This is a genomic window from Roseobacter sp. SK209-2-6, from assembly GCF_000169455.1.
In the GTDB taxonomy this organism is placed as follows: Bacteria; Pseudomonadota; Alphaproteobacteria; order Rhodobacterales; family Rhodobacteraceae; genus Pseudophaeobacter.
In genome coordinates, this window is the sequence record NZ_AAYC01000001.1 from 210,001 (window position 1) to 263,461 (window position 53,461).

Annotated in this window: 61 protein-coding genes, 3 tRNA genes, 2 rRNA genes and 1 pseudogene (2 of these 67 running past the window's edge); 36 read left to right on the forward strand and 31 right to left on the reverse strand. The window is 56.4% G+C overall.

The annotated features are described in order from the left end of the window. The 3 genes from RSK20926_RS01035 to RSK20926_RS01045 all read left to right on the forward strand — a co-directional run. Nucleotides 1–1,502, forward strand: a 23S ribosomal RNA gene (locus RSK20926_RS01035) (it extends 1,333 nt beyond the left edge of the window). A 200-nt stretch (nucleotides 1,503–1,702) separates the two neighbouring features. Beyond that, nucleotides 1,703–1,817: ribosomal RNA gene (gene rrf, locus RSK20926_RS01040) — 5S ribosomal RNA — on the forward strand. A 161-nt stretch (nucleotides 1,818–1,978) separates the two neighbouring features. Beyond that, nucleotides 1,979–2,055: transfer RNA gene (locus tag RSK20926_RS01045), tRNA-Met, on the forward strand. Nucleotides 2,056–2,286: 231 nt separating this feature from the next. Here RSK20926_RS01045 and RSK20926_RS01050 read toward each other — a convergent pair. Further along, nucleotides 2,287–2,928, reverse strand: coding sequence for a restriction endonuclease (locus tag RSK20926_RS01050; protein WP_198136547.1), 642 nt, complete (start codon nucleotides 2,926–2,928; stop codon nucleotides 2,287–2,289). A 503-nt stretch (nucleotides 2,929–3,431) separates the two neighbouring features. Between RSK20926_RS01050 and RSK20926_RS23420 the strand changes: the two genes are divergently transcribed. Beyond that, on the forward strand, nucleotides 3,432–3,881 hold the full coding sequence (locus RSK20926_RS23420) for a Mu transposase domain-containing protein (RefSeq protein ID WP_442852512.1): 450 nt from the start codon (nucleotides 3,432–3,434) through the stop codon (nucleotides 3,879–3,881). Nucleotides 3,882–4,794: 913 nt separating this feature from the next. On the opposite strand, the gene RSK20926_RS23425 is transcribed toward RSK20926_RS23420, so the two are convergent. Further along, nucleotides 4,795–4,971 (reverse strand): transposase, encoded by a 177-nt coding sequence (locus tag RSK20926_RS23425; protein ID WP_442852514.1) that lies wholly within the window; start codon nucleotides 4,969–4,971, stop codon nucleotides 4,795–4,797. Between the two features lie 539 nt (nucleotides 4,972–5,510). Here RSK20926_RS23425 and rpsM point away from each other — a divergent pair. The 4 genes from rpsM (at nucleotide 5,511) to rplQ (ending at nucleotide 7,980) form a co-directional block, all read left to right on the forward strand. Further along, nucleotides 5,511–5,879 (forward strand): 30S ribosomal protein S13, encoded by a 369-nt coding sequence (gene rpsM, locus RSK20926_RS01065; RefSeq protein ID WP_008203848.1) that lies wholly within the window; start codon nucleotides 5,511–5,513, stop codon nucleotides 5,877–5,879. Between the two features lie 15 nt (nucleotides 5,880–5,894). After that, nucleotides 5,895–6,284 carry a 30S ribosomal protein S11 gene (gene rpsK / locus RSK20926_RS01070; RefSeq protein ID WP_008203849.1) on the forward strand — a complete coding sequence of 130 codons (390 nt, stop codon included), beginning with the start codon at nucleotides 5,895–5,897 and terminating at the stop codon, nucleotides 6,282–6,284. Between the two features lie 112 nt (nucleotides 6,285–6,396). After that, complete coding sequence (locus tag RSK20926_RS01075; RefSeq protein ID WP_008203850.1) at nucleotides 6,397–7,413, forward strand: DNA-directed RNA polymerase subunit alpha; 1,017 nt, start codon at nucleotides 6,397–6,399, stop codon at nucleotides 7,411–7,413. A 141-nt stretch (nucleotides 7,414–7,554) separates the two neighbouring features. After that, a complete protein-coding gene (gene rplQ, locus RSK20926_RS01080; protein WP_037253232.1) occupies nucleotides 7,555–7,980 on the forward strand; it encodes a 50S ribosomal protein L17 in 426 nt (141 codons plus the stop codon). A gap of 303 nt (nucleotides 7,981–8,283) precedes the next feature. Here the strand turns inward: rplQ and RSK20926_RS01085 are convergent, their stop codons facing one another. Then, entirely contained in the window at nucleotides 8,284–8,817 is a 534-nt protein-coding gene (locus RSK20926_RS01085) for an SMI1/KNR4 family protein (protein ID WP_008203852.1), read from the reverse strand. A gap of 336 nt (nucleotides 8,818–9,153) precedes the next feature. On the opposite strand from RSK20926_RS01085, the gene RSK20926_RS01090 reads away from it, so the two are divergent. From RSK20926_RS01090 to RSK20926_RS01140, 11 genes are all read left to right on the forward strand, one after another. Continuing rightward, nucleotides 9,154–10,224, forward strand: a complete 1,071-nt coding sequence (locus tag RSK20926_RS01090; RefSeq protein WP_008203853.1) for a 3-deoxy-7-phosphoheptulonate synthase — start codon at nucleotides 9,154–9,156, stop codon at nucleotides 10,222–10,224. An 87-nt stretch (nucleotides 10,225–10,311) separates the two neighbouring features. Continuing rightward, entirely contained in the window at nucleotides 10,312–11,724 is a 1,413-nt protein-coding gene (locus RSK20926_RS01095) for a trypsin-like peptidase domain-containing protein (protein ID WP_008203854.1), read from the forward strand. Between the two features lie 81 nt (nucleotides 11,725–11,805). Beyond that, nucleotides 11,806–13,119: a replication-associated recombination protein A gene (locus tag RSK20926_RS01100; RefSeq protein WP_008203855.1), complete on the forward strand. Its 1,314-nt coding sequence runs from the start codon at nucleotides 11,806–11,808 to the stop codon at nucleotides 13,117–13,119. A gap of 98 nt (nucleotides 13,120–13,217) precedes the next feature. Continuing rightward, a complete protein-coding gene (gene crcB, locus RSK20926_RS01105; RefSeq protein ID WP_008203856.1) occupies nucleotides 13,218–13,598 on the forward strand; it encodes a fluoride efflux transporter CrcB in 381 nt (126 codons plus the stop codon). Beyond that, nucleotides 13,595–14,641 carry an RluA family pseudouridine synthase gene (locus RSK20926_RS01110; protein WP_008203857.1) on the forward strand — a complete coding sequence of 349 codons (1,047 nt, stop codon included), beginning with the start codon at nucleotides 13,595–13,597 and terminating at the stop codon, nucleotides 14,639–14,641. The genes crcB and RSK20926_RS01110 overlap by 4 nt, the downstream gene beginning before the upstream one ends. After that, nucleotides 14,638–15,306 carry an HAD-IA family hydrolase gene (locus tag RSK20926_RS01115; protein WP_008203859.1) on the forward strand — a complete coding sequence of 223 codons (669 nt, stop codon included), beginning with the start codon at nucleotides 14,638–14,640 and terminating at the stop codon, nucleotides 15,304–15,306. The genes RSK20926_RS01110 and RSK20926_RS01115 overlap by 4 nt, the downstream gene beginning before the upstream one ends. A 3-nt stretch (nucleotides 15,307–15,309) precedes the next feature. Further along, complete coding sequence (locus RSK20926_RS01120) at nucleotides 15,310–16,014, forward strand: ATP12 family chaperone protein (RefSeq protein ID WP_008203861.1); 705 nt, start codon at nucleotides 15,310–15,312, stop codon at nucleotides 16,012–16,014. Nucleotides 16,015–16,246: 232 nt separating this feature from the next. After that, a complete protein-coding gene (locus RSK20926_RS01125; protein ID WP_008203862.1) occupies nucleotides 16,247–17,263 on the forward strand; it encodes an amino acid ABC transporter substrate-binding protein in 1,017 nt (338 codons plus the stop codon). 142 nt (nucleotides 17,264–17,405) lie between these two features. Further along, nucleotides 17,406–18,638, forward strand: a complete 1,233-nt coding sequence (locus RSK20926_RS01130) for an amino acid ABC transporter permease (protein ID WP_037253237.1) — start codon at nucleotides 17,406–17,408, stop codon at nucleotides 18,636–18,638. Nucleotides 18,639–18,641: 3 nt separating this feature from the next. Continuing rightward, nucleotides 18,642–19,940, forward strand: coding sequence for an amino acid ABC transporter permease (locus RSK20926_RS01135; RefSeq protein WP_008203864.1), 1,299 nt, complete (start codon nucleotides 18,642–18,644; stop codon nucleotides 19,938–19,940). A 30-nt stretch (nucleotides 19,941–19,970) separates the two neighbouring features. After that, nucleotides 19,971–20,720, forward strand: a complete 750-nt coding sequence (locus tag RSK20926_RS01140) for an amino acid ABC transporter ATP-binding protein (protein WP_008203865.1) — start codon at nucleotides 19,971–19,973, stop codon at nucleotides 20,718–20,720. 77 nt (nucleotides 20,721–20,797) lie between these two features. On the opposite strand, the gene RSK20926_RS01145 is transcribed toward RSK20926_RS01140, so the two are convergent. The 3 genes from RSK20926_RS01145 to argB form a co-directional block, all read right to left on the reverse strand. Beyond that, complete coding sequence (locus tag RSK20926_RS01145; RefSeq protein WP_008203866.1) at nucleotides 20,798–21,307, reverse strand: SixA phosphatase family protein; 510 nt, start codon at nucleotides 21,305–21,307, stop codon at nucleotides 20,798–20,800. After that, nucleotides 21,304–22,008, reverse strand: a complete 705-nt coding sequence (locus tag RSK20926_RS01150; RefSeq protein ID WP_083805697.1) for a ferredoxin — start codon at nucleotides 22,006–22,008, stop codon at nucleotides 21,304–21,306. The genes RSK20926_RS01145 and RSK20926_RS01150 overlap by 4 nt, the downstream gene beginning before the upstream one ends. A gap of 119 nt (nucleotides 22,009–22,127) precedes the next feature. Further along, a complete protein-coding gene (gene argB, locus RSK20926_RS01155) occupies nucleotides 22,128–22,988 on the reverse strand; it encodes an acetylglutamate kinase (RefSeq protein WP_008203868.1) in 861 nt (286 codons plus the stop codon). A gap of 159 nt (nucleotides 22,989–23,147) precedes the next feature. On the opposite strand from argB, the gene RSK20926_RS01160 reads away from it, so the two are divergent. After that, a complete protein-coding gene (locus tag RSK20926_RS01160) occupies nucleotides 23,148–23,876 on the forward strand; it encodes an SDR family NAD(P)-dependent oxidoreductase (protein ID WP_008203871.1) in 729 nt (242 codons plus the stop codon). A 155-nt stretch (nucleotides 23,877–24,031) separates the two neighbouring features. Here RSK20926_RS01160 and RSK20926_RS01165 read toward each other — a convergent pair whose 3' ends face one another. The 10 genes from RSK20926_RS01165 to rpmH all read right to left on the reverse strand — a co-directional run bounded on the left by RSK20926_RS01165 (nucleotide 24,032) and on the right by rpmH (nucleotide 33,275). After that, nucleotides 24,032–25,429 carry a PepSY-associated TM helix domain-containing protein gene (locus RSK20926_RS01165; protein ID WP_008203872.1) on the reverse strand — a complete coding sequence of 466 codons (1,398 nt, stop codon included), beginning with the start codon at nucleotides 25,427–25,429 and terminating at the stop codon, nucleotides 24,032–24,034. Between the two features lie 74 nt (nucleotides 25,430–25,503). Further along, entirely contained in the window at nucleotides 25,504–25,872 is a 369-nt protein-coding gene (locus RSK20926_RS01170; protein ID WP_008203873.1) for a DUF2946 family protein, read from the reverse strand. Further along, the gene (yihA, locus tag RSK20926_RS01175) at nucleotides 25,873–26,523 is read right to left on the reverse strand and encodes a ribosome biogenesis GTP-binding protein YihA/YsxC (protein ID WP_008203874.1); all 651 of its coding nucleotides are present in this window, start codon (nucleotides 26,521–26,523) and stop codon (nucleotides 25,873–25,875) included. Then, entirely contained in the window at nucleotides 26,523–27,275 is a 753-nt protein-coding gene (locus tag RSK20926_RS01180) for an MOSC domain-containing protein (protein WP_008203875.1), read from the reverse strand. The genes yihA and RSK20926_RS01180 overlap by 1 nt, the downstream gene beginning before the upstream one ends. Then, on the reverse strand, nucleotides 27,275–29,080 hold the full coding sequence (gene yidC, locus RSK20926_RS01185) for a membrane protein insertase YidC (protein WP_008203876.1): 1,806 nt from the start codon (nucleotides 29,078–29,080) through the stop codon (nucleotides 27,275–27,277). The genes RSK20926_RS01180 and yidC overlap by 1 nt, the downstream gene beginning before the upstream one ends. Nucleotides 29,081–29,202: 122 nt before the next feature. Continuing rightward, nucleotides 29,203–30,747 (reverse strand): putative bifunctional diguanylate cyclase/phosphodiesterase, encoded by a 1,545-nt coding sequence (locus RSK20926_RS01190; protein WP_037253466.1) that lies wholly within the window; start codon nucleotides 30,745–30,747, stop codon nucleotides 29,203–29,205. Between the two features lie 67 nt (nucleotides 30,748–30,814). After that, nucleotides 30,815–31,702, reverse strand: a complete 888-nt coding sequence (gene ttcA / locus RSK20926_RS01195) for a tRNA 2-thiocytidine(32) synthetase TtcA (RefSeq protein WP_008203878.1) — start codon at nucleotides 31,700–31,702, stop codon at nucleotides 30,815–30,817. A 690-nt stretch (nucleotides 31,703–32,392) separates the two neighbouring features. Then, a complete protein-coding gene (yidD, locus tag RSK20926_RS01205; RefSeq protein ID WP_008203885.1) occupies nucleotides 32,393–32,626 on the reverse strand; it encodes a membrane protein insertion efficiency factor YidD in 234 nt (77 codons plus the stop codon). 65 nt (nucleotides 32,627–32,691) lie between these two features. Then, nucleotides 32,692–33,117 (reverse strand): ribonuclease P protein component, encoded by a 426-nt coding sequence (gene rnpA / locus RSK20926_RS01210; RefSeq protein WP_008203886.1) that lies wholly within the window; start codon nucleotides 33,115–33,117, stop codon nucleotides 32,692–32,694. Between the two features lie 23 nt (nucleotides 33,118–33,140). After that, nucleotides 33,141–33,275 (reverse strand): 50S ribosomal protein L34, encoded by a 135-nt coding sequence (gene rpmH / locus RSK20926_RS01215; RefSeq protein WP_008203887.1) that lies wholly within the window; start codon nucleotides 33,273–33,275, stop codon nucleotides 33,141–33,143. Nucleotides 33,276–33,600: 325 nt separating this feature from the next. Between rpmH and RSK20926_RS01220 the strand changes: the two genes are divergently transcribed. The 4 genes from RSK20926_RS01220 (at nucleotide 33,601) to RSK20926_RS01235 (ending at nucleotide 37,357) form a co-directional block, all read left to right on the forward strand. Beyond that, entirely contained in the window at nucleotides 33,601–34,338 is a 738-nt protein-coding gene (locus tag RSK20926_RS01220) for a TVP38/TMEM64 family protein (protein ID WP_008203889.1), read from the forward strand. A gap of 3 nt (nucleotides 34,339–34,341) precedes the next feature. Next, complete coding sequence (locus tag RSK20926_RS01225; RefSeq protein ID WP_008203890.1) at nucleotides 34,342–35,760, forward strand: dihydrolipoyl dehydrogenase family protein; 1,419 nt, start codon at nucleotides 34,342–34,344, stop codon at nucleotides 35,758–35,760. Between the two features lie 30 nt (nucleotides 35,761–35,790). Further along, the gene (locus tag RSK20926_RS01230) at nucleotides 35,791–37,176 is read left to right on the forward strand and encodes a sensor histidine kinase (RefSeq protein WP_008203891.1); all 1,386 of its coding nucleotides are present in this window, start codon (nucleotides 35,791–35,793) and stop codon (nucleotides 37,174–37,176) included. Between the two features lie 104 nt (nucleotides 37,177–37,280). After that, nucleotides 37,281–37,357: transfer RNA gene (locus tag RSK20926_RS01235), tRNA-Arg, on the forward strand. A 393-nt stretch (nucleotides 37,358–37,750) separates the two neighbouring features. Here the strand turns inward: RSK20926_RS01235 and RSK20926_RS22295 are convergent. Both RSK20926_RS22295 and RSK20926_RS23390 read right to left on the reverse strand, forming a co-directional pair. After that, nucleotides 37,751–39,165, reverse strand: a pseudogene (locus RSK20926_RS22295) (transposase); the annotation flags it as partial. 331 nt (nucleotides 39,166–39,496) lie between these two features. Then, entirely contained in the window at nucleotides 39,497–39,727 is a 231-nt protein-coding gene (locus RSK20926_RS23390; RefSeq protein WP_008203897.1) for a MerR family DNA-binding transcriptional regulator, read from the reverse strand. A 77-nt stretch (nucleotides 39,728–39,804) separates the two neighbouring features. On the opposite strand from RSK20926_RS23390, the gene RSK20926_RS01260 reads away from it, so the two are divergent. Continuing rightward, nucleotides 39,805–41,235: an MFS transporter gene (locus RSK20926_RS01260; protein WP_232281828.1), complete on the forward strand. Its 1,431-nt coding sequence runs from the start codon at nucleotides 39,805–39,807 to the stop codon at nucleotides 41,233–41,235. Between the two features lie 260 nt (nucleotides 41,236–41,495). Here the strand turns inward: RSK20926_RS01260 and RSK20926_RS01265 are convergent, their stop codons facing one another. Then, a complete protein-coding gene (locus RSK20926_RS01265) occupies nucleotides 41,496–42,203 on the reverse strand; it encodes a lysophospholipid acyltransferase family protein (RefSeq protein WP_037253244.1) in 708 nt (235 codons plus the stop codon). Between the two features lie 145 nt (nucleotides 42,204–42,348). Between RSK20926_RS01265 and RSK20926_RS01270 the strand changes: the two genes are divergently transcribed. Then, a tRNA-Trp gene (locus tag RSK20926_RS01270) sits at nucleotides 42,349–42,424 on the forward strand. A gap of 69 nt (nucleotides 42,425–42,493) precedes the next feature. Here RSK20926_RS01270 and RSK20926_RS01275 read toward each other — a convergent pair. The 10 genes from RSK20926_RS01275 to RSK20926_RS01325 all read right to left on the reverse strand — a co-directional run bounded on the left by RSK20926_RS01275 (nucleotide 42,494) and on the right by RSK20926_RS01325 (nucleotide 47,820). Beyond that, the gene (locus tag RSK20926_RS01275; RefSeq protein WP_008203905.1) at nucleotides 42,494–43,492 is read right to left on the reverse strand and encodes a tyrosine-type recombinase/integrase; all 999 of its coding nucleotides are present in this window, start codon (nucleotides 43,490–43,492) and stop codon (nucleotides 42,494–42,496) included. Beyond that, the gene (locus tag RSK20926_RS01280; RefSeq protein ID WP_008203906.1) at nucleotides 43,486–43,692 is read right to left on the reverse strand and encodes a hypothetical protein; all 207 of its coding nucleotides are present in this window, start codon (nucleotides 43,690–43,692) and stop codon (nucleotides 43,486–43,488) included. The genes RSK20926_RS01275 and RSK20926_RS01280 overlap by 7 nt, the downstream gene beginning before the upstream one ends. A gap of 276 nt (nucleotides 43,693–43,968) precedes the next feature. After that, complete coding sequence (locus RSK20926_RS01290; RefSeq protein WP_037253249.1) at nucleotides 43,969–44,226, reverse strand: hypothetical protein; 258 nt, start codon at nucleotides 44,224–44,226, stop codon at nucleotides 43,969–43,971. 26 nt (nucleotides 44,227–44,252) lie between these two features. Next, nucleotides 44,253–44,522 (reverse strand): hypothetical protein, encoded by a 270-nt coding sequence (locus tag RSK20926_RS01295; protein ID WP_008203907.1) that lies wholly within the window; start codon nucleotides 44,520–44,522, stop codon nucleotides 44,253–44,255. Further along, the gene (locus RSK20926_RS01300; protein WP_008203908.1) at nucleotides 44,515–44,991 is read right to left on the reverse strand and encodes a hypothetical protein; all 477 of its coding nucleotides are present in this window, start codon (nucleotides 44,989–44,991) and stop codon (nucleotides 44,515–44,517) included. Before RSK20926_RS01300 ends, RSK20926_RS01295 begins: the two co-directional genes overlap by 8 nt. Before the next feature lie 12 nt (nucleotides 44,992–45,003). Beyond that, the gene (locus RSK20926_RS01305) at nucleotides 45,004–45,714 is read right to left on the reverse strand and encodes a DUF2786 domain-containing protein (protein ID WP_157133005.1); all 711 of its coding nucleotides are present in this window, start codon (nucleotides 45,712–45,714) and stop codon (nucleotides 45,004–45,006) included. A 19-nt stretch (nucleotides 45,715–45,733) separates the two neighbouring features. After that, the gene (locus RSK20926_RS01310) at nucleotides 45,734–45,991 is read right to left on the reverse strand and encodes a hypothetical protein (RefSeq protein WP_008203910.1); all 258 of its coding nucleotides are present in this window, start codon (nucleotides 45,989–45,991) and stop codon (nucleotides 45,734–45,736) included. Beyond that, nucleotides 45,988–47,010 (reverse strand): hypothetical protein, encoded by a 1,023-nt coding sequence (locus RSK20926_RS01315; RefSeq protein WP_008203911.1) that lies wholly within the window; start codon nucleotides 47,008–47,010, stop codon nucleotides 45,988–45,990. The genes RSK20926_RS01310 and RSK20926_RS01315 overlap by 4 nt, the downstream gene beginning before the upstream one ends. 10 nt (nucleotides 47,011–47,020) lie before the next feature. After that, the gene (locus tag RSK20926_RS01320) at nucleotides 47,021–47,269 is read right to left on the reverse strand and encodes a hypothetical protein (protein WP_008203913.1); all 249 of its coding nucleotides are present in this window, start codon (nucleotides 47,267–47,269) and stop codon (nucleotides 47,021–47,023) included. Further along, a complete protein-coding gene (locus RSK20926_RS01325) occupies nucleotides 47,266–47,820 on the reverse strand; it encodes a hypothetical protein (protein ID WP_008203914.1) in 555 nt (184 codons plus the stop codon). The genes RSK20926_RS01320 and RSK20926_RS01325 overlap by 4 nt, the downstream gene beginning before the upstream one ends. Nucleotides 47,821–47,951: 131 nt before the next feature. Here RSK20926_RS01325 and RSK20926_RS01330 point away from each other — a divergent pair, with 131 nt between their 5' ends. Further along, complete coding sequence (locus tag RSK20926_RS01330) at nucleotides 47,952–48,752, forward strand: PDC sensor domain-containing protein (protein ID WP_008203916.1); 801 nt, start codon at nucleotides 47,952–47,954, stop codon at nucleotides 48,750–48,752. Nucleotides 48,753–48,785: 33 nt separating this feature from the next. Here RSK20926_RS01330 and RSK20926_RS22720 read toward each other — a convergent pair whose 3' ends face one another. Then, nucleotides 48,786–49,124: a hypothetical protein gene (locus RSK20926_RS22720; protein WP_008203918.1), complete on the reverse strand. Its 339-nt coding sequence runs from the start codon at nucleotides 49,122–49,124 to the stop codon at nucleotides 48,786–48,788. A gap of 64 nt (nucleotides 49,125–49,188) precedes the next feature. On the opposite strand from RSK20926_RS22720, the gene RSK20926_RS23430 reads away from it, so the two are divergent. After that, nucleotides 49,189–49,797, forward strand: coding sequence for a GNAT family N-acetyltransferase (locus RSK20926_RS23430; RefSeq protein WP_008203919.1), 609 nt, complete (start codon nucleotides 49,189–49,191; stop codon nucleotides 49,795–49,797). Here the strand turns inward: RSK20926_RS23430 and RSK20926_RS22305 are convergent. Then, nucleotides 49,721–50,194 (reverse strand): helix-turn-helix domain-containing protein, encoded by a 474-nt coding sequence (locus RSK20926_RS22305; protein ID WP_083805698.1) that lies wholly within the window; start codon nucleotides 50,192–50,194, stop codon nucleotides 49,721–49,723. The two genes, RSK20926_RS23430 and RSK20926_RS22305, sit on opposite strands and share 77 nt — an antisense overlap. 63 nt (nucleotides 50,195–50,257) lie before the next feature. On the opposite strand from RSK20926_RS22305, the gene RSK20926_RS21960 reads away from it, so the two are divergent. The 8 genes from RSK20926_RS21960 to RSK20926_RS22730 all read left to right on the forward strand — a co-directional run. Continuing rightward, nucleotides 50,258–50,530: a hypothetical protein gene (locus RSK20926_RS21960; RefSeq protein ID WP_157133006.1), complete on the forward strand. Its 273-nt coding sequence runs from the start codon at nucleotides 50,258–50,260 to the stop codon at nucleotides 50,528–50,530. 85 nt (nucleotides 50,531–50,615) lie between these two features. Next, nucleotides 50,616–50,933, forward strand: coding sequence for a hypothetical protein (locus RSK20926_RS01345; protein ID WP_008203925.1), 318 nt, complete (start codon nucleotides 50,616–50,618; stop codon nucleotides 50,931–50,933). Next, nucleotides 50,930–51,805, forward strand: coding sequence for a helix-turn-helix domain-containing protein (locus RSK20926_RS01350; RefSeq protein WP_008203926.1), 876 nt, complete (start codon nucleotides 50,930–50,932; stop codon nucleotides 51,803–51,805). The genes RSK20926_RS01345 and RSK20926_RS01350 overlap by 4 nt, the downstream gene beginning before the upstream one ends. Further along, entirely contained in the window at nucleotides 51,802–52,086 is a 285-nt protein-coding gene (locus RSK20926_RS01355; RefSeq protein WP_008203927.1) for a hypothetical protein, read from the forward strand. Before RSK20926_RS01350 ends, RSK20926_RS01355 begins: the two co-directional genes overlap by 4 nt. Then, complete coding sequence (locus RSK20926_RS01360; RefSeq protein ID WP_008203928.1) at nucleotides 52,083–52,349, forward strand: DUF2312 domain-containing protein; 267 nt, start codon at nucleotides 52,083–52,085, stop codon at nucleotides 52,347–52,349. Before RSK20926_RS01355 ends, RSK20926_RS01360 begins: the two co-directional genes overlap by 4 nt. Before the next feature lie 3 nt (nucleotides 52,350–52,352). Beyond that, nucleotides 52,353–52,769: a DUF1064 domain-containing protein gene (locus RSK20926_RS01365; RefSeq protein ID WP_008203929.1), complete on the forward strand. Its 417-nt coding sequence runs from the start codon at nucleotides 52,353–52,355 to the stop codon at nucleotides 52,767–52,769. Nucleotides 52,770–52,772: 3 nt separating this feature from the next. Beyond that, nucleotides 52,773–53,363: a hypothetical protein gene (locus RSK20926_RS01370; protein WP_008203930.1), complete on the forward strand. Its 591-nt coding sequence runs from the start codon at nucleotides 52,773–52,775 to the stop codon at nucleotides 53,361–53,363. A gap of 20 nt (nucleotides 53,364–53,383) precedes the next feature. Then, nucleotides 53,384–53,461, forward strand: the start of a protein-coding gene (locus RSK20926_RS22730) for a hypothetical protein (protein ID WP_008203931.1). It continues 87 nt past the right edge of the window; 78 of the gene's 165 nt are visible here — the first part of the coding sequence; the start codon lies at nucleotides 53,384–53,386; its stop codon lies beyond the right edge, outside the window.

The window sequence follows — 53,461 nt, forward strand, 5'->3', positions numbered from 1 at the left end:
GATGACATGAGTAGCGACAAAGAGTGTGAGAGACACTCTCGCCGAAAGTCCAAGGGTTCCTGCTTAAAGCTAATCTGAGCAGGGTAAGCCGACCCCTAAGGCGAGGCCGAAAGGCGTAGTCGATGGGAACCAGGTTAATATTCCTGGGCCAGGAGGAATGTGACGGATCTCGAAGGTAGTTCATCCTTATTGGATTGAATGGGCTGCTGAGAGGTTCCTGGAAATAGCACCTCCATAAGATCGTACCCTAAACCGACACAGGTGGACTGGTAGAGAATACCAAGGCGCTTGAGAGAACGATGTTGAAGGAACTCGGCAAAATACCTCCGTAAGTTCGCGAGAAGGAGGCCCGGGTCCTACGCAAGTGGAATCCGGGGGCACAAACCAGGGGGTGGCGACTGTTTATTAAAAACACAGGGCTCTGCGAAGTCGCAAGACGACGTATAGGGTCTGACGCCTGCCCGGTGCCTGAAGGTTAAAAGGAGGGGTGAGAGCTCCGAATTGAAGCCCAGGTAAACGGCGGCCGTAACTATAACGGTCCTAAGGTAGCGAAATTCCTTGTCGGGTAAGTTCCGACCTGCACGAATGGCGTAACGACTTCCCCGCTGTCTCCAACATCGACTCAGCGAAATTGAATTGCCTGTCAAGATGCAGGCTTCCCGCGGTTAGACGGAAAGACCCCGTGCACCTTTACTACAGCTTCGCACTGGCATCAGGATTGTGATGTGCAGGATAGGTGGTAGGCATCGAAGCAGGGACGCAAGTCCCTGTGGAGCCTCCCTTGAGATACCACCCTTCGCACTCTTGATGTCTAACCGCGGTCCGTTATCCGGATCCGGGACCCTGCGTGGCGGGTAGTTTGACTGGGGCGGTCGCCTCCTAAAGCGTAACGGAGGCGCGCGAAGGTTGGCTCAGAGCGGTCGGAAATCGCTCGTTGAGTGCAATGGCAGAAGCCAGCCTGACTGCGAGACTGACAAGTCGAGCAGAGACGAAAGTCGGCCATAGTGATCCGGTGGTCCCGAGTGGAAGGGCCATCGCTCAACGGATAAAAGGTACGCCGGGGATAACAGGCTGATACTGCCCAAGAGTCCATATCGACGGCAGTGTTTGGCACCTCGATGTCGGCTCATCTCATCCTGGGGCTGGAGCAGGTCCCAAGGGTACGGCTGTTCGCCGTTTAAAGAGGTACGTGAGCTGGGTTTAGAACGTCGTGAGACAGTTCGGTCCCTATCTGCCGTGGGTGTAGGATACTTGAGAGGAGTTGCCCCTAGTACGAGAGGACCGGGGTGAACGATCCACTGGTGGACCAGTTGTCGTGCCAACGGCAGTGCTGGGTAGCTATGATCGGACAGGATAACCGCTGAAGGCATCTAAGCGGGAAGCCCCCCTCAAAACAAGGTATCCCTGAGGGCCGTGGAAGACCACCACGTCAATAGGCCGGAGATGTAAGCATGGTAACATGCTCAGTTGACCGGTACTAATCGCCCGATTGGCTTGATCTGATCCAGTAAAAGACAGCCAAACAGAAAGCACCAAGCAAGACTTGGACAACACTTGATTGTATTCCTGCGCTCTTGGAAGTGTCACGAAACACCATCGTGACATAACTCGGGTGCGGCTTCTCGCGCAGTTGCCACGCAACTACGCTGCCAGCCGCCAACCGAGAAAATCCAAGAACCGCAGGTTCTTGGATTTTACTCGGTTTGGTGGTCATAGCGAGAGCAAAACACCCGGTCCCATCCCGAACCCGGAAGTTAAGTGCCTTTGCGCCGATGGTACTTGGGCTTAAGCCCTGGGAGAGTAGGTCACCGCCAAACCTAGTAAAATCCAACAATCCTCTCTAAACGATCAATCAAAAATACCTCGCCTGACAAATCTATACGTTAAGTGAGGAAAAACGGGCCCAAAAAGCGATACGCTCAGAAGCCCGTAACCCTGTCCTCAAGCAGCCGAATAGGCGGTAGGACTAACACAGCGTCGCGGGATGGAGCAGCCAGGTAGCTCGTCAGGCTCATAACCTGAAGGTCGTAGGTTCAAATCCTACTCCCGCAACCAAAAACACAACAGAAATAGCAGAATGATAGCGCACAAAGGCGCGCTTTACCCGTTTGGGCCCAAAACTTCGTGGAAGCACCGTGGAAGCAAATTGAGCAAAGTGCTGTTGTGAAGGTACAACACTTTAAACTCTAGCAAACCACTCCTGGTTTATGGTCACTTTCTCAACCATCTCGGTTCGCACACCCGACCTATTCGATTTCACTGAGTCACACAGGTGTTCACCATCTATCAAGTCAATGGCCTTTGCTCCGTCACGGGTCGCCTCCTCCGAGTAAAATGACTGGTAGTGATAGATAGGCCCTTGTCGGCACGGCCTTCCAATGCGCCGCGAAAGTCCCGGATCTCTTTTGAGCCAACGCTGCCCTTGTAACGTTTGCACTGGAAGTAGACCTGGAAGGACACAAGGTTAACCCGCAGAACCGCGACACCATCAATGCCGCCATCACCGGACTTGCCGCGTCCTTCGACCTTCACGAAACCAGCCTCTCGCAACAGTCTTTGTGCCGAGCGGCCGAATGCATCTGGGCCCATGGTTTTCATTACATCCAACAGGCTGGACTTCCAGTCGTTTTGGGTGTCCGGCTCTTCTTCGCTGGTTGTTTCAACCTCAGACGCTTTGCGCTTTTGCTTGTCACGCTTTGCTTGCAGCCGGTCGCGTTCCTTTTGGCGCTTTGCCTTGGCTCGTTCTTTTTCTTCTTGTGTGACCTGATCATAGATCGCGCGCGTCGCGGCAACATCCAGAATTTTGGCCCCAGTTTCCGTCAAGGCCCATACACTACGCGCCGAGTTCTCTAGCGCTCCACCGCGTTTCAAATAGGTGCGCGCCCATGACAGATAGTGATTCACTCGTGGGCCACTGTTATTGGTCATCATGTAGCCCGTTCGGCTTCGGTGACGCCTTCACAGAGAAATCACCTCTTCATCCAGCTCGTGGATCGTGGCAGAGCCGCCCAGTACAATGCGACGAAGACCGAAAGCTTGTTAACACTCGTATTCAGCATGGCGAAATGGATTTGTCACCCGATTTTCAGCGGAATGCCGGGATCTGGAACCTGAAGCAGAAGAGTCGTTTGATCGAATCTCTTTTGCTGAGGATATCTTTGCCTGGGTTCTATGTGGCCAGCGATAGGGAGGAGAACTGGGCCGTAGTCGATGGTCTTCGTTGTAGGGGGCCAATTGCTCATGCTCCATTGCTACCCCACTGGATTCAAGCAGTGAACCCCTCACGCCTTTAGTGAAATATGGCCCCCGAAACCTACCTTGGATGATCTCGATGTGTAGAACGAGTGGTAGCGCCTGCGCTGTGAAGAACTGGCAAACCGGCCCCATTCCGAACAATCGGATCGCACAGTTGCCGAAGTGTTCGAAGTCGAATGCTCCGCGCTGGCTCCCAGGGGCGTGCATCTGAGAGATACGTGGAGAAGAGCGTCCGCGTCCGCTCCACCTGCCTGGTTCAATATGCCAGAAATCGATACAGTGTGCCCTCCCAGTTCGCCAAACAGCATGTGTCGCTGGGGGCTTATGCAGGCCGGATCGTGTTGATGTCGGGCCAAGAAGTCATCGCAGGGCACAAACGTCGCTTCACTCGCAATGTCAGCTATTTTGAGTCCTGGCATAACGCGCCTCTATTGAATCGTAGGCCTGGCGCTCTGCGTGACGGCGGACCTTTTGGGGAATGGCAATTGCTCGGCACGATGCACCTGTTAAGAGAGTGCTACATAACAGGTAAAGGTGGGGCGGGAGTTCGTCGAACCGCTTTTGCTGGCGCAGGATCCTGGGATCGAAGTGGTCGAGACGACTTGCGAACTGGCAGCGGAATATAACATCCTGGTCTTGCCGACATCATCAATCTCCCTCTCGGTACATTGTTTCGCAATGTCCTGCCGGGCAGTGGAGCAACCATTTGGAGGAGTCGCTCATCACACCGCTCAGCGATGCCGATACCTATCTGCAACTGACCTTACGGCCCAGGGCTGATTGCAAGCGCAAGGAGACGCTGTGCTGAGCTGAGGAGAACGCCCTCGTCGACCAAATGATTGCCCTGAGGCTGCACGGGATGACAGCTTTCGCCCAAAACTTGCTGTCCGGACGCAAACCACCAAGTTTGACGGCCGCGATGATGCAGCTGATAGACTCTGAGACTGTAGAACGCCGGGTGCGCTCCATCTGTCAGCTGAACGGCGATTGCTGGCTATCGCCGAGAGGCCAGCATCAAATGCGCATCGCGTTCGGCATTGACCTTGAACCAATGGCGCAAATCCCTCACTTCACTATGCGATCATCGAAAGAGGCAATACGTCCTACCGGTTCGCCAAGAGTAAACAGCGCAGAAAAAATAACCGCCGCGCAAACGAAGCCCACAGGGCGGACGCACTATGTGCGGGCGGATCGCCTGGGGGCTTTACACCAAAAAAGTGGGTAAGATTTAAACACTGAGACCGGGTCAGGCTTGAACGCTCTTTGGCAGCTTGAGTGCTCAAGATACTTGTATCCTCTATTAAGCGTCATAAACCAGCGGACAGCAGCAAGTCTGGGGCTAATTAGGGGGCAGCTGCAACGCTTCCAGTGGTTCCTTGTCTATATCGAGATCAAGCTTACGCCACAGGTATCTTTGATTTTCGCCCTCTAAACGGCAGTACATGTATTGTATGTGCGAGAGGGGGGAGCACTTGCCTTCACCTTCCGCTTCGATCCCGGCCGGATCTATCGGAAAATGGAGAGCCCCGATCACCTCGATCAGCATCCGCTAGGATCAGGACTGGCGACATTCAATGCCTTCTGGTCGCGGCACAGAGTGCTGGTGCCCGTCTCTTTCCAGTCGAGGCCTGTCGGCTGCAATAAATTTTCGACAATCCCACTCGTCTGGCGAAGGGATTTTCTAAAAAGAACCGTCATTGTCAGGCAAATCTGGATCGCCGTGTCGCTATTCTAGGTCCAGTGATTTCGCTTTCCGGTTGCTTGGAAACGCCACCCCATCACGGGTTCAAATCAGAGTCCTAGGCACCCTGCTGCTTCAGCGAACACTTCAACAACCGCGAGCTTTTCGTCTGAGACTTCCTAGGGGGCCAAATTCGCATACCAGCCAGCTACCACACTGGCCACATGAGTTGAATCCCTCAGCGAATTGCGCAAAAGATCCATGCCGGAACACCGTTTCTCTGCCGTCCAGTTTGGATTGCTTCTGGGGATAGAAACTGCTGTACAGGTATCTCTTTTGGCACAGAAATTCGCTTTACGATGAAATTAGTCTTGGGCGAACCGCAGAACCCTTGACGGCACTCTGAATTCTTCATAGGCAAGCCCATCCCTCCTTGGGATGATTCTATGCAGGCCCTTACTGTGTCTGCGAGACCACCTCGTAAATGCTGGACTCTCTGGCGGCACTGCCAAAGTCAAGCGTTGTGAAAAAAGGTTCCGGAACTACGGAACCGCAACGAAAAGGAAAGTGACACGTGGCACGTATTGCCGGCGTAAACATCCCGACTGCAAAGCGGGTACCGATCGCCCTCACTTATATCACCGGTATTGGTCCGACTTCGGCCAAAGCCATCTGCGAAGCCGTGAATATCGACGAAACCCGTCGTGTGAACGAGCTCTCCGACGCAGAAGTTCTGTCCATCCGTGAGCACATCGACGCGAACTACACCGTCGAAGGTGACCTGCGCCGTGAAGTTCAGATGAACATCAAACGCCTGATGGACCTCGGTTGCTACCGCGGCCTGCGTCACCGCCGTAACCTGCCCGTTCGCGGTCAGCGTACCCACACCAACGCTCGCACCCGCAAAGGCCCCGCAAAGGCCATCGCTGGTAAGAAGAAGTAAGGGAGGGTTTGATCAATGGCACGTGATAAGACTCGCGTTAAGAAAAAAGAGCGCAAGAACATCGCCACCGGCGTTGCTCATGTGAACTCCTCGTTCAACAACACCAAGATCCTCATCTCTGACGTTCAGGGTAATGCGATCTCTTGGTCTTCTGCTGGCTCCATGGGCTTCAAAGGCTCGCGGAAATCCACGCCTTATGCGGCTCAGATGGCTGCTGAGGATGCTGGCAAGAAAGCCCAGGATCATGGTGTGAAAACGCTGGAAGTTGAAGTGCAGGGTCCTGGTTCCGGCCGTGAATCCGCACTGCGCGCTCTGGCTGCCATCGGTTTCAACATCACCTCGATCCGTGATGTAACCCCGATCGCACACAACGGCTGCCGCCCACCAAAGCGTCGCCGCGTCTAATACTTAGACCTACGCTGGGGCCCCGCATTTTTGCAGGGCCCCAGTCCGTCATTTTAAACCTCGGGCGTCTGCACCTTCGGACATGGGGTTCAGACAGGAATGGAGGGAAGGCATGATCCATAAAAATTGGGCAGAGCTGATCAAGCCAACACAGCTTGAAGCTAAACCGGGCAACGATCCCGCTCGCCAGGCGACCATCATCGCCGAACCGCTGGAGCGCGGCTTTGGCCTGACGCTCGGCAACGCATTGCGCCGGGTTCTGATGAGCTCGCTGCAGGGCGCGGCTATCACCAGCGTTCAAATCGACAACGTGCTGCACGAGTTCTCCAGCGTTGCTGGCGTGCGTGAAGACGTGACCGACATCATCCTGAACCTCAAAGGCGTGTCCCTGCGCATGGAAGTCGAAGGCCCCAAGCGCCTCTCGATCAATGCCAAGGGCCCGGCTGTTGTCACCGCAGGCGACATCTCCGAGAGCGCCGGCATCGAGGTTCTGAACCGCGATCACGTCATCTGCCACCTGGACGATGGCGCCGATCTGTTCATGGAACTGACCGTCAACACCGGCAAGGGCTATGTCTCCGCTGACAAGAACAAGCCGGAAGATGCACCCATCGGCCTTATCCCGATCGATGCCATCTATTCGCCGGTCAAGAAGGTCTCCTATGACGTTCAGCCGACCCGTGAAGGCCAGGTTCTGGACTATGACAAGCTGACCCTGAAGATCGAAACCGACGGTTCCGTCACTCCGGATGACGCGCTGGCCTATGCTGCGCGCATCCTGCAGGACCAACTGTCGATCTTCGTCAACTTCGAAGAGCCCGAGTCCGCAAACCGCCAGGACGAGGACGATGGTCTCGAGTTCAACCCGCTTCTCCTGAAGAAAGTGGACGAGCTGGAGCTTTCCGTGCGTTCGGCAAACTGCCTGAAGAACGACAACATCGTTTACATCGGCGATCTGATCCAGAAGACCGAAGCAGAGATGCTGCGCACCCCGAACTTTGGCCGCAAATCCTTGAATGAGATCAAGGAAGTGCTGTCGGGTATGGGGCTGCACCTCGGCATGGATGTCGAGGACTGGCCGCCGGACAACATCGAAGATCTGGCCAAGAAGTTCGAAGACACTTTCTAAGCCAAACAATTCAGGGGAGGGGCGACCCTCCCCGAAATGCCCCGGGTGCGGGGGAAGTAGCGGGCATCTGCCCCAAGGAGATCAGCTGACACGCATCGGCTGACAGACAAAGCAAAAACGCAAGACCGAAGGAACACTCCAATGCGTCATAAACGTGGTTACCGCCGCCTTAACCGTACTCACGAGCACCGCAAGGCGCTCTTTGCCAACATGGCAGGCTCGCTGATCGAGCACGAGCAGATCAAAACCACCCTGCCCAAGGCAAAAGAATTGCGCCCGATCATCGAAAAGATGATCACTCTGGCAAAGCGCGGCGACCTGCACGCCCGCCGTCAGGCCCGTGCCCGCCTGAAAGAAGATCAGTATGTCGCCAAACTGTTCGACGTTCTGGGCCCCCGCTACGCTGAGCGTCAGGGCGGCTATGTCCGTATCCTGAAAGCCGGCTTCCGCTATGGCGACATGGCACCGATGGCGATCATCGAATTCGTCGACCGTGACGTTGCCGCCAAAGGCGCCGCCGACAAGGCCCGTGTGGCCGAGCTGGAAGCAGCAGTCGAAGAAGAATAAGACTGTCTGACATCGTCAGACGGCATGACCCCTGTTCCTTTGGAGCGGGGGTTTCTTGTTTAAGAGGCCCTACAATTTGGTTTTCGCTATTACCTCGAAACTAGCAAAACAAAAGAAATACTAACCAGTCCTTCTCCAAAGCAACGACCTGACAATTTGGAAAGATTTGCCTATGAGGTCCTTCCCGGCTGGTAGGCCGGGCAGCGCCTGACCTTCCCCACGAGAAGGCTCTCTGCACCTGCTGAAAGTCGGCCACTGCCCTTGTGCTCTCCAACAAACGCTTCAGTTTAATTGGACGAGGTTCTAAAAGTCCGAAGGCTTAATGCCATGAGACCAGCCGGCTAGGTATTTCGCTATCCATTTCGAAAAGGAAGGGGCGACCCTAGACCTATAGTCAAAATCGTGATCCCAATGATAGATAGGTGCTTTTGCTTGTTTTTCGGATTGAAGATGTTGCTTATCGAAGCAGAATAAATTGCCAAGGCTATCGCTTCCGATTGCTACAAGAGATTCGGGCATACCGATTTTGCACCAGTCCAGGGTCTGCGTAACGATCATCTCAGGCTGATAAAGTTCCGAAAGGTCATGCAAATCAATTTCACGATCGGTAATAGCCGTGAGCAAGGCAAGGGTAGGTTTGGGAAGTCCGAAGCTTAGAACTTGGAACCTGTAGTCCATTGGGAGCTTTATCCCAAGCAGCTGCTCGGCCTGGTCAAGCTGTCCCGGGTCGACCCGCTCTGGCGGGTATTCTTCCAGACACCATTTCTTATTAAAATCTGAGAGCTCATTCATCTTTTTTCTGTGGAGCTTTCTTAAGTTCAGCAGTCTTTCAAACAATTTAGGTTCCAAGCAAAAAGTAAGAAATTGAATACGTGAATACAAAAACAGGCTTGTAATTGTTGCACAACAAACATTCGCATGATCCCTTTGAAAAGGTCAACTTTCCAGATAGACAACCCGCCGAATCTCCGTTAGCGTCACCGGCATGACCCAAACCTATGCTGCAATCTGGTTTTATTTTTATCCGGGCCGACAGGCGGACGGAGGGGTCTTGGCGTGCTGACGACATAAGCGACGCAAAGCAGATACCACACCAACCGCCCTCAGCAGATGGCGGTTTTTTTGTATCCGCCGTCACTCGAGACAGGGCCTCCCGCAAGGAACCTGAGAACCATGACCACCCAAATCGAAAACCTCCGCATCACCGATATGCAGGAACTGATTTCACCGGATGAACTGGCGGAAAAACTGCCCAGCAATGATCTGGCCAGCAAGACCGTGCTGGATAGCCGCGCGGCAATCCAAAAGGTGCTGCGCCGCACGGATGACCGGCTGATCGTCGTTGTTGGCCCCTGCTCGATCCATGATACCAAGGCGGCCCTGGACTACGCAGAGCGGCTGAAGCCGCTGCGGGATGAGCTGGGCGACGCGCTGGAACTGGTGATGCGTGTCTACTTCGAGAAACCGCGCACCATCAGCGGCTGGAAGGGGCTGGTGAATGATCCCAGGCTCGATGGGTCCTTCCGCATCAACGAGGGGCTGGAGATGGCGCGCAAGCTCCTCTTGGACATTAATCAGATGGGTCTGCCGGTGGGGACCGAGTTCCTCGATACTGCCGTACCGCAATACCTGTCGGACCTGATGGCCTGGGCCGCCATTGGCGCACGCACCACCGAAAGCCAGATCCATCGCGAGATGGCCTCAGGCCTATCGTGTCCCGTTGGTTTCAAGAACGGCACCCGTGGCAATGTGCAAATCGCCATCGATGCGGTGCGCTCCTCGGCTCATCCGCATCATTTCATGGCTCTGGCGAAAAATGGCCGCGCGGCGATTGCGGCCACAAGCGGCAACCCCGATTGCCACCTGATCCTGCGCGGTGGTGGCGGCACCAACTATGACGCCGCTTCTGTTGATGCGGCCTGCCAAAAGGCAGAGCAGGACGGCATCCGCGGCCATGTGATGATTGATGCCAGCCATGCCAACAGCGGCAAGGATCCGTTGAAACAGCCCTTGGTACTGCAGGATGTCGGCAATCAGCTGCGCGCTGGCGAACAGCGCATTACCGGCGTGATGATCGAAAGCCATCTGGTGGCGGGGCGTCAGGATCTGGGGCAGGGGGAGCTGACCTATGGTCAGTCCATCACCGATGGCTGTCTCGGCTGGGAAGATACGGTGACAGAACTGCACGGCCTGGCTGATGCGGTTCGGGCGCGCCGCAGCTTGCCGACCCAGATGGCTGGGTAGACCCCTTAGATCTTAGCTTGCGGCATGGCTTGCATTCAAGCGGTGCGGCAAGCATATCCTTTGGGGAAAGCCATTCCGGGAGCCCCCATGATCCGCATCGTCCCTTCTGTCTCTTTGTTCTTGACCCTGGTTTGCGGAATTGCTGCCGCTCCGGCTAGCTTTGCTGAAACTCGCATCCCGCAAACGCAGGCGGAGATCTCATTGGGATTTGCGCCCTTGGTCAAGCAAGCCTCCCCGGCGGTGGTGAATATCTATGCCAAGATCGTCACCCAGGCACGGCAGCGGCAGCGCTCCCCCTTTATGAATGATCCATTCTTTGACGATCTGTTTCGCAATTTCGCCAACCCGCGCCCAAGGGTGCAGAACTCTCTGGGCTCAGGGGTGATCCTCTCTGCGGATGGTATTGTGGTTTCAAACTACCATGTGGTCGGAATGGCGACGGAGATCCGGGTGGTGACCACCGACCGGCGCGAATATGACGCGCGTGTGGTGCTGGCAGACAAGGCCAGCGATCTGGCCATTCTGCAGCTGGAAGAGGCAGAAGGTTTACCACATCTGAACCTGCGCAATAGTGACCAGGTGGAGGTCGGGGAACTCACCCTGGCGATTGGCAATCCCTTTGGTGTGGGCCAGACGGTGAGCAGCGGGATTGTCTCGGGCCTTGCGCGCAGTGGCACTGCATCCGGGGAGGGCATCGGCTATTACATTCAGACAGATGCGCCAATCAATCCGGGCAACTCCGGCGGCGCGCTGATCGATATCAACGGCGACCTCATCGGCATCAATACCCGCATCCTCAGCCGCTCTGGCGGGTCCAATGGCATCGGTTTTGCCATCCCGGCCAATCTAGTTCAGGAGTTCGTCAATCAGGCCCGCGATGGGGCAGAAGATTTCCAACGCCCTTGGGCTGGGATGATGGGGCAGCCGGTGGATGCGGATCTTGCGGCCTCCTTGGGGATGGTATTGCCTGAGGGGATGCTGATTTCCGAGCTGCACAGCGAGAGCCCCTTTTCCAAGGCGGGTTTTCGCGTTGGCGATGTCATCAGCCGTGTGAATGGGCTGGAGGTAAACTCCCCGTCCGAGATGCTCTTCCGCATGTCGGTGGCTGGGCTGGGCGGAACCGCGCAGGTAGAGCGTCTGCGCGGTGAAAACCGTGAGGAAATCTTGGTTGAGATGTTCACCGCTCCGGATAGGCCCGCTGCTGAGCCTATTCAGTTGAACGAGAACAGCGCCTTGCCGGGGCTTACTCTGGGCCGGATCAATCCGCAGATCATTGTCCAACTGCAATTGCCGCTTTCCGCTGAAGGGGTTGCGGTGCTGGACCCTGGCCCCTATGCCGGACGCGCAGGGGTCCTTGCGGGAGATATTCTGTTTGGTATCAACGGAGAACCCGTGGCTGAGCCTGCAGATGTTGCGCGTCTTTTGGCTGATGCTGGGCGCTGGCTTCAGCTGGATCTGAACCGGCGCGGCCAGCGGGTCAGCCTGCGGATGCGCCGCTGAGAGATGCGAGGCCATTGAGGCTTGCCTTTGTCATGGTCCGCAACCGTCTCCGCCGGTTCACCCAAAATGTGAGGTGTCAAATTGTCAGATCTTTTTGATGTTGGTCGTGAGCAGGAAAACCAACCGCTTGCAGCGGCCCTTAGGCCGCGCTCTCTGGACGAGGTGGTTGGACAGAAAACTCTGACCGCCAAAGGGTCGGTATTGCGGCGAAGGATCGCCGCCAATCAATTGGGCAGCATCGTTCTCTATGGTCCTCCGGGCGTGGGTAAGACTTCCATCGCGCGCGCGGTTGGCGAGATGCTGAACAAGGAGTTCAAGCAGCTCCACGCCACGCGTGCAGGGGTCAAGGATATTCGGCAATTGGCGGATGAGGCGCGTATTCGCCCCATTCTGATCTTTGTCGATGAGGTTCACCGGTTCTCGGCGACCCAAGCCGATGATCTCTTGTCCATCTGCGAGGAAGGCACGGCGGATTTCATCGGTGCGACCACTCAGAACCCCTATACTGCGCTGCCAAAGGCTCTTGTTTCGCGCTCAACGATCCTGAAGCTGGAGCCGATCGCGATTGAGGATATGGAAGCCGTGCTGGCCCGGGGGCTCGAACACCTGGCAGAAATGGGTATCGAAGTAGTTCTGGCGCCAGAGCAATTGCGCATCATCGCGGGGCGCTCTGGCGGGGACGCGCGCAGTGCGCTCACAACACTTGAGAGCCTGGCGATCGGGCATGGGGACAGCGGCAGTGTGAAAGTCACCGATGATATGCTGGAGGAAGTCTATCGTGCTGCCCCAGTGAATCATGACCGCTCGGGCGATCAGCACTATGATATCATCTCCGCCTTTATCAAATCGATGCGGGGCGGCGACCCGGAGGCGGTGCTCTATTGGCTTGCACGTCTCATCCATGGTGGCGAAGATCCCCGCTTTATTGCACGTCGGATCATGATCCAGGCGTCGGAAGATGTCGGTCTTGCGGATAATACAGCACTTCAGACTGCAGTGGCCGCTGCACAGGCAGTTGAAATGATCGGATATCCTGAAGCACGGATCATTCTGGCCCATGCGGCCCTGCATGTGACCCGCGCGCCAAAATCGGGATCCGCCAATCATGGGATCTCTGCTGCCCTCAGCGCTGTCGGTAGTGAGCCACCTTTGCCGGTGCCATTGCACCTGCGCGATGCGCATTATCAGGGGGCGGAACAGTTGGGTCATGGCGGCTATCGCAGCCCGCATAACGACCCCAGGGGCTGGGTCGATCAGACCTATGCGCCGGGGATGCAGCCGGGGCGCTTTTATCAAAGTGAAGCGCGCGAGGCTGCAACCTTTGAAAAGCGCGCAGATGAATATTGGGAGCGGGTCACGGGCAGGCCGGTGCCAAAAGCATTTGAGCGGAAGTAGAGGCTGTGGTTCGGGGCATGAGAGCCTAGCATTGGCCGCAAGGCGGGCTTGCAGCCGTAAAACTTGACATCCAAGCGCGCCCGCGCCACAGACCCGGGATGATTTCGACGGTATCTCTTGTCGCCCTGGGCGGCGCCTGCGGAGCAGCGCTCCGCTATCTGACGGGCATCGGCCTTTTGCGGCTGATTGGCCATCAGGAGTTTCCGCTTGCGATCATCACGGTGAATGTCATTGGCTCGTTCCTGATGGGTGTCTTTGCGGTGACAGCGGCACATAAGGGGCTCACACATCTCAGCCCCTTTGTGATGACCGGTCTCTTTGGTGGCTTCACCACCTTCTCGGCCTTTTCCTTGGAAACGGCCACTTTGATAGAGCGCGGCGCCCTGGGGCAGGCCGCCATATATGTTTGTCTTTCGGTGGCACTGTCCGTCGGGGGATTGTTTCTGGGCCTCTGGCTCGCGAGAGGAGTGTTCGCATGAGCGGCGTACAGATGATCACCGTCACCGAAGAGGATGATGACCAGCGGATCGACCGCTGGCTGCGCCGTCTGTTCCCGCATGTGAATCAGGGGCGTATTGAGAAGATGTGCCGCAAAGGTGAGCTGCGTCTGGATGGTGGCCGGGTAAAGGCCAGCACCAGGGTCGCGACGGGGCAGGTGGTGCGGGTGCCGCCGCTTCCCGCCTCTGATCTGAAACCGGCAGAACCACGGGCAACCAAAATCTCTGACGCGGATGCCAAGATGATCCGTGGCTGCGTGATCTACAAGGATGATGATGTCATCGTTCTGAACAAGCCTGCAGGATTGGCAGTGCAGGGTGGCAGCGGCACAACGCGCCACGTGGATGGGCTTTCCGAAGCTCTGCGCCTTGAGGCCGAGGAAAAGCCGCGTCTGGTGCATCGTTTGGACAAGGACACTTCGGGGGTTTTGGTCCTTGCGCGCAACCGCAAGGCAGCGCAGGCATTGACTGCCGCGTTCAGGCACAAGAACACCCGCAAAATCTACTGGGCCCTCGTGGCCGGTGTGCCAACGCCCTATTTGGGTGAAATCAAGACCGGCCTGGTAAAAGCTCCGGGTCACGGGCGCAGCGGTGAGGGGGAGAAAATGATCCCGGTGCATCCGCGCGACATCGATGACACGCCAGGGGCCAAGCGGGCGCATACCCATTATGCCACCCTTTATCGTGTGGCGAGCCGCGCTTCCTGGGTGGCGATGGAGCCGATCACCGGGCGGACGCATCAGCTGCGCGCCCATATGGCGGCGATTGGCCACCCGATTGCGGGCGACGGGAAATACGGCGGCTCCGGTCAGGAGAACCTTGGCGATGGTTGGGGGGCACAGCTGGGGGGCATCATCAGCAAGAAGCTGCACCTGCATGCCCGTCGCCTGGTTTTTGAACACCCGGTGAGTCACAAGCCGATCTCGGTTGAGGCTGAGTTGCCGGAGCATATGAAAGAAAGCTGGGACACCCTGGGTTGGACAGAAGATTTGGCCGCCGAGGATCCTTTTGAGGATCTGCAGTGAGCCAAGACCTCAAGCTGATCCTTTTTGACGTGGACGGTACGCTGGCGGATAGCCAAAACGCGATTTCGTCAGCCATGGAGAGTGCTTTTATGGGTGTTGGGCTGCCAGCACCGGCCCGACCAGAGATCCTCTCCATCGTGGGCCTTTCTTTGCCTTTGGCGATTGCTGATCTTGCCTCGGAGCAGGATGACAGAACTCAGTCCCAATTGGTGGAAGGCTACAAACGCGCCTATATGCAGGCGCGACTAAGGGCTGGGGCAGATCATTCCCCCCTGTTTCCGGGTGCCGCTGAGATCCTGAAGGAACTCAACGCTGTGCCTGAATATCTGCTGGGGGTCGCCACCGGCAAATCCCAGCGTGGATTGGATGCATTGATCGCGGCCCATGGGCTGGAGTGTTTTGTGACGCGCCAGGTGGCAGATCACCACCCCTCAAAACCGCATCCTTCAATGATTTTTGCCGCCCTCGCGGAAACGGGAGTTGAGCCGCAAAATGCAGTCATGATTGGTGATACGGCCTTTGACATAGAAATGGGCCGCGCTGCTGGCGTCGCCACCGTTGCCGTCACATGGGGCTACCATCAGGCAGAGACACTGGGCGCGGATCATACCATCAGCGGTTTTCAAGAATTGAAACCGCTGCTGCAGAAGATTTGGAAGGTTTGACCTATGAGCGAATGGAAGCAAAAGCGTTTCTGGAAAGAAGTCTCCGTAGTGGAAGAGGGGGATGGTTTTGCCATCACCTTGGACGGCCGCAAGGTAAAGACACCGGCCAAAGCAGCCCTGGTGGTACCAAGTCGTGCGATGGCCGAAGCCATCGCGGCGGAGTGGGACGCGCAGGAGGAAGGGATCAATCCAGAGACGATGCCCTGCACCAAATCCGCCAATGCAGCCATCGATAAGGTCGCGAATCAGCACGAGGAGGTCGCGAATATGTTGGCGGACTACGGTGATTCGGACTTGCTTTGCTATCGCGCAGAGGCGCCTCAGGAACTTGTGATGCGTCAAAATGAGACCTGGGACCCGATTTTGGACTGGGCTGAAAACGCACTCAACGCACGTCTGGAACCGCGCAGCGGGCTGATGCACCAGCCACAGAAACCGGAAGCTCTGGCGAAGCTGCGGGCCTCGGTTCATGCGATGACCCCCTTTCAGCTCGCGGCCTTTCATGACCTGGTTTCAATGTCCGGTTCTCTGGTTTTGGGCTTTGCTGCAGCCAAAGATTGCCGCAGCCCAGAGGAAATTTGGCGCATTTCGCGTCTGGATGAGGCTTGGCAGGAAGAGCAATGGGGAGTCGATGAGGAAGCGACGGAGGTTGCCGCAATCAAGGAGCAGGCCTTCTTGCACGCAAAGCGTTTCTTTGATTTCTCCTAGCGCGACAGGTTGTTGCGGGTTTAATCCCTAAATAGGAATTTTTCTTTCTATCAGGGAAATGTTCGCAATCCGGACATCGTTTTTCATGATCACGCCCTTGACGTTTGTTGATGAATGCGCCCAAACTCCCCTACGAATTGGGGCTCTGTCCCAGTTCTTACCATCTCCGGCTTCTACGTAGGCCGGTAAAAAAAATCCGCCACAATAGGCGGAACATCAGGAAGAGGTAACAATGAAAAATACCGTATTTTTGGGCGCGCTGACCGTTGCTGGTCTGGCAGCTGGTGCAGCTGCAGCCGGCACACTGGACGACGTGAAAGCCCGCGGCAAACTGAACTGCGGCGTCACCACCGGTCTGGTTGGCTTCGCAGCTCCGAATGCGAACGGCGAATGGGAAGGTTTTGACGTTGCTGTCTGCCGCGCGGTTGCTGCGGCTGCTCTGGGCGACTCGACCGCTGTTGAATTTGTACCAACCACCGGTAAAACACGTTTTACCGCGCTGGCATCTGGCGAAATCGACATGCTGGCCCGTAACACCACCTGGACCTTCTCGCGCGATGTTGACCTGAAGTTCGAATTCACCGGCGTTAACTACTACGACGGTCAGGGCTTCATGGTTCCAAAAGAGTTGGGCGTGTCCTCCGCAAAAGAGCTGGACGGCGCGACTGTCTGCATTCAGACCGGTACTACCACCGAGCTGAACCTGGCGGATTTCTTCCGCTCCAACAACATCTCCTATGAGCCGGTTCCAATCGAAACCAACGCCGAAGCACAGCAGCAGTACCTGGCAGGTGCATGTGACGTTTACACCACCGACGCTTCTGGTCTGGCCGCAACCCGCGCCACCTTTGACGCGCCTGCGGATCACGTCCTGCTGCCAGAAATCATCTCCAAAGAGCCTCTGGGCCCGCTGGTCCGCCACGGCGACCACGAGTGGGGTGATGTTGTTCGCTGGACTCTGAACGCTCTGATCACTGCTGAAGAGCTGGGCGTGACTTCTGCAAATATCGCTGAAATGTCTGCGGGCACCAGCAACCCAGAAATCAACCGTCTGCTGGGTACCGAAGGTACTCTGGGCGAGATGCTGGGTCTCTCCGCTGACTGGGGTAAGAACGCTGTTGCCGCTGGCGGCAACTACGGTGAGGTCTTCGCCAAGAACATCGGTGAGGACACACCGATTGGTCTGGCACGCGGTCTGAACGCTCAGTGGACCGAAGGCGGCCTGCTGTACTCGCCTCCTTTCCGCTAAAAACTGCTTAGGAAAGGGCGCAGGTTAACCTGCGCCCTTTTTCCTACTCAAAACTTCCGAACAAAAACGCTTTAGATCTGTCGCGAGCAGGGAACCAACCCCGCCGAACAGAGGATCTGTAAGCCACGGGGATCTCATCTTTATGTCAACTCTTACTGACCCTCCCAAGGAGCAGTTTCAGCTGTCTATGTTGATCAACGATACGCGGTATCGATCGTTGACCTTCCAGGCCATTGCTGCACTCGTTCTGGCCTTGGCCATTTGGTATTTGGGCAACAACCTCATTCAGAACCTGCGCGCAGCGGGTCTGAATATCTCCTATTCCTTCCTCGGTGACCCATCGGGATACGATATCAATCAGCGTTTGGTTGAATACGATAGCCAATCCAGCCATGCACGCGCTGCGATTGTCGGTATCCTTAATACCGTTTTGGTCGCTTTCCTTGCCTGTATTACCGCTACGATATTTGGTGTGATCGCTGGTGTTCTGCGCCTGTCGAACAACTGGCTGATCTCGAAGATCATGGCGGTTTATGTTGAGGTCTTCCGGAACATCCCTGTTCTGATCTGGATCATCATCATTTTCACCATCATGACCGCTGTGATGCCTGGGCCACGGGAATTCCGAGGCGCGGAGCCCACAGCCAGTATGGTGTTGGACCTATTTGCCTTCACAAACCGCGGTGTCTACATCCCGATGCCCTGGTTCGAGACGGGCTTGTTTGCCTCTGCCGGTATGAACTGGGTTCTGGTTCTGGCGGTGCTTGCAGGCTCCTTCTTTGTCATGCGCAAGGTTGAACAGAACGCCACCAAGAAACAGGAAGAAACGGGTATTCGCCCTAATACCTTGTTTATCGGTCTGGCTGTCTGGATCCTGCCCATCGTCCTGCTGCTGTTCGTTATGGGCCTCACCTGGGAAGTGCCGGAGCTTAAGGGCTTTAACTTCAAGGGTGGCATCAAGATCGGTGGTCCATTGATTGCGCTGTGGTTCGCTCTGTCGATCTACACCGGCGCCTTTATCGCAGAAAACGTACGTGCTGGTATTCAGGCGATTTCCAAGGGTCAGACCGAAGCGGCCGCGGCCCTGGGCCTGCGTCCTGGTCGGATCATGAACCTGGTTGTTCTGCCACAGGCGCTGCGCGTGATCATTCCACCGCTGATTTCGAACTTCCTCAACATCACCAAGAACTCGTCTCTGGCGATCGCCGTTGGCTATGCTGATATTACCGCTACTCTGGGTGGTATTACGCTGAACCAGACCGGCCGTGCCATTGAGTGCGTTCTCCTGTTGATGCTGTTCTATCTGACTGCCTCGCTGCTCATTTCGATGGCGATGAATGTCTACAACGCCTCCGTGAAGCTGAAGGAGCGCTAAGCCATGAGTGACAAGACAACAAATTCGATTGCCTTTGTCGCAGAAGGCACCATTCCTGAAAGCCCGCCTCCGGCGCGTGAAACTGGAGTGTATAAATGGGCGCGCGAGAACCTCTTCTCTAACATCCCCAACTCGATCCTCACCCTCGTCGCGCTAGCGCTGATCTATTCGGTTCTGTCGAATACTCTGCCTTGGCTGTTGAACGGGATTTGGACGACCTCTTCCCTTGCTGAATGCCGTGAGGTTCTGGATGGCAAGGTTGGCGCCTGTTTCTCGGTTCTGTCCGAGCGCTGGAACCAACTGCTTTACGGCTTCAAATATCCAACCGAAGCCTATTGGCGTCCGAACCTGGCGCTTGTGCTTTTGCTGATCGCTCTGGCACCTGTGCTGTTCTTTGACCTCCCGCGTCAGCTTCTTGGCTTTACCGTGGTTTATCCCTTTATAGCCTTCTGGCTGATTTGGGGTGGTTCTATCCTGGTGCCTGTGATTGCTTTCCTCGGCTTTGTCGCCGCAGCGGTTGTCTTCCAGCGATTTGGTAAGGGCAGCTTTGCTGCGGGCTTCTTTGGGGCTCTTGTCGCTGCGCTGGTGGTCTGGAAGGTCGGCGGGTTTCTGATCCCGGAAGGGGCTTCAGAAAACGCGATGCTTTCGTCGGTGCCGAGTCGTGATCTTGGTGGTTTCATGTTGAACATGATGCTGGGCGTAACCTGTGTGTCGCTGTCGGTTCCGCTGGGAATCGCATTGGCCCTGGGACGTCAGTCCAGCATGCCGCTGATCAAATGGATCTGCGTGATCTTCATCGAATTCGTTCGTGGCGTTCCGCTGATCACGCTGCTGTTTGTGGCATCAGTGATGCTGTCCTATTTCTTCCCGCCAGATGCGACGGTGGATCTGTTCCTGCGCGTGGTCATCATGATTACCCTCTTCTCAGCGGCTTATATCGCCGAGGTGATCCGGGGTGGTCTGGCGGCCCTACCAACGGGACAATATGAAGCGGCAGACAGCCTGGGTCTGGATTATCCGCAGGCCATGCGCCTGATCATCCTGCCACAGGCTCTTAAGATCTCGATCCCAGGTATCGTGAACGTGGCCGTCGGCCTGTTCAAGGATACAACTCTGGTTTCCGTGATCTCGATGTTTGACCTGGTTGGTATGATCCGTGGTCCCATCCTCGCCTCTACAGAGTGGAACGGCGTCTATTGGGAACTGCTGGGTTTTGCGGCCTTCCTGTTCTTCATCGTCTGCTACGGCATCTCTCAATACTCTCAGTGGCTCGAGCGTCGTCTCGCCACTGGTCATCGCTAAGGAGGCCAGACAATGGCTGACACTTCTCAAATGAAAGTCTCCGACGAAATCGCCATCACCATTGATAATATGAACAAATGGTATGGCTCTTTCCATGTGCTTCGGGACATCAACCTGACGGTAAACCAAGGTGAGCGGATTGTGATCTGTGGCCCTTCCGGTTCCGGTAAGTCGACCTTGATCCGCTGTATCAATGCTCTGGAAGAGCATCAGCAGGGTTCGATCGTTGTGGATGGCACATTGCTGTCCAATGACCTAAAGAACATCGACAAGATCCGGTCCGAAGTTGGCATGTGCTTCCAGCACTTCAACCTCTTCCCGCATCTGACCATCCTGGAAAACTGCACTTTGGCGCCGATCTGGGTTCGCAAGACACCCAAGAAAGAAGCTGAAGAGCGGGCGATGCATTTCCTTGAAAAAGTGAAGATCCCTGACCAAGCGTTGAAGTATCCTGGCCAGCTTTCTGGTGGCCAGCAGCAGCGCGTTGCGATTGCGCGTTCGCTTTGCATGATGCCCCGCATCATGCTCTTCGATGAACCAACTTCAGCTCTGGACCCAGAGATGATCAAAGAGGTGCTCGACACCATGATCGAACTGGCGGAAGAGGGCATGACCATGCTCTGTGTGACCCATGAGATGGGCTTTGCCCGTCAGGTGGCGAACCGGGTGATCTTCATGGCAGATGGCCAGATCGTTGAACAGAATGAGCCGGAAGAGTTCTTCAACAATCCAAAAAGCGAGCGGACACAGCAGTTCCTCAGCCAGATCCTCGGCCACTGATAGAGAACTGAGAAAAAGAAAGCGGCCTTCGGAGAGATCCGGAGGCCGCTTTTCTGTGAATGCTTGGGTATTGAGCGTCAGACTTGGATTTCTTCGTTCAAAAGTTCACGGGGTACGATAAAGTCGACTACGGTTCCTGAACTCCAGGCAAGGTCAGACCAGTTGTCTATATCAAACTCGGCAATCAGTGTAGCGCCTGTTGGATAGTCGTCAAAGCGGCGGTGTTCAGGGGGAGAAGTTACAATGGCATGGGCAAAGGCCGCTATGCCTGGATTGTGGCTGATGAGCTGAACCGTGGGATACTCCGCCTCGCGCAGAACCTGAAAGATCATCTCTGAACTAGCGTGGTACAGTCGTTCGATAAAGACAGCTGGGGCATTGACTGACATCAACTCCTGCGTCTCCCGGGTGCGTTGCGAAGAAGAGGAGAGGATCTGATCCGGAATGCGGTTGCTCTCACGCAGCCACTGGCCAAGAGCCTCTGCGGATTTTCGTCCACGTTTGTTCAAAGGTCGGGCGTGATCACTTGGGGCGCTGGTACCCCAAGAAGATTTGGCATGTCGGGTCAAGATCAAAGTTCGGGTCATGATGGGTGAAAATACCTCATGTGATGTGCGTTCTGTTCAAATTGCCGTTCAGCGCCAAGGCTCAGTGGGCAAGCGCGGCGCGCCAGGCACCCCTCAGTCAGGCAGGGCGTGCCGGCAGGAGTTTCCAGGTGACGGTGACAGGTTGCCAGTTGATAGGGGCCTCCGTCAATCAATGCTTGTACAGGGCAGATGGAAAGACACGGTCTGGATGCGCAATCTTTACAGGGCGAGTGTGCCAAAGGAGGAGGGGGAATGTCAAAGCCTTGCTCAAAATGCAGTGCCCCGCGAAAAGAGATCATCATACCAACCGTATCATGTACCAGCATTTGTGACGGGGATGTGAAAGCGCGTCCCGAGGCCAGGGCCCATTGCACAAATGGTGGGTAAGGTGGTCCATCCGAAGGAAAGAAGGGATTTGCGCCAAGGGTTTGAGCAAGATCGCCGATGACGCGGGCGGACCAGCGGTCAATCGGATCGGTTTCCTGATCCAAAAATTCAGGTGAGTCTTTTAGGAGTGGCCAGAAATTTGGCGCAGTCCCAAGCAGGACCAGTGTTCCGCTGCCCAAGCGGCAGTGATCATCAACCGGTGCTTTCAGCGCGCCATAGATCGCAAGACCTTGCTCTGCGGCGAGCGTTTCAACCGTGTTGTAGCTTGTGTTCTCTATCAGGCTTTGGTCGGGTGGGGCTTGCGGAATGGTCATGCTGGGTCCCTTTCGCTGGCTCATTGGTCGAGCTTAGCAGCCATCAAAGGGGGGCAAATGTCAAAAACGGCGCGCCAGGATACAGGAACGCCGCTTAGAGTTGCAAAAATAGGGAGCGCTTAGGCCCGGATCATTGAGCCAGCGCCATGGTCGGTGAAGAGTTCCAAAAGAACCGAGTTTTGTACTCTGCCATCAACAATTGTGCAGGCGCGTACACCGTTGCGTACGGCGTCGAGTGCGGTTTCTGTCTTGGGGATCATGCCGCCTGCAATGACCCCGCTTGTGGTCATCACTTCTACATCTGCGGCTTTCAGTTCCGTTACCACTTCGCCTTCGCCGTTCTTAACCCCGGCTACATCGGTCAACAGCAGCAAGCGATCAGCTTCCAGCGCTTTGGCGATGGCACCGGCGGCGGTGTCGCCATTGATGTTAAAAGTTTCGCCCGCACGGCCCGCGCCAATCGGGGCAATCACGGGGATCATGTCCTTTTCGAACAGCCCGTAGAGGACCTTTGGATCCATTGCAGATGGTGCGCCAACAAAGCCCAATTCGGGATTGGCCTGATCGCAGATGATTAGGTTGGCGTCCTTGCCAGATAGGCCTACAGCGCTTCCGCCCTGGCGGTTGATGGCTTGAACGATGCGCTTGTTGACGACGCCGGACAGAACCATCTCCACCACTTCCATGGTGGCGGCATCGGTGACGCGCTTACCATTGACGAACTCGGACTGGATCTGCAGCTTTTCCAGCATTGCGTTGATCATCGGACCACCGCCATGAACGATGACCGGATTTACGCCCACTTGTCGCATCAGAACGATGTCGCGCGCAAAGGTATCCATGGCTTCGTCGCTGCCCATGGCGTGGCCGCCCAGCTTGATAACAACAATGGCCCCGGAAAAGCGCTGCAGGTAGGGCAGGGCGCTAGAGAGGGTCTCGGCGGTGGCAATCCAATCACGGTTCATGTCTTGTTTCTTCATCGTTCCAATCCCTTTGGACGATGGTGTTACGCGCTTCCGCCGCCGCTGCCAAGGGCAAGGCCCGGCAAGAGTGCGATGAGCCTATGATTTGGAGCATTGCGGCGGTCGCGCAGAGTGATAGGGTCTGCAAGACTCCCACAGGAAACGGAGCCTGCCACCATGTCCCGCAAAACCCTGCTTCTGACCGGCGCCAGCCGGGGTATCGGCCATGCCACTGTGCGCCGCTTCAATGCCGAAGGCTGGCGGGTGATCACCTGTTCGCGCCAGCCCTTCCCCGAGGAATGCCCCTGGGGTGGCGGCCAGGAGAATCACGTGCAGCTCGATCTCTCGGACCCCTCCGACACCATTAATGCCGTCGGCATCATCCAGGAGCGTCTGGGCGGGCGACTGGACGCCCTAGTCAATAACGCGGGGATCTCACCAAAAGGGCCGGAGGGCGAACGCCTCAGCACCCTGGACACTGATCTGATGACCTGGGGCAAGGTTTTTCACGTGAATTTCTTTGCCTCTGTGGTGTTGGCGCGCGGGCTGAAGGATGAACTGGCAGCGGCCAAAGGCTCGGTGGTCAATGTGACCTCGATCGCGGGCAGTCGGGTGCATCCCTTTGCCGGGGCGGCCTATGCCACCTCCAAAGCGGCTCTGGCAGCGCTGACGCGGGAAATGGCGCATGACTTCGGCCCCCTGGGCGTGCGGGTCAATGCCATCGCACCGGGTGAGGTGGAAACGGCGATCCTGTCACCGGGCACGGATAAGATTGTCGAGAAATTGCCGATGCAGCGCCTGGGCCAGCCAGAGGAAGTGGCCGCGGCAATCTATTTCCTTTGTTCGCAGGAAAGTTCCTACATTTCAGGTGCCGAGATCGAAGTGAACGGGGCTCAGCACGTCTGACGGCTATTGCAGCGGTGTGAGTGCTGCTTCTGGATGAACCCGCAGAAAGAAAATCTCTGCGGGTTCGATTCGGGTCAGCTAGGCCTCAAAGGGACGCAACGGGCATTGCTGACCCTATGCCTGCCGCGTGAGGGATGCGGCAGGCATGTTCCAGCTCAGCTAAAGACGCGTTTCATCGCAGGGATATTGCCCAGGATTAGCAGGTCAAATGCCAGCACGGCCAGCAGGGTAAGCCCCACCAGCGGGAAGGCCATGGCGGTGAAGAGGCCGATCAGTACCGCGCCTTTCCAGAACGGCAGGTCCGCTGGAACCGGAGGGGCGGCCAGCCGCGCAGCTCCAGAGGGGCGTCGTTTCATCCACATGACCGCACCGGAGATGCAGACAAAGATTACAAAGAAGCAGAAGAGCGTGTTCAGCAGGAAGTTCCAGGTCCCCATCAGCCCCATGTGCAACGGGATGCCAACGGCCATGGATTTACCCATCCAGGAGTAATCCTCATATTTGACATCCGCCAGGATCTTACCAGTGTATTGGTCAATATGAATGGTGCGATCGACAAAGGGATCATCCGAATCGCTGCTCATGCTGTCGCGGTTGATTGTCCAGACACCGCTCTCGCCACCAGGATACGCCAGCCGGAAGCGGCCCTCCATGCCCAGCTCCCGGCCTAGGTAGATGACGTTCTCCGGGGTGACCGCGGTGCCCGCAGGCAGGCCGGTGATCCCTGCTTCGGATCCGGAAGCAGGCATCGGGGTTTGCTCAAGAGCCCAGGGCACGTCATTCGTGGCCCCGTGGTTCATGCTGGCATGGGTCTCATCAGAGAGCGGCACATCGTTCCATTTGGCCGCGGGGAAGCTGCCCCAAGGCTGCACCAGTTTTCCGCCCCAAATGCCGGCCCAGGACAGGCCGGAAATCAGGAAGACCACCAGGAGAGCAGAAATCCAGAAACCAGTCACCGCGTGCAGGTTCTTCCACAGAGCCCGGCCCCGGGCGCGCAGGTCAGGCACAAAGGCAGAAAGCGCATTGCCACGCGGCCACCAGATGTAAAGCCCGGTCAGAACCAGGACAATTCCCAGCCCAGCGGCGATTTCGATCAAACGGTCACCCATGTCGCCGATCAGCAGCGTTGAGTGGATATTGTCGGCAAAATCATACCAGCCCGCGCGGCGGTCCCATACCTGAATGACTTCGCCGGTATACTGATTAAGCGCTACCAGCCGCTGGCCTTGATCGGTGCTGACCCGGAAGACGGTAGCCAGTTCCGGTGACTTCGGGCCGATCCATTCAGCAATTGTGCCGGGCTGTGCCTGCAGGACAGCAGCGGTTTGGTCGGCATAGCTGATTTCGCTGCCGGTGACCTCTACGGCGATCTTCTCGCCGTCGCGGCCGTCAAACTGGGTTATGAACATCATCATCAGCCCGGTGACAGCGAGCATTAGCATGAAAGGAATGACATAGAGCGCGGCATAGAAGTGCCAGCGCCAGGCGGCGAAATAGAATTTTTCGGACAGCGAGCGTGCTTCGCCCGCGACTTGCGTTTGGCTGGTCGCCATTGTGTTCTCTCCATATGGAACAGGCCCGGCCCCGCACTAGGAGGGCAGGCATAAATCAGAAGGTTTTCAGATGTTCAGGAGAGAGCGGGTGGGCCGCGAGCATCATAGCGCCAGTGGAACCCGGCGCTGTGGTGGGTAAAGCCCTCATGATCCCAACGGGCGCTCAGCAGCGGCAGCAGGGGGAGGGAATGCTGTGTCTCGGGCAGAGCAGCCAGAGAGGGGAGGGCGGAGAAGGGGCAGCTGCGGTCATCCATCTGATCAACAGGGACCGGCATAGGGGCATCGTCGCCAAGATCCACCCATCGCTCTTCGACACCATCGGTGGTACATATCACCAGGAGGACGCGCCCTTCGCTGTCATGCGCAGGCATCCATCCCGCCGGGATCAGCCCGGCGGCTATGATGGCCAGCAGCATCAGATATGACAGCAGCCGCGAAATCACCTATTCAATACCTGCAATTAAGGCGCGCAGAGTGGCGATGCCATCGCCTTTTTCCGACGAAGTAAGAACAATCTCAGGATAGGCAGCGGGGTGGCGGGCAAGCGCCTTGCGGACCTGCTCCAGGACCTTTTCACGGTCCTTGACCTTTACCTTGTCGGCCTTGGTCATAACGCATTGGAAGGTCACTGCAGCACTGTCCAAAAGCTTCATGATCTCCTCGTCCACCTCTTTGACCCCGTGGCGGCTGTCAATCAGCACAAAGGCACGGCGCAGGGTCTGACGGCCCGAGAGGTAGCGTTTGAGCAGCTTTTGCCATTTCTCCACCACCGGTAGAGGGGCGTTGGCATAGCCATAGCCCGGAAGGTCAACCAGAAAGAGATCCGGCCCTTGGGTGAAATAGTTGATCTCCTGGGTGCGGCCCGGCGTGTTTGAGGCCCGTGCCAGACCCTTGGTGCCGGTCAGCGCATTGATCAGGCTGGATTTGCCCACATTCGAGCGGCCGGCAAAGCATACCTCCATCCGGTCAGCCTCTGGCAGGCCGGACATGGCGACAACGCCTTTGACAAATTCCGACTGGCCCGCAAAGAGCATGCGGCCTTTCTCGGAAGTGATTTGGTCTGGCTCTTCGGCCACGGGAAACTGGATCTGCATCACAAGACCTTTACGCTATCTCCAAGCTGGATGTCACCACCTGTCAGCACTTCGGCATAGACAGAAAAATTCTGGTGTCCCCAGGTGTTGTTCAAGGTGCCCAGCGTGTCTGCATCGCGTTCGCCGGTCTCCGGATTTGCGGTTGTCGCCAGGCAGCGCACAACCGGTTCCTTGATCTCAAAGACCGCCTCGCCGATCCGGACCTTTTTGCCAATAAGCTGGTTTTCCAACCAAGGCTCATCCAGATCAAACCAGATATTGCCGCGCCAGCGTTTAGGCGACAAATCCTGGCCCATGGCCTGCTCAACTGCCCGGTGAGAAGCCCAGTTACACAGGGTCACCGATGGGTAATCCGTGTCGGTCATACCGCGGCCGGGCACTCGGACAATCCGCGCAGATGCAGCGCGGTTCTGCGGCAACAGGGGCTTCTCCCATTCCAGGAACCGCACTAGATCCGCCGGATCCTCGGGATCAAAGCGCAGTTCTGGACGCTCCGGGTGGGTCAGGGTCAGCACTCCGCTGGCGTCATCCAGCTGCGCTTCGATTGCCATCAGAGCAGGAGCTTTGGAACCGCGGGTGAAATTGGCGCAGGGCGCCCAGACGCTGCTATCAGCCTTGGAGGCCTCATGCGCCACCGCCCAAACACGATCGCCGGGCATTGTCTGCCCGGCGATCATGGTTACCGCGTCCAGTGCTTCCCGCCCATGTGACTTGAGCGGGTGGCGCCAGATATCAGTGACTTTATGTGTCATCAGCTCTCCGATTTGGGCTTCTTCTTGAAGCCCGACTTGATGTTGCCAAAGACGTCAGGCTTGTAGCCGTGACTGCGCATGATCAGGTACTGCTGGGTAAAGGTGATGGTGTTGTTGGCGATCCAGTAAACCACCAAGCCAGAGGCAAAACCACCCAGCATGAACATGAAGACCCATGGCATCCAGGCAAAGATCATCTGCTGGGTCGGATCCGTGGGCGCCGGGTTCAGTTTTTGCTGCAGCCACATGGAAATCCCCAGCAAGAGTGGCAGGATACCGATGAACACCAGAGCGAGGATAGAACCGGCTTCCGGACCCGAGAAGGGCAGCAGGCCAAAGAGGTTCATCAGCGAGGTTGGGTCCGGCGCCGAGAGATCCTGGAAGGGGCCGAAGAAGGGCGCGTGGCGCAGTTCCAGCGTGACAAAGATCACCTTGTAGAGCGAGAAGAAGATCGGGATCTGGATCAGGATTGGGAGACAGCCCGCGGCGGGGTTCACCTTCTCCTTCTTGTAGAGCTCCATCATCTCTTTCTGCATCTTCTGGCGATCATCGCCAGTGCGCTCTTTGAGCTTCTCCATCTCCGGCTGCAATTCCTTCATCTTCGCCATCGAAGCGTAGGACTTATAGGCCAGCGGGAAGACGATGATCTTGATCAGAACGGTGAGGCCGATGATGGCCCAGCCCATGTTGCCGATCAGGAGGTTCAGCCAGTGCAGCACGGCGAACATCGGTTTGGTCAGGAAGAAGAACCAGCCCCAGTCGATGGAGTCGAGGAAGCCAGCAATGCCGGATTTCTCATAGCTGCGAATGCTGGCCCATTCCTTGGCGCCGGCAAAGAGCATGGTGGTGACTTCCGTGCTGTTTCCGGCGGCCAGGCTGACGGTGGGCAGCACGATATCAGTCTGATAGATGCCACGGCGCTCGTCGAATTTCGCGATAGAACGGAAGCCCTGACCCGGTTCTGGAATCAGCGTCGACATCCAGTAGTGATCGGTGAACCCGATCCAGCCATTGGTTGTGACCTGCTTCACTTCGGAGCGGGAGCCATCACGGGGGTCGATGTCGAAATCTGCTACGTCGGAATAGTCGAGCTCAGAGAGTTCGCCATCCGCCATGCCGACAACGCCCTCATGCAGGATGAAGAAGTTCTTCAGATCTTCAGGTTCACCGTGACGGGCAAGCGTGCCGTAAGGCGCGAGGCTGATCGTGCCGTCGGTGGCATTGGTAACCGATTGGGTCACTGAGAACATATAGTCCTCATCCACGGAAATGGTGCGGGCGAAGGTCAGACCGTTGCCATTGTCCCAGGTCAGTGTGACCGGGGTCTCAGGACTGAGAGTGGCGCCTGCTGGGGCTGACCAGATCGAATTCGCCCCAGGAACATCGCTGGAGGTCAAGCCCGCGCCAGGTGCCCAGCCATAAAGCGCATAATAGGCCTGGGCTTCGCCAACAGGTTTCAGCAGTTTCACGATGGGAGAGCCATCCGCGAGCGTTTCACGATAGTCTTTCAGGGACAGGTCGTCGATACGCCCCCCTTGCAGCGCAATACTACCGGTGACGCGTGGCGTGTCGATCGCAAGGCGTGGCGCATCTGGTGCAGAGGCCTCTTCGGTCGTGGCATTTGCCACCGCATCGGTCGCATCTGCTGTAGGAACCAGTGTCGTGCCGCTTTCGGCGGCATTTTCGGTAACAGCGACGTCAACCGGCTGCTCTGGCTCTGGGGGTGGGAAAAACGTGTACCACCCCAGGATCACCAAGAAGCTGAGTACGGTTGCGAGAATAAGATTTTTGTTCTGATCGTCCATCTGGGACTGCCACCTCGGTCTGTACAATGACAGAAGGGGTTCAACAGAGGTGAACCCCAAAGGTCAAGTAGAATCGAGGATTTTGGCAGTGGCATTGCGTCCCGGAGCCGGAAATCAGTGGTTCAGCTGCCTTGACGGCCGATTTCGGGTGCATCCTGCAGCTTTGCCTCATGGGCCGTGATCCAGTCCAGGGTTTGATCAAATGGCATCGGACGCCCGATCCCAAAGCCCTGCACATGCCCACAGCCCAGTTGCGACAAGAGGGCGTGCTCACCGGCGGTTTCAACCCCTTCTGCCAGGGTTTCCAAATCAAGGCGCTCCGCCATGGTGAGGATCGCTGCAATCATCTTCTGCTGCTCAGGGTCCTGATCTGACCGCATGACAAAGGAGCGGTCAATTTTGATCCGTGCAATGTTAAACCGGCGGACCCCGGAGATGGAGGCGTGGCCCGTGCCGAAATCGTCCAGTTCAATCTGGCACCCCAGGTCGCTGAGTGCGGCAATGTTACGGGTGACCACATCGTCGGGCTGGTCGGTCATGACGGTTTCGAGGATCTCAACAGAGAGCCGCTCAGCGGGCAGGTTAAAGCGCTCCAGCTCCCATTTGATGTTCTCGGCGAGATTGGGGTTGCGCAGTTCCTGGGTCGCAAAGTTGACGCCAACAGAAGGGATTTTGAAGCCCGCGGAATCCCATGCGTTCAAAGCGGTCAGCGAGTGGTACAGCATGACCTGGCTCAGCCGCTCCATCAGGCCCGCATCCCGTAGGACCGGCAGGAATTTTGCAGGAGGCACCATGCCGCGTACCGGATGCATCCAGCGGGCAAGGGCTTCAAAACCCGTGACTTTACCGGTGTCGGTCGAGATCTGTGGCTGGAACCAAGGTACGATTTGTCCGGTTTCCAGAGCTTCGGCGGCTTCGTCGCGCAGGTTGGTGCGAGTTGAGGTACGCACATGCATATCGGAGGAATAGACCCGAATGCCCGATGGGCCACTCTGCTGTGCTTCACTCAGCGCCGCGTTGGTGGCCTGAGACCAATCACTGGGTTGGCTGCTGGGGGCACGACTGTTGAGGCAGAAGCCAATCGAGCAGGAGGTGTAGATGGTGCTGCCATCAAGCGAAATTGGCCCTTCGACTGCCGCTTGCATACGTCCCGCCATCTGGACGCAGGATTCTAAATCCAACTGCAGAACCGGGGTAAGGCAGACTGCGAACTTACTGTCACCAATGCGGGCAACAGTGTCTCCGTTGCGCAGAGTGCTGGCGATTCTCTCACCGCAGGTTTGCATGACGTGATCGCTGGCGGCCTGCCCCTCGCGGATGGTCAGATCCTTATAGTCGTCAATTTCGATGAAATAGAGGGAGGATCGAAGGCCAGAATTTTCACAATCTTTGGCAACAAGCTCCAGCTCCAGTTCAAAACCCTCGCGCAGCATGAGGCCGGTGACATTGTCTCTGGGAGTGGCGTTTCGCCCATTTTGAGCAAAGGCCCCCAGAGCCGCAAAAATCAATGGAACACCCAAGGCAACCCACAGCAGTGCTGCTTCACCTCCGAACCAGAAAGTTGCAAGCGTCAATGCAGGCAGAAAAGCCAGAATAGGCGGCGCAAAGAGTGACGGTGCCAGCCGCGTCCGGATGCGTTTCAGGAAACCTGAATTCGCTTGTGTCATGTTCAGACCTTTCGCCTCAGCAGGGATATGCATGAGGCAGACTAAGGGACTGCTTCTGACTCTGAAGTTAACGCAGGAGGGGAATCTCTGAGGATTCTGCGCTTTCCGCCGGTGAATTCCGTTCAAGCCCCGCAAAATCGAAAAGTTTGGGGTCCAGAAGGTGTGAAGGTCTTGCATTCATGAGGGCACGGAACATGATCTGCCGACGACCGGGGCTGTTTTTTTCCCATTGATCGAGAATCTGCTTCACCTGTTGCCGCTGTAGCCCGTCTTGGCTGCCACATAAGTCGCAGGGAATGATCGGATAGTTCATTGCTTTGGCGAACTTCTCGCAATCCTCTTCGGCTACATGGGCTAAGGGGCGGAAAACAAAGAGGTCTCCCTCTTCGTTCACCAGCTTCGGGGGCATGGTGGCCAGACGACCGCCATGAAAGAGATTCATGAAGAATGTTTCAAGGATATCATCCCGATGATGTCCCAGCACAACCGCTGAACAGCCTTCTTCACGGGCGATTCGGTAAAGGTTGCCACGACGCAGGCGGGAGCAGAGCGCGCAATAGGTGCGGCCCTGCGGGACCTTGTCCATCACGATGGAATAGGTGTCCTGATATTCGATACGATGCGGAACACCCATCTTTTCCAGGAATTCAGGCAGCACAGTGGCTGGAAATCCAGGCTGACCTTGGTCCAGATTGCAGGCGAGTAGCTCGACTGGCAAGAGGCCGCGCCACTTCAACTCATGCAAAACCGCAAGCAGAGTATAGCTGTCCTTACCGCCGGAGAGGCAGACCAGCCACTTGGGCGTGGTGCCATCTTCGCGGCGCTCCACCATGCCATATTGTTCGATGGCCTCTCGCGCATAGCGCACGATGCGCTTCCTGAGTTTCTTGAACCCAGTGGTCGAGGGGGCCCCGGTAAAAAGCGGGTGAATTTCGTCGAGATCATCATCAAGCATGGCGGCCCCCTAGCCGAGGTGACCGCCTTTGCCAAGAAAAAAACGGCAACCGCCCAAATATGAGCGGCGCCGTAACTTGATCTAGAAGTGCATGCGGGAGGACGGAAGATCCTCTGGCAGGGGCAGCAAACCGATGTCTCGCCTCAAATGATTGTTGAGCGGTGGCGGGCGCCCGGTTTTGCTGGTGAGGCGACGGGAGGCAATCCACTGACTGGCCAGCGCGGTCAGGGTTCTGCGTAGTCCAAAGCGCGCTAAGACTTGCGCCAGGGCTGCATGAGGGTCTTGTACGTAGGTGTCTGGGATTGAGTTTGGAAATCCTGAATGTGTCATGGGTTTTGCCGACTGCGGACAGTCGGTTCCTGTGAGTTTGCTGTGAAAAGGATCAGCAAAAGCAAAACTACCCAAGATTGGGCATAGGGCTCTAGGATGCTGAAGTTTGGAAGTTACGATCAGGTGAGATCAGACTCGCCAAGGCGAAGGAGTGAACTTCAAACCAGTCGAAGATCCGCTGCGCCTGCACAGCCTGCCGGAGCGCGCGATGTTTGATATGATGTATTCATTCATGCCTCCTGCAGCTAAGGGTTGATCGTGGCGGCTGCCTAACATGGCGAAAGGCCTCAGCATATGCTGGTATTCCTTACTGTGACACTTGGAGCACAGGTCGCTCACCCTGAGGAAGGCTAAGAGGGGCTAGGGGTCTTTGCGCTCTGGGACGGGATCATAGCCATCGCCACCTAGCGGGTGGCAGCGACCGATCCGTCTGGCCGTCAGCCAGGCGCCCTTTAGGCCACCATGTTTCTCCAGAGCTTCCAGAGCATAGGCAGAGCAGGTGGGCTGATAGCGGCAGTTAAAGCCGACCCAGGGACTGAAGATCAGCCTATAGGCGCGTACCGGTAGCGCAAGGATATGGGCCAGAGGAGACATGACAGAGAGATAGGAGCAGGACGCAAGCAAAGCAACTGGGATTGTAAGGGGTGAAGCTTGGGCCGCTATTTCGCGTGAATTTTTCGCAGGGCGTAGACTAGATCGCGCTTCAGCTCTTCAAAGGGGCGCTGGGCAGTCTCATTTGCACGGCCGATCAGCACATAGTCCCAACCGGTGCGACCATGCACTGGTAGAATCATCCGGGCAGCCTCACGCAGACGGCGCTTGGCGCGGTTGCGGGCCACCGCATTGCCAACCTTTTTGGAGCAGGTAAAGCCGACACGAATCCCACCGCTGTCGCGGCGGTTCAACCCCTGTACCATCATGCCCTTGGTGCCCTGCTTCTGGGCGGGGGGGCGGGCACAGGCGAGGAAGTCACGGCGTTTGGCCAGGACTTCGGGCTTTTGTACGGGGGATGCACAAACGGACACCGCCGGAGACGTATCCCCGTGGGCAGCCTTGCCATCCATGGGGGTCTCCGGCGGTGTCATGTCCGTCAGAACAAGAACTGAGCTTATGCGCTCAGTTCTTTACGTCCGCGTGCGCGGCGTGAGTTCAGGATCTTGCGGCCTGCCTTGGTGGCCATGCGCGCACGGAAGCCGTGGCGGCGTTTGCGAACCAGGTTCGAAGGCTGATAGGTGCGTTTCATCGCTCCGGTCTCCAATTGCTAATGTCGGGCTGTAGCGGAATCGCCGCCCGGCGGTCTATCTCGAAGCCCGGTCATTAGAAGGGATTCCCGGGCAAGTCAAACCCTGTCACCCTGTTTTTCGGGGGTGACTGCAACATTTCTGCTTCAAATGGGGGAAAAGGCCCCTTTGGATGCTGCAAATGTTGCAGAGCTGACAAATACCGCCGAAATCCTCACGTTTCCAGGCCCTCCGGATCAAGGAGGCGTGAAGTTGCCCTCAGCAGGCTCGAAGATCAATCCGTTTGAGTTTAGCTACATAGGACCGCAGCGCAGATGAGGTGGAGAGATGAGTGAAATGGCTGAGACATCAAAACAGGGAATTGCGCGGCATCTGCCGCTGATCGCAGTTGCGGCGGTTGCCATTATTGGTGCCGCGACCCTCAAGGATTACCTGACCTTTGATACGTTGCGCGACAATCGCGAAGCGCTGATGGCGTTCCGCGATCAGAACTATCTTGGTCTGGTGGGTATTTTTGCCGCCATTTATATCCTTATCGTGGTCTTCTCTCTACCCGGTGCGGCGGTTGCTTCCGTGACCGGGGGCTTTCTCTTTGGCCTCGTCTCCGGCACCGCGCTCAATGTCGTCTCTGCGACAATTGGTGCATCCGGCATTTTCCTGGCCGCGCGCTGGGGCCTGGGCGAGATGCTGACTGCCAAGTTTGAAGCGGCCGAGGGGCGGGTGCAGATGCTGAAGGCTGCTCTGCGCCAGAATGAAATCGAAGTCCTGCTTTTGCTGCGGCTCGTGCCAGCTGTTCCCTTCTTTGTTGCCAATCTACTGCCTGCCCTAGTTGGGGTGCGATTTGTCAACTTCCTGTGGACCACGGCCGCGGGAATCATTCCGGGCGCCATCGTGTTCACATGGATTGGTGTTGGCGTGGGTGAGGTCTTTGACCGCGGTGAGGACCCGGATCTTTCGCTTCTGTGGGAGCCACATGTGATCGGGCCTATTCTAGGTCTCTGTGTTTTGGCCGCTATGCCGATCATCGTGAAGTCCTTCCGCGCCAAGCATAAGCAAGAGGGCTGAGCCATGAGCCGTATCAATTGTGATCTCCTGGTGATTGGCGCCGGGTCTGGCGGTCTTTCTGTTGCAGCGGGCGCAAGCCAGATGGGTGCTGATGTTGTGCTGCTGGAGGGCCACAAGATGGGCGGTGACTGCCTGAACTATGGCTGTGTCCCATCCAAAGCGCTCCTTGCCAGTGCCAAGGTCGCCTATCAGCAGGGCCATGCCCAGTCCTTTGGCGTGTCGGATCAGCAGCCACAGGTGGACTACGCCGCCGCCAAGGACCATGTGCATGACGTCATCGACACAATTGCACCCGTTGACAGCCAGGAACGATTCGAAGGCTTTGGAGTTACGGTGATCAGGGAGTTCGGCAGTTTCCTCTCCCCGACAGAAGTACAAGCCGGGGATCATGTCTTAACAGCAAGACGGATTGTGATCGCTACAGGCAGCGCCCCCTTTGTGCCCCCTGTTCCCGGTCTTGATCAGGTTCCTTACGAAACCAATGAAACCATCTTTGACCTGCGCGAACAGCCCAGGCATCTGTTGATCATTGGCGGTGGGCCTATTGGTATGGAAATGGCACAGGCGCATATCCGCCTCGGCAGCAAAGTGACGGTGCTCGAAGGTGCCAAAGCGCTGGGCCGGGATGACCCGGAGGCAGCCGCTGTGGTGCTGGAAGCCCTGCGCGGAGAAGGGGTTGAAATCGTTGAGGGGGCCTTAGCCGCAGAGATTTCCGGAGAAGTGGGCGCAATAAAGGTCAAAACGCAGGATGGTCGCAGTTTCAAAGGATCGCATCTGCTTATGGCCGTAGGGCGCAAGAGCAATATTGATCGGCTGAACTTGGCTGCTGGTGGTATTGAACCCAGCAGAACCGGGATCAAAGTGGATGCGGGGCTGCGCACCAGCAATCGTCGGGTCTATGCCATCGGCGATGTCGCAGGCTCTCTGCAGTTCACCCATGTCGCGGGCTACCACGCTGGGGTGATCATCCGTTCCGCACTCTTTGGTTTACCCTCAAAGGCCAGCGAGGTTCACATTCCGCGCGCGACCTATACAGATCCGGAATTAGCCCAGGTCGGCCTCATCGAAGCGGAAGCCCGCGAGCGCTTTGGGAGCAAGTTGGAAATTGCCCGCTTTGACTACCACCATAACGACCGCGCACTTTCGGAGCGCAAGGCAAAGGGTTTTGCCAAGGTCATGGTGGTCAAGGGTCGCCCGGTTGGGGCGACAATCGTGGGGCACCAGGCTGGGGAGTTGATCTCCCTTTGGTCTCTGGCTCTGGCCAACCGGTTGAAAATGAGCCAGGTTGCAGCCATGGTTGCGCCTTATCCCACCATTGGGGAGGTGAACAAACGCGTCGCGGGGGCCTATTTCTCACCTCGGCTTTTTGATAGTCAGTTTGTGAAACGCGCGGTGCGCTTTGTGCAGCGCTGGATCCCCTGAGTCGGATTCTCTTGAACTGGAAGGGTCTAAATGCTGAATACACTTTCAGGCCGATTCCTGATCCTGACGACGGTCTTTGTCATGCTGGCCGAAGTGCTGATCTTCGTGCCCTCGATCTCTCGCTTTCGGCTAGACTATCTCCTGGATCGGCTGGAGCGGGCGCAGATCGCCTCTCTGGCGCTGTTGGCAGACGACATGTTGGAGACAGAGCTGGAAGCGGAGCTTCTGGAAAACGCCGGTGTATTCAATGTTGTGCTGCGACGGGATGAAATCCGACAGCTGATGCTCTCGTCGCCGATCCCCCAACAAATTGGCACCACCTTTGATCTGCGCATGGCGACGCCCGCATCCATGATTGGGGATTCTTTGCGTCAGCTGGTCACGTCGGAAAACCAGATTGTCCGCGTCATAGGTGCTCCTGTCCGTGATGCAGGGTTGCTGATCGAAATCACCATGGAGACAGCGCCACTGCGCGCCGCGATGATCGACTATGGGGTGCGCATCCTGGTCTTGTCGGCGGTTATTTCTGTGGTGACAGCGCTGCTGCTATTTGTTGCCGTACGTATTTTCCTGGTGCGCCCGATCAAAGGCGTTGTCGACTACATGCAGCGCTATGCGGCAGCACCCGAAGATGCGCGTGGGATCATACAGCCAAATGCAGGGGTCACAGAGTTGCGGGAGGCCGAAGAGGCCCTTCAAAAACTACAGACAGAGCTGACCCAGGCCCTGCGGCAACGCGAAAGGCTGGCCCAGCTTGGCGGAGCGGTTGCGAAGATCAGTCATGATCTGCGCAATATCCTCACCTCTGCCCAGCTCTTCACCGATCGCATCGAGATGAGTGAGGATCCGCTGGTGCGGCGCCTGGCTCCGAAATTGGTCAATTCAATCACCCGCGCAGTGTCTCTTTGTGAAGGCACCCTGGCCTTTGGCAAGGCAGAGGAGCCGGCCCCGACTTTCTCTTATGTGCCTTTCTGCGAAATCGTTGATGATATCGTCGAAAGCGAGATGCTGGCGGCCGGGGAAGCGGATGTTGAACTGATCAATGCTGTGCCCAAGGGGTTGATGCTGCGCGGTGATGCGGAGCAGTTGTTCCGCGTGGTGATGAACCTTGTCAGAAATGCGCGACAGGCCCTTGTGGTGACGGGGAAGGGCGGAACGGTCACAATTTCCGCTGAGGAAGATGATGATTGCTGGCGCATTTTGGTCGCCGACACGGGGCCGGGTCTTCCGAAAAAAGCTCAAGACAATCTCTTCACGCCCTTCCAGGGTGGGGCGCGAAAAGGAGGGAGCGGCCTCGGCCTTGCTATTGCTGCGGAACTGATACGTGGGCACGGCGGTTCAGTTTCACTCAAGTCAACCGGCGCAGAAGGCACAGAGTTCGAGATCCATCTTCCCAAGGGGGATGGCACCTTCTGAGCAGCATCAAGCTGTCCAAAATTTTGGGCGCTGTGGGAAAGAGGAAATAATCTCATTTTTGGGGTTGCGCCGATGACTGACTGCATTTACATCCCGGCATCAGTGGACCGATAGCTCAGCTGGATAGAGTACTTGACTACGAATCAAGGGGTCGGGGGTTCGAATCCTCCTCGGTCCGCCACTTCCAAATTGTGAGACGCACATAGTTCTGTCTTTTGCGACAGACCATTGCCTCAGCGTCGAATGGCCTTGCCTTCAGCCATTTGGTGATGTCGAATATACTTCCTTCCTCAAAACGGCTTTTGAGAGAAGCCCTTCAGGGCGCTTGTCTCTGAAGCCTGCTCCCGGCGAGGGTTGGGGGTAGCGAGTGCAACATAATTCGTTAGAGTTGGTACGGCCTGCAGGCGCAGCCGAGGACTCGGCCTTGTCTAATTATGCTGCAGGCGCGTGAGGACGAAGTTCCCTAGTTTTTCCTGAAGGGAGGGCGGGTGTTGTTGAAAAACTCGTTATTTTGGCGATGCATCCGGGCTTATTGACCTGATTTTTTGGAGCAATCCGTAGCTATGCCGCTTTTTCACCCGGCGGCAGGCACCATTGGCTTCAGTTTGGCCAGTTTCCGGAGGTTCTGTGCGGTGGCTGCGAGGGTAAAATCGTCCTGAACGCTACATGCGTTGTCCGGCAGCGCATTTGCAAAGCAAATTTCGCGAGAGGGCCCTCGCAATGGGAGCCATCCCAACCCGAGGATACGTTTGAGGTGGGCGAAGAGCATCTCCACTTTCTTGCGCCGTCGCTGCGCTGTTGGATTGTATTCTGAAGCAACGCAGTTTCGCGCTAAGTCCCTAACAATTTTGTACTTCTCGCGGCGGATACGGCGGGTGACTGTGTTGGGGCAGCATTTGGCTTTTGACGGGCAGTCCCGGCAATCGGATTTGAGCGCGCCGTAGTTCTTCGCTTTCAGGCCCGGCGCATTCCTGGCGGGGTCAGAGTAGTTTCGGCGCGCGTGTCGCAACTCCTTGCCTTCCGGGCAGAGGTATCGGTCATTTTCCTCATCCCAGGTAAAGTCAGATCGTGACCAGGTTCCATCGTTACGCTTTGAGTGATCAAAGGCCGGGATGAACGGGAGGATCTTTCGCTTGAGCGCAAGCCAAACCAGATTGTCTGCTGATCCAAATATGGTGTCCGCGGCAACCCAATCTGGTTTCAGGCCAAATCGCTCTTCAGTCCGGTCGTTCGATGGGCCAATGACTCACTGGATCATTGGCTTTTCCATCTCACTCTTGCGCATGGCGCCCACCTCTGCCTACCGGATCGACAAACTGGCATCCACATCCACAATGATCCCATGATCCGTGTCGATCAGGCAATTATCTGAATAGGCGAATAAAGCAGGCCCTTTCCGCGCTGCCGTCTATTACCGGCAGTGCATTGCGCAGCAATGTCACGAGAGGCATCGACTGGCGGGATCAGCATGGGCCGTGCACTTGGGCTTTGTCTCATTGGCCGCCCCAAACGCTGCATCATCAAGAGCGTCGAGAAATTCGCGAACCGCCCGTGGTGCATCATCCGGTGTGACCCCGCGCTCCTCCCAGTCCTTCGGGTTGTTCGGGTTCTGTTTCTGGACATCTGCCCCCTCTCGGCAGTTTGCTGCGCAATCGCCTGCCGGGTAATGGATCAGACTGGCATCGGCGGCAAAGCCCTGACCGCCAACCAGTCCCTCTTCAATACAAAGCGCTACGGACATCTCAAAACATGACGCAATAGATCGCTTTCACGGAAGCGGCCATGGCGGTTCTTGGAAAGTGTAGAGTGGTCAGGGATGCGGTCCGTTAGATCGAGACGGCAGAACCACCGATAGGCCAGGTTCAGATGCGTCTCTTCGCAAAGACGTCGTTCCGAACAGATGCCGAAACAGTAGCCGGCCAGCAGCATGCGGATCATCAGTTCGGGATCGACCGAGGGAGGGCCCGTAGGGCTGTAGAAATCCGCCAGATCCCCTCATCTGATACAGGAATTGAACCAGCCATTCAGGCTTCGATCAAGGAAGAGTTTTTCAACACAATCAGCCCATTTTACCAATGCTGCAGTGAACCCTAATGAACGCTACACAGGGGATGGCTGTTTTTAGGGTATGGCGGTTTTTGTTATCTTCCTTTGGGGTTGAAGCGCGCGCTGCAAATTGTACTAGGCGTGTGAATTTTGGGCGATCCATATGCGTGGCCGCAGGGCATTCTGCCACGTGACGAAGCGCATCGCGAAGCCTGGTGAGACTCCGGATCTGCTCATTGAGCGCATCCGCGCGGAGATGCAACTCTGACCTCGGCTATTGCGGCGTCCCATCTTTGGCGAGCATGCCTTTGATTTTTTCAAGAGAAAACCCCGCCATCTTTCCCAGCGATATCAAGGCATGCTGCGTCGTTACCTGCGTGTCGAACTGCAGCCGCAGCTCTTTCCTTGCGACCGAATGAATAAGTCCGATTTCCTCGTAGTAACGCAAGATCGATGGAGAAACGCCGCTTAGTTCCGAAAAAACACTGATATCAAGCAGTTTCATGCTTGACCTCAAGTCAGCTTGAAGTTGAAGGATGGCAATCCACTGGCAATCTTACAAGTGAATCCACCATGGTCGACATGTCACGGGCCCGTACGCCCCCGGCCATTCTGATGGCTCTCACCGCCGCAACTCTGACCGCATCTCTGGGTATCAGCATTACCTCGGTCCTGCTTCCCACGCTGGCACGCAGCTTCTCTGCGACGGTGTCAGACGTGCAATGGGTCGTGCTGGCCTATCTCATAACCGTGACGGTCACCATCGTCTCTGCCGGGCGGCTTGGCGATCTTTTCGGCAACCGCCGGGTTCTAACCGCCGGGCTCGTCGTCTTTATTACCGCGTCGGTTCTGAATGCCGTTGCTCCGAGCCTTAGTCTGTTGATTGCAGGACGAGCTCTGCAAGGGCTTGGCGGAGCAATCCTGATCGCGCTTCCCATGTCTGTCGCGCGCAACCTTGTTCCGACAGAGCGGCTAGGCACTGCGATGGGCTTGCTTGGGACAACCTCTGCGGTCGGGACGGCATTGGGCCCATCCCTTGGCGGCTTACTGCTGGCATGGGGTGATTGGCGTTTGGCTTTCTGGCTTCTCAGCGGCTTTGCCTGTTTGACACTTCTCATGTCGGTTTTCTCCATTCCGCGCGCTTTTGAGCGGAAGGGCACGTCTTTCCGGGAGCTGGATTTACCGGGAACGTTTCTATTGGTGTTCGCTTTGAGCGCCTATGCCCTGGCGGCAAGCGGAGGAGCCGCTGGTGTTCCAGTTTCTCCGGGTGTGCTGTTCACAGTCGCGCTGGTCACAATCGTCCTCTTCGTGATCGTCGAAGCGCGTGTCGCATCGCCTTTGGTGCCGATGAGCATGCTGTTCGACCGGACGGCAGGTCTTGGTTTTTTCATGAACGTAGCTGTAGGCACGATCATGATGTCCACGCTGGTCGTCGGCTCGTTCTTCCTGGCCTTTTCACTTGGGTTAAACGAGACGTTCATTGGTCTGGTGCTGGCGGTCGGACCTGCGACCGCCGCACTTTCCGGATTTCCGGCGGGGCGGTTGACAGATCGGCTCGGTGCGGGTCGCGTAATGGTCTTCGGTCTTTTGCAAACAATGCTGGGTCTGCTTTGTCTGGCCCTCCTCCCGCGGTGTTTCGGAGTCGGCGGATACGTTGTCGCGCTCATCGTTCTGACCCCGGGATTTCAGATGTTCCTTGCCGCCAACAATACAACGGTTATGGCCGACGCGGCTCTAGAACAGCGAGGCCGTCTCTCGGGCTTACTCGGTCTGTCCCGCAACCTTGGCCTGATGACGGGAACCTCTGTCATGTCAACGCTGTTTATTACAATTCTGGGAACCGATGATGCCACGAGAGCCCCCGCCGACGATGTTGCCCATGCCTTTTCAACGACATTCCTGGTAGCCGCAGGCCTGGCCTTGGCCACGTTGGGTCTGGCCATCTTCAGCCGAGACGGGCGCAATCGAAAACGTCCAGCCCAGCGGCGTGAGGTGATTGAGAATGAAGAATGATCGAACAAGAAAGTGTGTTTCATGACCTGCACGCAAGAAATTTGTGGTCCTGCTCCAAATAGCACCGGACCTTCCTCCCTTCTTGATGCAGCGAACTCACACTTTGTCCGCGTTGCCACTGATGTGTGCAATGCTCAGTCTCCGCTCAGTTTGCGTAACCCGCCTTTAGCCAACCCAAACAAACTTCAAACCCTCCGAACGCATCGAGGGCAACTGTTTCGGGGCGAAACCTACAGTTTATGGCGTCTTGGGGGCATCAGCTACTTTGGATTACTTAGGTTCTCGCCCTCTCGCTCCACTTCGGCGTCTGCCTTGTCGGTGATTTGATCAAGCGAGGCTTCAAGGCTCTGGCGAAGCGCTTCGAACTCTTCGTCGTTTGGCTTTTTCGGAACCTCCCTCTCCCATTCCTGACACATCAGCACACCGCGCGAAAAGGGTAGCGGCAACATCTGTTTGTCCCAGGTTGGGAGCTTGGCCACCCGACGTTCGGCAAAGGCGACGGTGAAGACACGACAGCCCGTCATCCTAGCCCAGGTGATGGGAACCCCGGATGCAATTCGGGCAGGGCCACGCGGTCCATCAGCGGCTATCCCGATTGAACATCCCTCTTTGGTACGGCGCAATACCTCACGCGACAGCGCCACATGGCGCTTATGGCTCGACATGGGGATGGTCTCAAACCCTAGACGTACCAATATTTGTCCCGCCAAACGCCCGGCACGGGCCGCAGAGGTGAGGGCGCAGATGCGACCCAGCGAAGTATCAAACAGATAGGGTGCCATTATCAGACGTTGATGCCAGAGCACAAAAATCACCGGCTCACCTCTTGCGACACAGGCGTCCATCTCCTCAAAGCCGCTGCGGCTCCAGCGTGAAGTTCTGTGAGCAAAGGCAACATAGCCAGCCAAAAGGGCTTCGACCGCTCGGTTCACCCTGGGACTATCAGCAATTTTCTTTCTAAGGCTCAAGTGGTTCCCCTCTTTTCCCGCCAGTCATAGTATAGCAAAGGTCAGGGAGCCAGCCTGTCAGAGAACAGGTTGCAAAAAGCCACGCATTTCTGCCGATTTCCCTCTTGCGAGTCGCGTTGAGGTGGCTTAGGAACACCTGCACTGCAGGGGTATAGCTCAGTTGGTAGAGCGACGGTCTCCAAAACCGTAGGTCTCGGGTTCGAACCCTGATGCCCCTGCCAGTAAAATCAAGCATTTAGACTGAACTTGCTGAAACCCGAAATTTCGGTTTCCCAAAAAGTTTCCCACGTTCATGATCCGTTTTTGTTCTGTTCGCGCAGCGTTTGAGCTTGTTGCGCCAGGCGCTTTTGATTCGCACTTTTTGAGTACTTCTGGATCATCGAGAGGCTCTTGTGTCCGGTGATTGCAGCGATCTGATGATCAGTGCAGCCAGCCTCTGCTAGCTCACCTGCGGCACTGTAGCGGAGGCCGTGAAAGCCGTATCCTTCAAGGCCCAGCTCCTTTCGGGCCTTCAGAAATTTCTTTTGAATATAGTCATACCCGAGTTGACGCCCGAAATCGTCAGAGAGAATCCAATGGAGGCTTTTGCGGGGTGTTTCATCCAGGATAGCCCGCAAGCTGTCTGTGAATGGGATCCACAGCCGAACCCCAGTTTTGCCTTGCGTCACCCAGATGCCATCGTCTTCTATATCTGACCACTTCATGCGCGTGAGGTCTGAGGCTCGCTGCCCAGTGCCCAGAGCCAGCTCAAAAGCAAGCCGCTCTAAGCCGCGCACGTTTTTCCGGAAGGTCGCAACCGCAGGCTTTGGCCAGGGCTTGTGGCCCTCTCCTGTTTTGATCTTTTCAATTCCCTTGGCGGGATTGTCCCTTTGCCAATCCAGATCAACCGCATGCTCGAAGAGGATAGATAGCATATGGGGAATGTAGTTTGCAAAGCGTGCCCGGTGCTTGTTGGCCATCTGCGCCTCAATGATAGTGGAGCGGCGCATCTTGGTCGGGTCCTTTTGGCCAATTGTTCCAGCGAGATATTCCAGCACTTTTGAATAGTCAGCCTTTGTTCTTGGCGCCAAACCTTCCCATCGCGGGGATCTCTTGTAGCTCTGAATTAGCTTCTCGAAGGTGAACCTCTGTGAGAGAGCCCCGCCACCGCGCATTAGGCGCCAGTATTCCCGGTCATACTCTTCACTGTTGGGGTCGTCGGGAAGGCGCACATAGCGTCCGTCCTTGCGGAAATACTGATACAGTCTCCCTTTGACTCTCTTGGTTGTAGTGAATTTCTTCTTCACCATCTCACATCCTCAAAGCCGTCAACGAAATCGCCACGCATGACGGCCCGCAGCTCTTCTGCATCCCATCTTTCATAGGGGCCTACCTTCCTTGGCCGAGGCAAAACTCCCTGAGCTACAAGTTCACGAAACTCTGACGGCTTCATGTCCATCATTTTTGCAGCGCCGGTTTCAGCAACGGCAATGATTGCAGTGCGTCCCATTTTTGACCTCCGGATGCGCTGGGCGATATGGTGTTTCCCATATCGGGGTGGGTGGATTTCAATAATCAGTCATCAGGTCGGCCCCGAGCGGGGTTAGGCTCCAGTGCCCGGATGGCCATGACCTAAACTTAATCAATCCTGCTTCTTCTGCGGCCGACAACTCGGCATCAGATGCGCGAGGCACGCCTATCCGATCATTCATGACCGCGCGCACGGCGGGCCGGTGCTTTTGCAGGTTTCTCAATGGCGCATTGGGGCTCATGTCGCGCTCCAGAATTAGGAAGATTGATGTTGTGCAATTCGGCGGTTGTTTTCCGCCTCGAAACCGAATGCGATAATCTGAGCGTGCAAAACCCAGTCATCCGTATCCATCGCTCGAGGGCGCGTGCAGATACAGGTCAATCCTCCTGTTGAGAAGTCTGACTTTCTGCAGAGAAGGGCTTCGTTCTGGCAAATTCGATCTTGGATGAACCAGCCATCAGGAAAGCCCTCTCGAATAATCCGGTCATTGAAGCGAGGTTTCTTATTTTGCATGTTCTCTTCCTGGTGTTGCGTCTCACCTAGTCAGTTTTCTGAGCATCTCTCAGCACTTTGCGCGCCTGATCTGCGTCCCGCAGGGCCTGCGCCACAGGGGTACGGATGGTTTTGAACAGGCTGCGAAGTCCTTGCTCATGCGGCTGCATGTATGACTTTCCAAGCTTTTCGTAGAACACCTCTAGGAAGGCGTCCGCGCCATATCCGGTCATGGCATCTAGCGCCCGCAGCTCACTTTCATTGAATGTGATGACTGCCTTTGCTTCGACAACCGTTGTGGTCTTGAACTCAGCCATTCCGGCCTCCTGCAAGTAGCTCATCCGCCATTCTGAACACATCGCCAGGCCCGCTGGGCGTCCATGTGAAATAGGCGTCATCGGTGGCGGAGTTGTATTTGAAGAACTGGTAGACAACCCAATTTCTCAAGGCAGTCCAAGCGGTCTCCTCATCCCATTCTGGCTCATAGTAGCCGGACATTCCCCCTACCATTGGGGTGCCCTTCAGAGGGTGACAGGGATACCCCAGCTTGACATACGGGTACTCACTTCCCGCCCTGCATTTTGGCGATAGGGTGCCCGCATGTGTTTGTTTGCAAATGATATCGGTATGGCATGACGGAGTCCGGTCCAGCTTTGCGAGATCCCGAATGATCAAGCCGTGGTAGTTTTCACCCTTCTCCGCGAGAAACTGCTCGCGAGTATCTCCGATCCTTGCCAGATAAGGCGCCGCGCGCTTGGATAGCTTTTTCAGAATGCGCAGGTTCATTGGTTTGCGCCCCTAGTTTGAGGGCAGCGCAAGCGTTGCGCCTTGCCCTGTAACTGGTCGATGCAGGGAGAGGTTTTCTCCGGCCTGCTTGCCAGCCTCCGCACCTTCAGAAAAGACAGAGATTTTGCGGTTGATTGCCTTTCTAAGGCAAAGGCTCTCGAAGTGTTCGTCCAGCTTCTGGTTCTTGACGATCATGACTTCGGTTCCGGTTCCGCGGCCAGCATCGTCTAGCGTCTCAGACATGGCATACAGGCGCTGGGCAATGCGTCGAGCCATGAAGATTGCAAACGATTTCCTGTCCTTTGCACGTATGGCGGGCGAGTAGGGTCCAGGATCGTAGCTGGCACTTTCAACCTTGATGGCGTTCAGGATGTGGCCATGCAGCCAAACAGCCAGGTCGCGCTCTGCGCCATAGCCGTAATAGGTCATGGCCGATCCACTAGAGGGGCGGCCTCTGAACGCGCCGCGAGTATTGGTGAAAGCAGCGATGGCATTCTGTACAAAGACCATTGCGCCGCCGGGTCTGCCGCCCGTCCATGGGGTGGAGCTGGCACCAATTTCCTCGGCCTGATCACCTGAAACCTCTTCCATCGTGAATCCAAACTTGCTCATCAGGTCCATGGCCTTCTGCATGCAAAGGTTGGCTTCTGCTTCACTTGATGCAGGGTCATTTGCCCTGGCCATCAGTGCCGCTGCGCGTTCTTTCATTGAGCGTTGTGCCATGACTTCCTCTTAGCGGATTTCAGTTAGATTTCGTGGCTTGGTATTCGTGTTCTGACAAGCCGACCTTCCAGAACCCTCCGCAATGATCGCGAATTTCATCCAGGGTACTTTCGGTCGGCTTGTGGGCAGGGGTGGGCAGGATCAATTCGCCATCACGCTCACAGATAATGCCTTCAACACGCACCGGCGGCAGGCCGAAGGAAAAGGCAATCCGGTCACCAACCTGGACGGTTTCCCCGTCGATGTCCCTTTCGATGGGCCGTTTCTGGCCGGTCATGCTGCGTCCTGGTCGAAGCGCACATGTTTACCATCGGGGCAAACCATCGACAGGATGTGCGGAACCCTCTGTACTTCCTTTTCGGCTTCAGCCCGCGTGTATCGCCCGGCGCGGTTTGCGTCTGAGCAATAGCCGCAGGAATTGACCGCGTAGTAAGCGTCATCTTTGCGGGACCAGATCCGATAGACCTGCTCATCCCCAAACAGGATCCCTTGCAACTGTTCCGCTCTGCGAAAGTCAGAGGCCTGCACTGCGCGAGAAAGCAAACGCTCTAAGACGCCGCGCCTTCTGCGCTCGTTAAGTTTTGTGCGCAGGTTCGCCGGCTGTTTTGTGAACAGCTCACGGCAGGACTTATTGGTGCGCTCGTTGGGTGAGATTTTGACCCACCACATTGAGTTAAGGTTGTAGAAAGCCTGACCTCGGCGGATACGTCCATCATGACCGGCAAACCAAACGGTTTGCCCTTGGCTCAATAGTTCGCCGTCCTTGCTGGTTCGGTTGTAGTCAGCATGCCAATCGGCATGGCCCAGATCGGGCTTTGTGTGGCAGCTCTCTGCGTAGTCCTTTTGGATCAGCTGATCGGCAGAAAGTTTTGAGAGGTTCTTATCCTTAATTTCCAGGCTGGCGAAACTCAGAAGCCATGTAAGAATGCGCCGCTTTTCCAACTCCCAGCGCTTCTGATCCAGGTAGGTCATACGCTGCAGTTTGTCGAAGTCGTAGCGCCGCCCATTCGGGTTATCCAGCGGGTAAGTGGTGCACCAGAATTCGATTTTGGTCACGCGGCCTGACAGTTCAATCTTTGCTCGCAATGTGCCTTTGGCAGCAAGGCGATGGCCGGGACTGAGACAGCTGTAGTGCTTGCGCACCTGCGGATCTTCCTTGACCGACCAGCCGCGACCGCGCAGCTGGCGGATCAGCCCCGAATAGACCTCTTCCCGAAAGGTGGGGTCGTTTGGGTCATCTTGCCAGATCCCTATGTGTGAGTCGTGAATGTTGATATCTAGCTTGCGCTTACTCATCTATCGGCCCTCAAAAAACAACAATGGCGACTGCCAGCGCCACGGCGGCGCAGACGATGGGTTTCAATGGATTTAGCGGGGCGCGCGCTGGGCGCATGAGGGCGCCGCTCTGAAGGCCTGCAAAGCGGCCCAGAGGCGCGCGCCCCGGTGAACTCCCTTCACCCCCAACGTGAGTGGTGGGAAAAGCCCCGGCAGCGCGCTGGCTGCCGGGTGAGGTGCCCGCATCGGTGCGGGGCAGGGAGGAACCGTGTTTGTTCATGCTGCGGCGCTCAACTCATGCATAAGGATCCGGGCTGGTAGATCGGCCAAAGCGGCGCAGCGCCAGTTTTCAGCGGCTTCCAGTGCGGTGGCCCCGCGACCAATGATGCCGAACATGTCGATTTCATAGAAATGAGAGGTGACGCGCTGGGCGGGCAGGGTTGGATCAATCCACGATCCTGCACCCATCTGCGCGGCCGCGATGGTCACGAGATGGATCTTCTCTGCTGGCTTCTGCGCAAATGCACCAAGGAAGGTCAGTAGGGGATCCATTCCAGAGAGCCCGCCAAGGCTGCGCAGCACCGTACCGCACCAAAGGCGCAGGCAATTGCCCAGGTCAGCGTCTATCGCATCCATCCCATGCAGGGTGATGTGAGCGGCTTCGTCATTCTCGCAGATTGTTGCATCCAGGAGCCTAACAGCCATGTCAGCGGCTTTCGCAGGCGAAACCAGCGTCAGCCATTCCAAGAGGGCTGCAGCGGATTGAGCGGCCCGGACCCCTTCTGTTTGATAGGCGGGGGTCGCTCCAGGGATTAGGGTAAGTTCAATCATTGCACTCTCACTCCTTCTAGCCGCTGAACCACGATCAATTCATTATGAAGACATAAACACATTTAGCATTGATCAGTCAATGCAAAATGTATAATTCAACGGCACAACCATAAGGATGTGAGGTTTGAGCTATGAACACCGAGAGAAGAGAAGTATCCTGCAACCAAAGATTTAATGAGGTCAAGAATTTGGCAAATCGACTACTTCAAGCACTTTGCTGCTTGGTGCTGTCTCTTGCGATTGGCAGCGGTGCCGCAGCTAAGAGTAATAACAACTTTGATCTAGTATTTGAAATCACCATCGCCCGCCTGGAGCTTGCTGAAGCCCTACTTAGGTCAAGCGCTGATTTCTGGGCCGAAAACCCAGACGTTGGCGGCATCAATGCCCACCTCTCGTTGAGGCAAGTCTTGAATGGCAGCCCATATTTTCGCTCTATTTTGGCGATTGGAGAGGACGGAATTCTGTCCTTTGATAGCTTCAATCCGGTCCCGTTTCTTGGGGCCAAAGATCTAAGTGACCGGGGGTATTGGAAGGCCGCAAACGCTGCGAAACCCAAGACGCTGGTATTTTCCCCTCCGGTTGTAGGGCGCCAATCAGGTATGACGTTTGTTCCTTTGGCAATGGCTGTGCCAGGCGGGACAGCTCGGAGGCAGCGCGTGGTTGTTTTAACAGCTCTGCCTGAAACCCTTTTACCCACTTCAAACATGTGCAACTTTTGCGGGGTTTCCCTGGTGCAAAAGGGCAAAGTGCTCGTTTCCAGTCGCCCGCTTTCCGACGTGAATGCCCGTGTCATTGAGGCGCTGAATTTCGATGGCCACTATGGCTCGAAGTCCCTTAACGTTCGTGGCCTGAACGTTACGACCCATTGGAAACGATCGGAGAGGTTCGGGATCGTGCTCGTGTACTATTCTGTTGAGCCAGGCGGGGAATAGCTGGACAACCCATCCTGTATGAGAGAGGGGCGCTTAATGCGCCCCTTTTTTTGTGCCCATCAGGTCATCGAGGATCTGCTCTGCAAGTTTGGGCGTGATATCTCGCGCGCTAGCTATTTCAAAAACTATCAACTCACGGGCGCTTGGGTCTAACGTTTGCTTGCTGCTGAACAAGTGAGGAATCCCAAAGGCAACCCCCGTGACTCCTAAGACAACTCCGAACAAAAGTGCGCTGGTGATCTGAGCCAATCGACCAAATCTCGCCCGATGGGGAGATACTTCTTCTGGTTGAGAATTGGGTGCTGCCGACAAAGCGCTGAGGCTTTCTAGTCTGCTGCGTAGCTGCATGGCTTCTGGGTCTGCAAAGGTCATTTTTTCGCTTCTCACTTCTCCATTGCTAGCATTGCTATGCCAAACGTATAGAGGAATCAACAAAATGTATATAATCGAACTGGCCAAGCCTAGAGACGCCCACTGTATCGCCAAAATCCACGTCTCATGCTGGCAGGAGTGCTACTCATTTCTGCCAAGAGGGCTCCACGAAGCCCGCAATGAGGCCGTTAGGAGCAATCAATGGACGTCTCGCCTCAACCATCAAGTCGAATCAAAAACGCTAGTATTGAGAGATGCTGGCATAATCGCTGGCTTTGCGCACATCACTAAAAATGGGGATAAGGATATGCCTGGAATAGCAGCGGAATTGCACGCCTGCTACCTCTTGCCGGGCTATCGGGGCACCTTGGCCGGTCCGCAAATGATGCTGGAAATGCTCAATTGCGCCAAGGATGAGGGGTGGGACAGCTTCTCTGTTTGGGCGTGGAAGCGAAACCCGATCAGGCGCACCTACGAGGCTTTGGGTCTCAAGCGGAAGATCATGCGAGATCGGGAGATTTGCGGATACTTCGTGCCAGAGGTGGGTTATTGTCAGACAGATATTTCAGAAACAGAGGGTAAGCTGCTAAAAAACCTCACCCACCAGAAGCGGCGTGCTTATGAAAAGCGAAGTCGACAACGTTGTGTAACCCACCGGCTCCGCTTTTGCTGACATAGCGGCAAATATCAACTACCAAATCAGAAATCACTTCAGGGGGCGCATCTTTTGCCCCCTCATGGCGTAGAACGAATTTTATAATCTCAGAAAGTGTCGAGTCAGAGACTTCTGCGATGTTGGTTGTTTTTTGCTCTATGCCAAACATCACGAAGCATGGGTCTGCACCAAATGCAGACGAATACTTCTGAACATCGTCAGGCTTGCAGCCGCGGGTGCCGTTCTCATGCGCCGCGTAGGTAGAGACAGTCCAGCCGAAACTTTTAGCGGCCTCTGCCGCTGAGCGAAAGCCTGCGGATTGGCGGGCCTGTCTGAGTCGATTTCCAATTTCCATACAGCGGTACATAGCACCGAAAAAATTACAAAACGGGTTGATAGTCAATGCAAATTGCATAATATGCCCGTTATGAGTAAATTCTTTCAGCTATGGTCGTCAATCGGAGAGATTGAACGCGAAATGGGCGGCACCTATTCGGCTTGCGCTGCATGGGTGCACCGAGGTGAGATTCCGCGTTCATTTGACCTGAAGTTGTTGGAGGCGCTGAAACGAAGAGGGATTTCGCTCGATCTCGCCGAGCTTCACCTTTGGCACGACAAGCACGCAGAGCGGAAAAAGGCCATTCGCGAGGGGAGCATTTCTGGCCCTCAACAGTCAAAAATTCCCCTGCCATGGGAAGGGAAGCTGGCAAAACCAGAAAACCCTGCCGTCGGGAAGGGTTTGCCGAAATGACCTGGTTTCGCACCATCTCAAGAACCTATGCGCGCTGGGCGGATCGCTTTGAGCTCTTCCTGCTCAAACTGCGGGAGGGGTGGCGATGAGTTCCGCGGCCCCATCTCCCTGTTCATCAGCCTCCCCGGAAAAACTGTTGTTTCAGAGCGTTCTGTTCCAAGCGCTATTGGACGCAACTTCTCCCTCCACCGTTGCGCGCTATGCCGAGACACGCGACCGCGCAAAGAGGTGGTTCCAGGAGGGCCGAAAGGACTTCCGGTGGATTTGCTGGCTGGCGGGGTTTGATCCTGAAGAGGTGCGCTCTGCCTACTTGGATGACCGCATCAATAGAGAAGCACTGCGTGGCGAGCTGGTAGGGCACCACGCGAGCCGTCGCCCAGAAGGGCAGGAGGTGAGAGCATGAGCATCGAGATGTATTCGCTGATCAAGCGTAGGGTTGCGGGCTCACCAACCAAGAAGGCGATCCTGCTCTATATGGCGGATGCCGCCAGCGATGACGGCTCTGGGATTTGGGTCAGCAAAGGCAACATGGCCGCTGATCTGGAGATGAAGAGCAAGCGCACGGTACAGACCAATATCGCAGAGCTGGTGGCCGCTGGGATCCTCTCTGAAGTCGGTCAGCGCAAGTGCAAGAATGGCTTCACCATCGAATACCGGATCAATGTTGATGCCGTTTCCAGCCTTCCGCAGACCCGTGCAGGAAATGCACCCCTACCACAACATATAGCGGGTGCAGGAAATGCACCCGTGCAGGAGATGCACCTGACGGGTGCAGGAGATGCACCCCCACCCGTGCAGGAGATGCACCCAAACCATCCTTTGAACCATAAAGGAACCATGTGCCCGGCTGACACCGGCCACACACAACCACTAGATTTGGATTTTGGACCTTTCTTTGATGAGGTTTGGCGTCTGTGCCCACGGCAAGACAGCTGGTCGCAAACCGAAGAGGCGGTGAAAGCCGTGATCGATGGCGGCGCTGTGCCAGCTGATGTGCTAGGTGCGACCCGTGCCTATGCCAAGCGAACTGCGGGGCACGACCCATCCCGGATCAAGTACAGCCAGAACTTCTTTGCTGATGGGTTCTGGGAGCAATTCGTGCCGAAGCGCGCAGCAAAAGTGGATCAAGCTGAGATCCTGCGCCGCCGGGCCGCTGACATCATCGCAGGCAAATCTTTCCTCACTCGCAGCATCTCTGCCCATGCGGCGGGGGAGTGCATCACCGCCGGGCTGGTGACGGCTGAGCAATGTCGGGATGCGGGGATAAACCTATGACCTCACCCCACCTGAACCCAGAGACCCATGGCATCGCCTTTGGCAAAGCGGTCGTGACCGTGGACCCGGATCTTGGGGATTGCATCGTGAGGGCGCCCCGCAAGGTCGGAATGACTGTGACGCCCGTTAGCCGCCGGTTCAACAGCCTGGATGAGATCGAAGGCGCCCGCGTACAGCAGCTGCGCTTAGAGGCAGGAGGGGACGCGGTAGCTGGTGACATCGCGCGTGCCCTCAAATTCGCAGCGCAACAGTTGGCCAGGAAGCAAAGGAAACGCAGATGACCGATCTGACCGAAGAAGAGAAAAGCGAGAACTACCGCGTCACCGCGGGAGAGTTGCGCCAGTTCATCGAGCGCTTTGAACGCCTGGATGCAGAGAAGAAGGACCTTGCGGAACAGCAAAAGGAGGTCATGGCAGAGGCCAAGGGTCGTGGCTATGACATCAAGGTCATTCGAAAGCTGATTGCGCTTCGCAAGCGGGACAAAGACGACATCGCCGAAGAAGACGCGGTGCTGGAGATGTACAAAGAAGCGCTGGGCATGTGAACGATGACAGAACGCATGACCGCAGAGCAATATCGTGATGCACATCTGGCGAAAGGGCAGGGCGGTGACAAACGCAGGGTCCGTGGCGCCCAGCGCACCACCACGGCAGACGGCATCACCCATGACAGCAAGACAGAAGCGGAGCGTTGGGAAGAGCTGAAGCTGCTGCAGCAGGCTGGCGAGATCTGCGGTTTGCGCCGTCAGGTGAAGATCGTGCTGCAGGGGCGCGACGGGCCAATCATGACTGACAGTGGCAACCAGGAACGCACCTGGAAGGCTGATTTCGTCTACGTCGATAACGCGCTGGGCATCACCGTGATCGAAGATCGAAAAGGGCATGAAACGGATGTGTTCAAGCTCAAGAAAGCGATCCTTGCCGCCCAGGGGATGGAGATCCTCATCACCAAGGCCAAGGGGTAGCCTATGGGCAAGCGTTCCAATTTCAAGCGCCGGGATAAGGATACCTACGATACCTTTGATCCGAAGGCCTTGCCCCCGCTGTTGCGACACCTGCCCAAAGGGGTGAGGTTCTGGGAGCCCTGTGGCGGCCAGTATGACCTTGCTGCAGGCCTTGAGGCCGCGGGGCATGAATGTGTGGTTGCCTCTGATATTGCGCCGCGTGATGAGCGGGTGTTTCGCTGTGATGCGATGACGGTAACTGCGGCGGATGTGATGGCAACTGGGGCAGAAGCGATCATCACTAACCCCGTTTGGTCGCGCCCTCTCATGCATGCGATGATTGACCACTTTTCCCGCATCTTGCCGACGTGGCTGCTGTTCGATGCCAGCTGGGCGCATACAGAGCAGAAGATGATTGCAAAGAAACACGGCGTGCGCACCGCGCCGGATCTTTTGCAGCACTGCCACATGATCGTATCGGTTGGCCGGCTAATCTGGATCGAGGGCACGACCACGCCGGGCAAGGATGATGTGTGCTGGTATTTGTTTGATCAGCGGCAGGCTCGTGTGACCTCTAACCCGGTCTTTGTCCCGCAGTTGAGTGAGGCCGCATGAGGTTCTGCAGGTTCAAAGGAATGATCTGCCCCGATATGGCGCTGACCTATGCGGATGCCAAACAGATAGCGAACCGGAAGGGAATCTGGATGGTCGAG

Excerpts from the sequence above, each read along its gene's own strand:
- RSK20926_RS01050 (WP_198136547.1), bottom strand. The coding sequence starts at position 2,928 with ATGACCAATAACAGTGGCCCACGAGTGAATCACTATCTGTCATGGGCG.
- RSK20926_RS23420 (WP_442852512.1), top strand. The coding sequence starts at position 3,432 with ATGCTCCGCGCTGGCTCCCAGGGGCGTGCATCTGAGAGATACGTGGAG.
- rpsK (WP_008203849.1), top strand. The coding sequence starts at position 5,895 with ATGGCACGTGATAAGACTCGCGTTAAGAAAAAAGAGCGCAAGAACATC.
- RSK20926_RS01075 (WP_008203850.1), top strand. The coding sequence starts at position 6,397 with ATGATCCATAAAAATTGGGCAGAGCTGATCAAGCCAACACAGCTTGAA.
- rplQ (WP_037253232.1), top strand. The coding sequence starts at position 7,555 with ATGCGTCATAAACGTGGTTACCGCCGCCTTAACCGTACTCACGAGCAC.
- RSK20926_RS01090 (WP_008203853.1), top strand. The coding sequence starts at position 9,154 with ATGACCACCCAAATCGAAAACCTCCGCATCACCGATATGCAGGAACTG.
- RSK20926_RS01095 (WP_008203854.1), top strand. The coding sequence starts at position 10,312 with ATGATCCGCATCGTCCCTTCTGTCTCTTTGTTCTTGACCCTGGTTTGC.
- crcB (WP_008203856.1), top strand. The coding sequence starts at position 13,218 with ATGATTTCGACGGTATCTCTTGTCGCCCTGGGCGGCGCCTGCGGAGCA.
- RSK20926_RS01110 (WP_008203857.1), top strand. The coding sequence starts at position 13,595 with ATGAGCGGCGTACAGATGATCACCGTCACCGAAGAGGATGATGACCAG.
- RSK20926_RS01120 (WP_008203861.1), top strand. The coding sequence starts at position 15,310 with ATGAGCGAATGGAAGCAAAAGCGTTTCTGGAAAGAAGTCTCCGTAGTG.
- RSK20926_RS01125 (WP_008203862.1), top strand. The coding sequence starts at position 16,247 with ATGAAAAATACCGTATTTTTGGGCGCGCTGACCGTTGCTGGTCTGGCA.
- RSK20926_RS01130 (WP_037253237.1), top strand. The coding sequence starts at position 17,406 with ATGTCAACTCTTACTGACCCTCCCAAGGAGCAGTTTCAGCTGTCTATG.
- RSK20926_RS01135 (WP_008203864.1), top strand. The coding sequence starts at position 18,642 with ATGAGTGACAAGACAACAAATTCGATTGCCTTTGTCGCAGAAGGCACC.
- RSK20926_RS01140 (WP_008203865.1), top strand. The coding sequence starts at position 19,971 with ATGAAAGTCTCCGACGAAATCGCCATCACCATTGATAATATGAACAAA.
- RSK20926_RS01145 (WP_008203866.1), bottom strand. The coding sequence starts at position 21,307 with ATGACCCGAACTTTGATCTTGACCCGACATGCCAAATCTTCTTGGGGT.
- RSK20926_RS01150 (WP_083805697.1), bottom strand. The coding sequence starts at position 22,008 with ATGACCATTCCGCAAGCCCCACCCGACCAAAGCCTGATAGAGAACACA.
- argB (WP_008203868.1), bottom strand. The coding sequence starts at position 22,988 with ATGAAGAAACAAGACATGAACCGTGATTGGATTGCCACCGCCGAGACC.
- RSK20926_RS01160 (WP_008203871.1), top strand. The coding sequence starts at position 23,148 with ATGTCCCGCAAAACCCTGCTTCTGACCGGCGCCAGCCGGGGTATCGGC.
- RSK20926_RS01165 (WP_008203872.1), bottom strand. The coding sequence starts at position 25,429 with ATGGCGACCAGCCAAACGCAAGTCGCGGGCGAAGCACGCTCGCTGTCC.
- yihA (WP_008203874.1), bottom strand. The coding sequence starts at position 26,523 with ATGCAGATCCAGTTTCCCGTGGCCGAAGAGCCAGACCAAATCACTTCC.
- RSK20926_RS01180 (WP_008203875.1), bottom strand. The coding sequence starts at position 27,275 with ATGACACATAAAGTCACTGATATCTGGCGCCACCCGCTCAAGTCACAT.
- yidC (WP_008203876.1), bottom strand. The coding sequence starts at position 29,080 with ATGGACGATCAGAACAAAAATCTTATTCTCGCAACCGTACTCAGCTTC.
- RSK20926_RS01190 (WP_037253466.1), bottom strand. The coding sequence starts at position 30,747 with ATGACACAAGCGAATTCAGGTTTCCTGAAACGCATCCGGACGCGGCTG.
- ttcA (WP_008203878.1), bottom strand. The coding sequence starts at position 31,702 with ATGCTTGATGATGATCTCGACGAAATTCACCCGCTTTTTACCGGGGCC.
- yidD (WP_008203885.1), bottom strand. The coding sequence starts at position 32,626 with ATGTCTCCTCTGGCCCATATCCTTGCGCTACCGGTACGCGCCTATAGG.
- rnpA (WP_008203886.1), bottom strand. The coding sequence starts at position 33,117 with ATGACACCGCCGGAGACCCCCATGGATGGCAAGGCTGCCCACGGGGAT.
- rpmH (WP_008203887.1), bottom strand. The coding sequence starts at position 33,275 with ATGAAACGCACCTATCAGCCTTCGAACCTGGTTCGCAAACGCCGCCAC.
- RSK20926_RS01220 (WP_008203889.1), top strand. The coding sequence starts at position 33,601 with ATGAGTGAAATGGCTGAGACATCAAAACAGGGAATTGCGCGGCATCTG.
- RSK20926_RS01225 (WP_008203890.1), top strand. The coding sequence starts at position 34,342 with ATGAGCCGTATCAATTGTGATCTCCTGGTGATTGGCGCCGGGTCTGGC.
- RSK20926_RS01230 (WP_008203891.1), top strand. The coding sequence starts at position 35,791 with ATGCTGAATACACTTTCAGGCCGATTCCTGATCCTGACGACGGTCTTT.
- RSK20926_RS23390 (WP_008203897.1), bottom strand. The coding sequence starts at position 39,727 with ATGAAACTGCTTGATATCAGTGTTTTTTCGGAACTAAGCGGCGTTTCT.
- RSK20926_RS01260 (WP_232281828.1), top strand. The coding sequence starts at position 39,805 with ATGTCACGGGCCCGTACGCCCCCGGCCATTCTGATGGCTCTCACCGCC.
- RSK20926_RS01275 (WP_008203905.1), bottom strand. The coding sequence starts at position 43,492 with ATGGTGAAGAAGAAATTCACTACAACCAAGAGAGTCAAAGGGAGACTG.
- RSK20926_RS01280 (WP_008203906.1), bottom strand. The coding sequence starts at position 43,692 with ATGGGACGCACTGCAATCATTGCCGTTGCTGAAACCGGCGCTGCAAAA.
- RSK20926_RS01290 (WP_037253249.1), bottom strand. The coding sequence starts at position 44,226 with ATGCAAAATAAGAAACCTCGCTTCAATGACCGGATTATTCGAGAGGGC.
- RSK20926_RS01295 (WP_008203907.1), bottom strand. The coding sequence starts at position 44,522 with ATGGCTGAGTTCAAGACCACAACGGTTGTCGAAGCAAAGGCAGTCATC.
- RSK20926_RS01300 (WP_008203908.1), bottom strand. The coding sequence starts at position 44,991 with ATGAACCTGCGCATTCTGAAAAAGCTATCCAAGCGCGCGGCGCCTTAT.
- RSK20926_RS01305 (WP_157133005.1), bottom strand. The coding sequence starts at position 45,714 with ATGGCACAACGCTCAATGAAAGAACGCGCAGCGGCACTGATGGCCAGG.
- RSK20926_RS01310 (WP_008203910.1), bottom strand. The coding sequence starts at position 45,991 with ATGACCGGCCAGAAACGGCCCATCGAAAGGGACATCGACGGGGAAACC.
- RSK20926_RS01315 (WP_008203911.1), bottom strand. The coding sequence starts at position 47,010 with ATGAGTAAGCGCAAGCTAGATATCAACATTCACGACTCACACATAGGG.
- RSK20926_RS01320 (WP_008203913.1), bottom strand. The coding sequence starts at position 47,269 with ATGAACAAACACGGTTCCTCCCTGCCCCGCACCGATGCGGGCACCTCA.
- RSK20926_RS01325 (WP_008203914.1), bottom strand. The coding sequence starts at position 47,820 with ATGATTGAACTTACCCTAATCCCTGGAGCGACCCCCGCCTATCAAACA.
- RSK20926_RS01330 (WP_008203916.1), top strand. The coding sequence starts at position 47,952 with ATGAACACCGAGAGAAGAGAAGTATCCTGCAACCAAAGATTTAATGAG.
- RSK20926_RS22720 (WP_008203918.1), bottom strand. The coding sequence starts at position 49,124 with ATGACCTTTGCAGACCCAGAAGCCATGCAGCTACGCAGCAGACTAGAA.
- RSK20926_RS23430 (WP_008203919.1), top strand. The coding sequence starts at position 49,189 with ATGTATATAATCGAACTGGCCAAGCCTAGAGACGCCCACTGTATCGCC.
- RSK20926_RS22305 (WP_083805698.1), bottom strand. The coding sequence starts at position 50,194 with ATGCAATTTGCATTGACTATCAACCCGTTTTGTAATTTTTTCGGTGCT.
- RSK20926_RS21960 (WP_157133006.1), top strand. The coding sequence starts at position 50,258 with ATGGGCGGCACCTATTCGGCTTGCGCTGCATGGGTGCACCGAGGTGAG.
- RSK20926_RS01345 (WP_008203925.1), top strand. The coding sequence starts at position 50,616 with ATGAGTTCCGCGGCCCCATCTCCCTGTTCATCAGCCTCCCCGGAAAAA.
- RSK20926_RS01350 (WP_008203926.1), top strand. The coding sequence starts at position 50,930 with ATGAGCATCGAGATGTATTCGCTGATCAAGCGTAGGGTTGCGGGCTCA.
- RSK20926_RS01355 (WP_008203927.1), top strand. The coding sequence starts at position 51,802 with ATGACCTCACCCCACCTGAACCCAGAGACCCATGGCATCGCCTTTGGC.
- RSK20926_RS01360 (WP_008203928.1), top strand. The coding sequence starts at position 52,083 with ATGACCGATCTGACCGAAGAAGAGAAAAGCGAGAACTACCGCGTCACC.
- RSK20926_RS01365 (WP_008203929.1), top strand. The coding sequence starts at position 52,353 with ATGACAGAACGCATGACCGCAGAGCAATATCGTGATGCACATCTGGCG.
- RSK20926_RS01370 (WP_008203930.1), top strand. The coding sequence starts at position 52,773 with ATGGGCAAGCGTTCCAATTTCAAGCGCCGGGATAAGGATACCTACGAT.